At 67.3% G+C, this 57,671-nt stretch carries 48 protein-coding genes, 2 tRNA genes and 1 pseudogene (2 of these 51 cut by a window edge); 30 read left to right on the top strand and 21 right to left on the bottom strand.

The genetic code is table 11. From position 1 onward, the window contains the following. Positions 1-541, top strand: partial view of a LysR substrate-binding domain-containing protein gene (locus CFB49_RS12175; protein WP_050018189.1) — the 3' portion only. It extends 434 nt beyond the left edge of the window; 541 of the gene's 975 nt are visible here — the last part of the coding sequence; its start codon lies off the left edge, out of view; the stop codon is at positions 539-541. Between the two features lie 418 nt (positions 542-959). Here CFB49_RS12175 and CFB49_RS12170 read toward each other — a convergent pair whose 3' ends face one another. From CFB49_RS12170 to CFB49_RS12130, 9 genes are all read right to left on the bottom strand, one after another. Beyond that, on the bottom strand, positions 960-1,388 hold the full coding sequence (locus CFB49_RS12170) for an ExbD/TolR family protein (protein ID WP_089435304.1): 429 nt from the start codon (positions 1,386-1,388) through the stop codon (positions 960-962). A 13-nt stretch (positions 1,389-1,401) separates the two neighbouring features. Beyond that, on the bottom strand, positions 1,402-2,136 hold the full coding sequence (locus CFB49_RS12165) for a MotA/TolQ/ExbB proton channel family protein (RefSeq protein ID WP_006483875.1): 735 nt from the start codon (positions 2,134-2,136) through the stop codon (positions 1,402-1,404). A gap of 35 nt (positions 2,137-2,171) precedes the next feature. Further along, positions 2,172-2,903 carry an energy transducer TonB gene (locus CFB49_RS12160; protein ID WP_006478312.1) on the bottom strand — a complete coding sequence of 244 codons (732 nt, stop codon included), beginning with the start codon at positions 2,901-2,903 and terminating at the stop codon, positions 2,172-2,174. 218 nt (positions 2,904-3,121) lie between these two features. Beyond that, a complete protein-coding gene (locus CFB49_RS12155; protein ID WP_006482749.1) occupies positions 3,122-3,358 on the bottom strand; it encodes a (2Fe-2S)-binding protein in 237 nt (78 codons plus the stop codon). A gap of 149 nt (positions 3,359-3,507) precedes the next feature. Continuing rightward, positions 3,508-4,365: a glutamate racemase gene (gene murI, locus CFB49_RS12150; protein ID WP_069620924.1), complete on the bottom strand. Its 858-nt coding sequence runs from the start codon at positions 4,363-4,365 to the stop codon at positions 3,508-3,510. A gap of 34 nt (positions 4,366-4,399) precedes the next feature. Then, entirely contained in the window at positions 4,400-4,876 is a 477-nt protein-coding gene (gene bfr, locus CFB49_RS12145) for a bacterioferritin (RefSeq protein ID WP_006478315.1), read from the bottom strand. A 193-nt stretch (positions 4,877-5,069) separates the two neighbouring features. Continuing rightward, complete coding sequence (locus CFB49_RS12140) at positions 5,070-6,593, bottom strand: fumarate hydratase (RefSeq protein ID WP_059528380.1); 1,524 nt, start codon at positions 6,591-6,593, stop codon at positions 5,070-5,072. A gap of 43 nt (positions 6,594-6,636) precedes the next feature. Further along, a complete protein-coding gene (locus tag CFB49_RS12135; protein WP_069620923.1) occupies positions 6,637-7,221 on the bottom strand; it encodes a TIGR00645 family protein in 585 nt (194 codons plus the stop codon). Between the two features lie 112 nt (positions 7,222-7,333). After that, a complete protein-coding gene (locus CFB49_RS12130) occupies positions 7,334-8,242 on the bottom strand; it encodes a DMT family transporter (protein WP_089491397.1) in 909 nt (302 codons plus the stop codon). A gap of 314 nt (positions 8,243-8,556) precedes the next feature. Between CFB49_RS12130 and acs the strand changes: the two genes are divergently transcribed. The 3 genes from acs (at position 8,557) to CFB49_RS12110 (ending at position 12,987) form a co-directional block, all read left to right on the top strand. Then, positions 8,557-10,539 carry an acetate--CoA ligase gene (gene acs / locus CFB49_RS12120; RefSeq protein WP_089491396.1) on the top strand — a complete coding sequence of 661 codons (1,983 nt, stop codon included), beginning with the start codon at positions 8,557-8,559 and terminating at the stop codon, positions 10,537-10,539. Positions 10,540-10,623: 84 nt separating this feature from the next. Further along, positions 10,624-10,968: a DUF4212 domain-containing protein gene (locus tag CFB49_RS12115; RefSeq protein ID WP_069617740.1), complete on the top strand. Its 345-nt coding sequence runs from the start codon at positions 10,624-10,626 to the stop codon at positions 10,966-10,968. A 3-nt stretch (positions 10,969-10,971) separates the two neighbouring features. Then, positions 10,972-12,987 carry a sodium:solute symporter family protein gene (locus CFB49_RS12110; RefSeq protein ID WP_089491395.1) on the top strand — a complete coding sequence of 672 codons (2,016 nt, stop codon included), beginning with the start codon at positions 10,972-10,974 and terminating at the stop codon, positions 12,985-12,987. Positions 12,988-13,212: 225 nt separating this feature from the next. Here CFB49_RS12110 and CFB49_RS12105 read toward each other — a convergent pair. After that, a tRNA-Ser gene (locus tag CFB49_RS12105) sits at positions 13,213-13,303 on the bottom strand. Positions 13,304-13,653: 350 nt separating this feature from the next. Between CFB49_RS12105 and CFB49_RS12100 the strand changes: the two genes are divergently transcribed. The 7 genes and pseudogenes from CFB49_RS12100 to CFB49_RS12070 all read left to right on the top strand — a co-directional run bounded on the left by CFB49_RS12100 (position 13,654) and on the right by CFB49_RS12070 (position 22,123). After that, positions 13,654-16,431 carry a type VI secretion system Vgr family protein gene (locus CFB49_RS12100; protein ID WP_089491394.1) on the top strand — a complete coding sequence of 926 codons (2,778 nt, stop codon included), beginning with the start codon at positions 13,654-13,656 and terminating at the stop codon, positions 16,429-16,431. A 23-nt stretch (positions 16,432-16,454) separates the two neighbouring features. Beyond that, complete coding sequence (locus tag CFB49_RS12095) at positions 16,455-18,716, top strand: T6SS effector phospholipase Tle3 domain-containing protein (protein WP_089491393.1); 2,262 nt, start codon at positions 16,455-16,457, stop codon at positions 18,714-18,716. Further along, entirely contained in the window at positions 18,713-20,194 is a 1,482-nt protein-coding gene (locus CFB49_RS12090; RefSeq protein ID WP_179234891.1) for a virulence factor, read from the top strand. Before CFB49_RS12095 ends, CFB49_RS12090 begins: the two co-directional genes overlap by 4 nt. Positions 20,195-20,203: 9 nt before the next feature. Then, positions 20,204-20,467 carry a PAAR domain-containing protein gene (locus tag CFB49_RS12085; protein ID WP_034207808.1) on the top strand — a complete coding sequence of 88 codons (264 nt, stop codon included), beginning with the start codon at positions 20,204-20,206 and terminating at the stop codon, positions 20,465-20,467. 22 nt (positions 20,468-20,489) lie between these two features. Then, a pseudogene (locus tag CFB49_RS12080) lies at positions 20,490-20,775 on the top strand (virulence factor); the annotation flags it as partial. A 62-nt stretch (positions 20,776-20,837) separates the two neighbouring features. Then, positions 20,838-21,380 carry a hypothetical protein gene (locus CFB49_RS12075; RefSeq protein WP_249190658.1) on the top strand — a complete coding sequence of 181 codons (543 nt, stop codon included), beginning with the start codon at positions 20,838-20,840 and terminating at the stop codon, positions 21,378-21,380. A gap of 122 nt (positions 21,381-21,502) precedes the next feature. Then, positions 21,503-22,123 (top strand): HAD family hydrolase, encoded by a 621-nt coding sequence (locus tag CFB49_RS12070; protein WP_089491392.1) that lies wholly within the window; start codon positions 21,503-21,505, stop codon positions 22,121-22,123. Between the two features lie 18 nt (positions 22,124-22,141). Here the strand turns inward: CFB49_RS12070 and CFB49_RS12065 are convergent, their stop codons facing one another. Then, the gene (locus CFB49_RS12065) at positions 22,142-23,251 is read right to left on the bottom strand and encodes a fatty acid desaturase (RefSeq protein ID WP_089491391.1); all 1,110 of its coding nucleotides are present in this window, start codon (positions 23,249-23,251) and stop codon (positions 22,142-22,144) included. 247 nt (positions 23,252-23,498) lie between these two features. Here CFB49_RS12065 and CFB49_RS12060 point away from each other — a divergent pair, with 247 nt between their 5' ends. Beyond that, positions 23,499-24,536: an AraC family transcriptional regulator gene (locus CFB49_RS12060; RefSeq protein WP_089491390.1), complete on the top strand. Its 1,038-nt coding sequence runs from the start codon at positions 23,499-23,501 to the stop codon at positions 24,534-24,536. A gap of 59 nt (positions 24,537-24,595) precedes the next feature. On the opposite strand, the gene CFB49_RS12055 is transcribed toward CFB49_RS12060, so the two are convergent. Then, entirely contained in the window at positions 24,596-25,645 is a 1,050-nt protein-coding gene (locus CFB49_RS12055; protein WP_089491389.1) for a lactonase family protein, read from the bottom strand. After that, positions 25,632-26,999 carry an MFS transporter gene (locus tag CFB49_RS12050; RefSeq protein ID WP_089491388.1) on the bottom strand — a complete coding sequence of 456 codons (1,368 nt, stop codon included), beginning with the start codon at positions 26,997-26,999 and terminating at the stop codon, positions 25,632-25,634. Before CFB49_RS12050 ends, CFB49_RS12055 begins: the two co-directional genes overlap by 14 nt. A gap of 572 nt (positions 27,000-27,571) precedes the next feature. Between CFB49_RS12050 and CFB49_RS12040 the strand changes: the two genes are divergently transcribed. Then, positions 27,572-28,552: an acetyltransferase gene (locus CFB49_RS12040; protein ID WP_069617763.1), complete on the top strand. Its 981-nt coding sequence runs from the start codon at positions 27,572-27,574 to the stop codon at positions 28,550-28,552. Between the two features lie 317 nt (positions 28,553-28,869). Beyond that, positions 28,870-30,348, top strand: coding sequence for a cryptochrome/photolyase family protein (locus tag CFB49_RS12035; RefSeq protein WP_179234890.1), 1,479 nt, complete (start codon positions 28,870-28,872; stop codon positions 30,346-30,348). Between the two features lie 22 nt (positions 30,349-30,370). Here the strand turns inward: CFB49_RS12035 and CFB49_RS36765 are convergent, their stop codons facing one another. The 3 genes from CFB49_RS36765 to CFB49_RS12025 all read right to left on the bottom strand — a co-directional run bounded on the left by CFB49_RS36765 (position 30,371) and on the right by CFB49_RS12025 (position 32,823). Further along, positions 30,371-30,493 carry a hypothetical protein gene (locus tag CFB49_RS36765; protein WP_059832810.1) on the bottom strand — a complete coding sequence of 41 codons (123 nt, stop codon included), beginning with the start codon at positions 30,491-30,493 and terminating at the stop codon, positions 30,371-30,373. After that, positions 30,484-31,716 (bottom strand): MFS transporter, encoded by a 1,233-nt coding sequence (locus CFB49_RS12030; RefSeq protein ID WP_089491387.1) that lies wholly within the window; start codon positions 31,714-31,716, stop codon positions 30,484-30,486. Before CFB49_RS12030 ends, CFB49_RS36765 begins: the two co-directional genes overlap by 10 nt. 165 nt (positions 31,717-31,881) lie before the next feature. After that, positions 31,882-32,823, bottom strand: coding sequence for a LysR substrate-binding domain-containing protein (locus CFB49_RS12025; protein WP_089491386.1), 942 nt, complete (start codon positions 32,821-32,823; stop codon positions 31,882-31,884). Between the two features lie 283 nt (positions 32,824-33,106). Here CFB49_RS12025 and CFB49_RS12020 point away from each other — a divergent pair, with 283 nt between their 5' ends. Next, positions 33,107-34,150: an alpha/beta hydrolase family protein gene (locus CFB49_RS12020; protein ID WP_089435291.1), complete on the top strand. Its 1,044-nt coding sequence runs from the start codon at positions 33,107-33,109 to the stop codon at positions 34,148-34,150. A gap of 124 nt (positions 34,151-34,274) precedes the next feature. Beyond that, on the top strand, positions 34,275-35,030 hold the full coding sequence (locus CFB49_RS12015) for a 4'-phosphopantetheinyl transferase family protein (RefSeq protein ID WP_089491385.1): 756 nt from the start codon (positions 34,275-34,277) through the stop codon (positions 35,028-35,030). A 21-nt stretch (positions 35,031-35,051) separates the two neighbouring features. On the opposite strand, the gene CFB49_RS12010 is transcribed toward CFB49_RS12015, so the two are convergent. Beyond that, entirely contained in the window at positions 35,052-35,972 is a 921-nt protein-coding gene (locus CFB49_RS12010) for a glutamate/aspartate ABC transporter substrate-binding protein (RefSeq protein ID WP_089491384.1), read from the bottom strand. 212 nt (positions 35,973-36,184) lie between these two features. Here CFB49_RS12010 and hutH point away from each other — a divergent pair, with 212 nt between their 5' ends. The 10 genes from hutH to CFB49_RS11955 all read left to right on the top strand — a co-directional run bounded on the left by hutH (position 36,185) and on the right by CFB49_RS11955 (position 48,717). Further along, a complete protein-coding gene (hutH, locus tag CFB49_RS12005) occupies positions 36,185-37,708 on the top strand; it encodes a histidine ammonia-lyase (protein ID WP_069617755.1) in 1,524 nt (507 codons plus the stop codon). 4 nt (positions 37,709-37,712) lie between these two features. Further along, a complete protein-coding gene (gene hutC / locus CFB49_RS12000) occupies positions 37,713-38,408 on the top strand; it encodes a histidine utilization repressor (protein ID WP_069617756.1) in 696 nt (231 codons plus the stop codon). Positions 38,409-38,447: 39 nt separating this feature from the next. Next, positions 38,448-40,136 carry a urocanate hydratase gene (gene hutU / locus CFB49_RS11995; protein ID WP_059791395.1) on the top strand — a complete coding sequence of 563 codons (1,689 nt, stop codon included), beginning with the start codon at positions 38,448-38,450 and terminating at the stop codon, positions 40,134-40,136. A 2-nt stretch (positions 40,137-40,138) separates the two neighbouring features. Continuing rightward, entirely contained in the window at positions 40,139-40,762 is a 624-nt protein-coding gene (locus CFB49_RS11990) for a HutD/Ves family protein (RefSeq protein ID WP_089491383.1), read from the top strand. A gap of 4 nt (positions 40,763-40,766) precedes the next feature. After that, positions 40,767-41,990 carry an imidazolonepropionase gene (hutI, locus tag CFB49_RS11985; RefSeq protein WP_069617758.1) on the top strand — a complete coding sequence of 408 codons (1,224 nt, stop codon included), beginning with the start codon at positions 40,767-40,769 and terminating at the stop codon, positions 41,988-41,990. 196 nt (positions 41,991-42,186) lie between these two features. Next, on the top strand, positions 42,187-43,563 hold the full coding sequence (locus CFB49_RS11980; protein WP_069617759.1) for a formimidoylglutamate deiminase: 1,377 nt from the start codon (positions 42,187-42,189) through the stop codon (positions 43,561-43,563). A 51-nt stretch (positions 43,564-43,614) separates the two neighbouring features. Then, positions 43,615-44,412 carry an N-formylglutamate deformylase gene (hutG, locus tag CFB49_RS11975; RefSeq protein ID WP_089491382.1) on the top strand — a complete coding sequence of 266 codons (798 nt, stop codon included), beginning with the start codon at positions 43,615-43,617 and terminating at the stop codon, positions 44,410-44,412. A 723-nt stretch (positions 44,413-45,135) separates the two neighbouring features. Further along, the gene (locus CFB49_RS11965; protein ID WP_089435283.1) at positions 45,136-45,945 is read left to right on the top strand and encodes a gamma-glutamyl-gamma-aminobutyrate hydrolase family protein; all 810 of its coding nucleotides are present in this window, start codon (positions 45,136-45,138) and stop codon (positions 45,943-45,945) included. Positions 45,946-45,956: 11 nt separating this feature from the next. Next, positions 45,957-47,294 carry a glutamine synthetase family protein gene (locus CFB49_RS11960; protein WP_089491381.1) on the top strand — a complete coding sequence of 446 codons (1,338 nt, stop codon included), beginning with the start codon at positions 45,957-45,959 and terminating at the stop codon, positions 47,292-47,294. 28 nt (positions 47,295-47,322) lie between these two features. Continuing rightward, the gene (locus CFB49_RS11955; RefSeq protein ID WP_089491380.1) at positions 47,323-48,717 is read left to right on the top strand and encodes an aspartate aminotransferase family protein; all 1,395 of its coding nucleotides are present in this window, start codon (positions 47,323-47,325) and stop codon (positions 48,715-48,717) included. Positions 48,718-48,839: 122 nt separating this feature from the next. Here the strand turns inward: CFB49_RS11955 and CFB49_RS11950 are convergent. Together CFB49_RS11950 and CFB49_RS11945 are read right to left on the bottom strand one after the other, a co-directional pair. Next, a tRNA-Val gene (locus CFB49_RS11950) sits at positions 48,840-48,914 on the bottom strand. 98 nt (positions 48,915-49,012) lie between these two features. Then, on the bottom strand, positions 49,013-49,915 hold the full coding sequence (locus CFB49_RS11945) for a LysR family transcriptional regulator (protein ID WP_069621801.1): 903 nt from the start codon (positions 49,913-49,915) through the stop codon (positions 49,013-49,015). A gap of 175 nt (positions 49,916-50,090) precedes the next feature. Here CFB49_RS11945 and CFB49_RS11940 point away from each other — a divergent pair, with 175 nt between their 5' ends. The 3 genes from CFB49_RS11940 to CFB49_RS11930 all read left to right on the top strand — a co-directional run bounded on the left by CFB49_RS11940 (position 50,091) and on the right by CFB49_RS11930 (position 54,637). Beyond that, positions 50,091-51,842: an acyl-CoA dehydrogenase family protein gene (locus tag CFB49_RS11940; protein WP_089491379.1), complete on the top strand. Its 1,752-nt coding sequence runs from the start codon at positions 50,091-50,093 to the stop codon at positions 51,840-51,842. Further along, positions 51,839-53,056 carry a CaiB/BaiF CoA transferase family protein gene (locus tag CFB49_RS11935; RefSeq protein WP_089491378.1) on the top strand — a complete coding sequence of 406 codons (1,218 nt, stop codon included), beginning with the start codon at positions 51,839-51,841 and terminating at the stop codon, positions 53,054-53,056. Before CFB49_RS11940 ends, CFB49_RS11935 begins: the two co-directional genes overlap by 4 nt. A 168-nt stretch (positions 53,057-53,224) precedes the next feature. Beyond that, complete coding sequence (locus tag CFB49_RS11930; protein WP_069621804.1) at positions 53,225-54,637, top strand: MFS transporter; 1,413 nt, start codon at positions 53,225-53,227, stop codon at positions 54,635-54,637. Between the two features lie 210 nt (positions 54,638-54,847). Here the strand turns inward: CFB49_RS11930 and CFB49_RS11925 are convergent, their stop codons facing one another. Together CFB49_RS11925 and argA are read right to left on the bottom strand one after the other, a co-directional pair. Beyond that, positions 54,848-55,123, bottom strand: coding sequence for an oxidative damage protection protein (locus CFB49_RS11925; protein WP_006478357.1), 276 nt, complete (start codon positions 55,121-55,123; stop codon positions 54,848-54,850). Positions 55,124-55,174: 51 nt separating this feature from the next. Beyond that, positions 55,175-56,554 (bottom strand): amino-acid N-acetyltransferase, encoded by a 1,380-nt coding sequence (gene argA, locus CFB49_RS11920; protein ID WP_050013028.1) that lies wholly within the window; start codon positions 56,552-56,554, stop codon positions 55,175-55,177. A 23-nt stretch (positions 56,555-56,577) separates the two neighbouring features. Here argA and hrpA point away from each other — a divergent pair, with 23 nt between their 5' ends. Continuing rightward, positions 56,578-57,671: the beginning of an ATP-dependent RNA helicase HrpA gene (hrpA, locus tag CFB49_RS11915; protein WP_089491377.1), read on the top strand. The gene runs 3,127 nt beyond the window's last position; 1,094 of the gene's 4,221 nt are visible here — the first part of the coding sequence; it begins with the start codon at positions 56,578-56,580; its stop codon lies beyond the right edge, outside the window.

Genomic DNA, 57,671 nt, shown 5'->3' with positions numbered 1-57,671 from the left:
CGCGTTGCGCGTGCGTTCGGAGCCGCCGCAGAACGCGAACATCGTCGTGCGGCCGCTGTGGCGCACCGAGCAGATGCTGGTCGGCGCGCCGAGCCTGCTGAGCCAGAACGCACCGCCGCTGGCGCCGGACGACCTGACCGGCTTCGAGACGCTCGATACGCCGAGCGTCGACGGCCGGCACGTCTTCAACCTGATCGCGCCGGACGGAACGCGCCATGTGCACGAGCATGATCCGCGTCTCGTGACCGCCGACCTGATGACGATCCGCGAGGCGGTGCTCGATGGCCTCGGCATCGCCGCGCTGCCGGAGATGATGTACGGCAACGCGTTGCGCGCGGGGCAACTGTCGCCGGTGATGCCGGGCTGGACGCTGCCGGTGCCGCAGCTGTATGCGGTGTTCGTGTCGCGTCAGGGGATGCCGCCCGCGGTCCGTGCGTTCGTCGATTACCTGGTCGAGAAGCTTGACCATGGCGCATACAAGGAGCCGGGTTGCCCCGAGCGCGCGAAGAAGGAAACGGCGGCCGATGTTTCGGCCACCTGAACACGGCATGCACGACGACGCAAATTTGTTTTGTCATTGAAGCGTCGCCGGCAATCGCAAGTTTCAATCGCCGGAACCTTGAATGCGTGCGCGGGCGGGCCTATATTGAAATCCCATTTCGTGAAGGAAGTTCTGAGCGAAATCAGGTGGCCGCATATATTGCGAGCCAGATAGGGCAGAACGCGCAGTCCGTGCAGACCACGGCAGAGTCGCATTTGCGTTGCTCGAGGCGTAACCGATACCGCCGAAGAGCCCGCCGCCCGAAGGCGCCCGCGTGCGCATGAAAAAAGGCCTTCATCTGGCGATGAAGGCCTTTTACTTTGTGCGCGGCCGGCCAGGTGCGACCGGCCAGGTGCGACCGGCCAGGTGCGGCCGGCCAGATGTGCGCAGGGGCGCTGGCGACGACGGAGCCTGCGCGTTACTTCGCTTTTGCGCCGGGCTCCGTCACGAAGCCGAGCTTCGTCAGGCCGCCAGCTTGCGCATCCGACATCACTTCCGCGACGTGTTCGTAGGCGACCTTGCGGTCCGCGCGCAGATGCAATTCCGGCTGAGGCGTGCGCTTCGCGGCTTCCGCGATGCGTGCCTGCAGCTGTTCGCGCGTGACCGTGTGGTCGTCCCACAGGATCGTGCCGTCGCCCTGGATCGCGACGTCGACGGTCTGCGGCTTTTCGTCGACGGGCTGGCTGCTGGCGTGCGGCAGGTCGATCTTCACCGCATGCTGCATCGCCGGGATCGTCACGAGGAAAATGATCAGGAGTACGAGCATGACGTCGACGAGCGGCGTCATGTTGATCTCGCTCATCACGCCATCGTCGTCATCGTCGCTGAAACCGGTGTTCATGGCCATGGTTCACCTCGTCTCAGCTGGCGGCGCGCGATGCGAGACGCAGGCCGTCGCGCGTCGACGACGACGCGAGGCTCGCGCCCGTCACGAAGTACGCATGCAGGCCGTGCGCGAAGCGGCGCAGCTTGCTGACGACGCCCTTGTTCGCGCGGGTCAGCGCGTTGTAGCCGAGCACCGCGGGAATCGCGACGAACAGGCCGAAGGCCGTCATGATCAGCGATTCGCCGACCGGGCCCGCGACCTGGTCGATCGACGTCTGGCCGGTGGCGCCGATCGCGAGCAGCGCATGATAGATGCCCCAGACCGTGCCGAACAGGCCGACGAACGGCGCCGTGCTGCCGACCGATGCGAGGATCGCGAGGCCGCTCTGCATGCGCGAAATGCCTTCGTCCATCGTGTCCTTCAGGCAGCGCGTGACCCAGTCCGATACGTCCATGCGGTCGTGCAGGTGCGGTTGCGTCTGGTGGTGGTGGTCGGCGGCTTCCTTGCCCGACAGCGCGAGCGCGAGGAACGGGTTGTCGTTCGGCGTCGATGCGGCGAGGCCGAGCTTCTTGATGCCGTCGTCGAAATTGTCGGAATGCCAGAATGCCTGCTCGGCATTCTTCGTGAGGCGGTTCAGGCGGATCACGTTCCAGCCCTTGATGACGATCACGATCCACGACAGGACCGACATCACGAGCAGCGTGATCGCAATGGCGCGCGTGACGAAATCACCTTGCGCCCAGACGTGCGCGATACCGTAGCTTTGCATTTTTTGTTTCCTTTGAATCTTCCGGATGAGGCAGGTTAGTCGGTGAGCCCGAAGCTGTAGGGCTGTGTGCGGGCGGCGCGGATCGCCTGGCCGTTCTCGACGTACGGGCGGCAGGTGGTCGAGCGCATCGCGTCGAGTGCGGCATCGTCGAGGCGCGGATAACCGCTGCTCTTCTGCAGATCGATGCTTTCGATCTTGCCGGTCACGCCGACGACGAAGTGAACATAGGCGGTGCCCGATTCGCCGCGGCGGCGCGACATCGACGGATAGTCGGGCTTCACGAAATTGCACTGGAGCGTCGGCACGTTCTTCGGTGCGCTGACCTGCATCGTTTCGCGCGCCGGGCCCGGCGTGGCGGCCGGTGCCGCGGGAGCGGGCGCGGCCGGCGCCGGCGTTGGATCGGCAGCGGGAGCGGGTGTGGGCGACGGGGCCGGCGACGGCGCAACCGGCTGCGGGGTCGGCTTCGCCGCCTTTTGCACCGGCTTCGGCTCGACCTTCGGCTTCACGCGCGGCACGGGCTTCGGCGGCGCCGGCTGCGGGATCGACTCGGCCGCGACCTGCTGCGCGATCGGCGCGGGCGTGATGAGCTGCGCGGTGATCGTCTGGACCTCGACCGATTTCGGCGGCGGCGCGTTGCGATGGAGCCACGCGGCCGTCAGCATGATCGCGTGTGCGGCAAGCACACCGACCGCGACGACGATCACTCGGGGATTCATACGTGGTGCAGCCGGCATGGCGCCGGCAGGAGCGAGATGCGAAGCCTGCATGTTAGCTTGAAAGAACGACGTCGCACCCGGGGCGCGGCGGGTGAATCGGCATCACTTGCGGAAGATCAGCAGCGAGATGCAAACGGTGGTTACGAATCCGATCAGCAATTCCATCACAGGCTCCTTGGCAGGTAAGCCGTTGGCTCGCGCAGACGGTGGCTTGCTGACGGTCAAAACAAAAAATGCGGCCTGGGCCGCATGCGCACGCTCGGCGCCGCTCAGGCGGCCTTGCGGTCGTAGAACGTGACCGGAATCGGATGCGCATGATGCTCGACACCGCAACGGCTCGCGCAGACGCCTTGCTCGGCCATGAGGTCGCGTACGGACTCCTCGCACTTGCCGCAGCACGTGGCCACGCCGAGCTCGAACTGGAGTTCATCGAAAGAGTTCACGCCCTCGGCGAGGGACGCGCGAATCTTGCGATCCGAAACAGACTTGCACACGCAGACGATCATGATGAGTTGCGATAGCTAACGTTAATGCGAATTATTATCATTAATTTTGCAGAGGTTGACAAGCCTGGGTCGGCTTTTTTTAAGGTCATCGGACCCTTGAAACGGCGGAGGAAGGCGAGGTCGCCGCTGGAACGGCGCGCCGGCCCGCGTCAGGCGGTTGCGCAGGCGTGCGCGTTCGGCGAGGAAATGGTGACGGATTCGACCGGCGCATCGAGGCCGAGCAGCGTCGACGCGAGCGCACGCAGTTGCAGGCCGTCGCTCGTCGAGCAGAAGCGGGGCGGCGCGGCATGCGTGCCGGCCGGCGCGCGCAGACCGCGCTCGTCGAGCACCCGCGCGAGCTGGCGCGCGATGGCATCGCTCGTGTCGACGATCGTCAGGCGTTCGCCAACAAGGTCACGAATCGTGTCTGTGAAGAACGGGTAATGCGTGCAGCCGAGGACCAGCGTATCGGCGCCGTCGTCGAGCATGGGTTGTATGTAACGCTCGAGCAACGCGCGCAACGCGGGCGAGCCCGTGTCGCCGCGTTCGATCGCTTCGACGAGCCCGTGGCCGGGCTGGCAGATGAAGCGGCGGCCCGCGCCGTAGCGATCGAGCAGCGCCTGGAAGCGCGGGCTGTTCAGCGTCGATTGCGTCGCGAGGACGCCCGCGACGCCGGTCGTGGACAGCGCGGCGGCCGGCTTGATGCCCGGCTCGACGCCGACGAGCGGTATCGACAGGCGTTCGCGGATGGCCGCGATTGCCCGTGCCGTGGCCGTGTTGCACGCGATCACGAGCGCTTTCGCGCCTTCGCGGGCGAGCCACTCGCCGATTGCCAGCGTGCGTTCCGTGATGAATGCCTCGTCGCGCGGGCCATACGGCGCGTGGTGCGAGTCGGCGACGTAGACGAACGATTCGTCGGGCAGGTGTGCGCGCGCGGCGCGCAGCACCGACAGGCCGCCGAGCCCCGAGTCGAAGATGCCGACAGGGGCGGTGGCGCGCGGTGCGGGTGCGGCGGACGGGTTCGTCATCGTCAGGCGGGCGGCGAGTTGGCGGGTGGCGCGATTACTCGGCCGAACCCATCATCGTTTGCTGATAGTTCTGCAGGCCGACCTTGCCGATCAGGTCGATCTGCGTTTCGAGCCAGTCGATGTGCTCTTCGGTGTCGTCGAGGATCTTTTCGAAGATCTCGCGCGACACGTAGTCGCGAACCGATTCGCAGTAGGCGATCGCTTCCTTGCAGGTGGACTGCGAGATCTGTTCGAGCTTCAGGTCGCACTTCAGGATCTCTTCGGTTTCCTCGCCGACGAGCAGCTTGTGCAGGTCCTGCAGGTTCGGCAGCCCGTCGAGCATGAACACGCGCTCGATCAGCCAGTCGGCGTGCTTCATTTCGCCGATCGACTCGTCGTATTCGTGCTTGCCGAGCTTGTCGAGGCCCCAGTGCTTGTACATGCGCGCATGCAGGAAGTACTGGTTGATCGCCGTGAGTTCGTTCTTCAGTTGGGCGTTCAGATATTCGATGACTTTCTTGTCGCCTTGCATGGCTGTTCCTTGTTCAGTGGGGCTTCAGAAACCGAACGATAATCGCTCGAACGAGAAAAGCCAAGCCTCGAAGCCTTGTCGGGCCTGCCTTTTGCGGGTAATGAGAATCAGCCTTGAACAACCGGCCGAGCACAATAATGAGAATGAGAAGTAAAAAGGCCGGACGTCCGTCCGGCCTTTCGTTCGATCGCGCTTAAGCGGTGGCGACCGGGATCTTGCCGATCTTCGCCTGCCATTCCTTCGGACCCGTCTGGTGCACCGACGTACCCGACGAATCGACGGCCACCGTCACCGGCATGTCCTGCACGTCGAACTCGTAGATCGCTTCCATGCCGAGGTCTTCGAACGCGAGCACCTTCGCGCCGCGGATCGCCTTCGACACGAGGTAGGCCGCACCGCCGACCGCCATCAGGTAGGCCGCCTTGTGCTTCTTGATCGCGTCGATCGCGACCGGGCCGCGCTCGGCCTTGCCGACCATCGAGATCAGACCCGTCTGAGCGAGCATCGTCTCGGTGAACTTGTCCATGCGCGTGGCCGTCGTCGGGCCGGCCGGGCCGACCACTTCGTCGCGCACCGGATCGACCGGGCCGACGTAGTAGATCACGCGGTTCGTGAAGTCGACCGGCAGCTTCTCGCCTTTCGCGAGCATGTCGGCGATGCGCTTGTGCGCGGCGTCGCGACCGGTGAGCATCTTGCCCGACAGCAGCAGCGTCTGGCCCGGCGTCCAGCTCGCGACTTCTTCCGGCGTCAGCGTGTTCAGGTCGACGCGCTTGCTGGTTTCCGTGTTCGGTTCCCACTGCACTTTCGGCCAGGCGTCGAGCGACGGCGCTTCAAGCTTGGCCGGGCCCGAACCGTCGAGCACGAAGTGCGCGTGGCGCGTGGCCGCGCAGTTCGGGATCAGCGCGACCGGCTTCGAGGCCGCGTGCGTCGGCGCCGCCATGATCTTCACGTCGAGCACGGTCGCGAGGCCGCCGAGGCCCTGCGCGCCGATGCCGAGCGCGTTGACCTTCTCGTGCAGTTCCACGCGCAGTTCCTCGACCCAGTCCTTCGGGCCGCGCGCGATGATTTCCTGGATGTCGATCGGCTCCATCAGCGATTCCTTCGCCATCAGCATCGCCTTCTCGGCGGTGCCGCCGATACCGATCCCGAGCATGCCCGGCGGGCACCAGCCGGCGCCCATCGTCGGGACCGTCTTCAGCACCCAGTCCACGATCGAGTCGGACGGGTTCAGCATCACGAACTTCGACTTGTTTTCCGAGCCGCCGCCCTTCGCCGCGACCTGCACGTCGACCTTGTCGCCCGGCACGATCTCGTAGTGGATCACGGCCGGCGTGTTGTCCTTCGTGTTCTTGCGGGCGCCTTCCGGCGGATTGACGATCGACGCGCGCAGCACGTTGTCCGGATGCGTGTAACCGCGGCGCACGCCTTCGTTGATCATGTCGGTAAGGCCCATCGTCGCACCGTCCCAGCGCACGTCCATGCCGACCTTCACGAAGATCGTCACGATGCCGGTGTCCTGGCAGATCGGGCGACGGCCTTCCGCGCACATGCGGCTGTTCGTGAGGATCTGCGCGATCGCGTCCTTCGCCGCCGGGCTCTCTTCCAGCTCGTACGCGCGGCCGAGGGCCTGGATGTAGTCGAGCGGGTGGTAGTAGCTGATGTACTGCAGCGAATCCGCGATGCTCTGGATCAGGTCTTCCTGTTTGATGACGGTCATGGCTGAGACTCTGTGGGGACAGTGGAAATGGTTTGCCGACGGTTCAGGCCGCCGGTCGGGACGCCGCGGGCGCATGCGTCTCGTGGAAATGGGCCGGGTGCGTATGCGTCGTCAGGCGGTCGACCCACGCCATCACGAGCGCCGACACGAGGAACGACACGTGGATGAGCACCTGCCACATGATCGCGTGCGTCGTGTGCTGGTCGGGGTTGATGAAGGTCTTCAGCAGGTGGATCGACGAAATGCTGATCAGCGCCATCGACAGCTTGACCTTCAGCACGCCCGCGTTCACGTGGTCGAGCCATTCGGGCTCGTCGGGGTGGCCCTCGATGCCGAGCCGCGACACGAACGTTTCATACCCGCCGACGATCACCATGATCAGCAGGTTCGAGATCATCACCACGTCGATCAGGCCGAGCACGGCGAGCATCACGCTGATTTCGTCGAGACCGGTCGCATGCGACAGCAGGTGCCAGACTTCCTTCAGGAACAGGAACACATAGACGGCCTGCGCGATTATCAGGCCGAGGTAAAGCGGCACCTGGAGCCAGCGGCTCATGAAAATCAGCGCGGGAAGGGGGCGAAGCGGGCGGCGGCCAGGATGGCCGGGCGAGTGCGGGGCGGACATGTCGGGGTACGGGCGCGGTGCGCAGGTATCGGGGGTAATCTTGAAAAGGCGCGCTATTGTAACGCGTCGGCCGGCGCCGCTGCAGCGACGCGCCGGCACTGCCGGGGACGGATCAGGAAGCGGCGGCCGGCATGCGTTTCTCGCGCAGGCTCGCAAGCACGATGCCGGCGACGACGCACGCGAGCGCGATGCCGTGAGCGAGCGTCGGGCGCTCGCCGAGGAACGCGATGCCGTACGCGGCCGCGGCGATCGGCAGCACCGCGCTGAACACGCCGGCGAGGGTGCCCGGCACGTGCCGGATGCCCTTCATCCACAGCCAGAACGAGAAGATGCTGGCCGACAGCCCGTACCAGACGACGAGCGCCCAGGTGCCGGTGGGCACGCTCGCGTAATCGAAGTGCCACAGCGCCGTCGCGCCGAGCGGCAGCATCAGGAACAGCCCGAACAGGTGCGTATACGCGCAGATGTCGATCGGTGCGAGCGTTTGCGTGAGCCGGCGCGACAGGATCACGTAGATCGATTCGCAGCACACCGCGCCGAGGATCAGCAGGTTGCCGGTCAGCGAACCGGACGCGTCGCCCTGCGCGCCGTGGCCGGCCGCGCCGCCATTCGCGAGGTTGATCGTCACGACGCCGACGATCGCGAGCGCGATCGACACGAGCGCACGGCCGTTCGGTTTTTCACGCAGGATCAGCCACGCGAACAGCGCGACGATCGCCGGGATCGTGCTCGTGATGACCCCCGCGGCCACCGCGCTCGTGCGCTGCACGCCGTTGAGCATCAGCAGCGTGAACATGAAGGTGCCGAAGAACGCCTGCAGGAACAGGTTCAGCCATTCGCCGCGCTTGACCGCGCGCATCTTCACGGGGCTGAACAGCGGCCACAGCACGGCGATCGCGATCACGAAGCGCAACGTGGCGAGGATGGCGACCGGGACGAATGCAACGATGGATTTGCCGATACCGACGTTGCTGCCGACGAACAGCATCGACAGGATGAGGAAGAAGGCGTAGCGATTCAAGCTGGAATCCGGAAGGCGAGTTCAGTTAGGATTGTAGGGTCGCGGTCGTAACAGCGTAAAGCCGCGCTCGATGCGGCGCGGCGCACGAAACGGCCATGCCGCGTAAGTGACGGGTAAGTTGGAGCGCTTATCGTGGAAACTGCCGGGCCGCGGGTCACGTTCGTGTGAGGTGGTGCGGTGCAGCATCGTGCGCAGGCTTCGCGGCCGCGTGCGGGTGGTGGGAGACAGCGGCGCGCAAGCGCCGGCCAAGACGACGCGCGGCGCACACGATCGCGCCGCCATGCAGAGGATTCATGTTCACCAAGGGGTTGTCGATGTCTGCGATTGAATCGGTTCTTCACGAAACCCGTCAGTTCGCGCCGCCCGCGGCGCTCGAGAAGACGGCGACCATTTCCGGCATGCCGGCCTATCGCGCGCTCGTCGCCGAGGCCGAGCAGGATTACGAAGGCTTCTGGGCGCGTCTCGCGCGCGAGGGCCTCACGTGGCACAAGCCGTTCACCAAGGTGCTCGACGAGAGCAACGCGCCGTTCTACAAGTGGTTCGACGACGGCGAGCTGAACGCGTCGTACAACTGCCTCGACCGCCACGTCGAAGCCGGCAACGGCGAGCGCGTCGCGGTGATCTTCGAGGCCGACGACGGCACCGTCACCCGCGTCACCTATGCGGATCTCCTCGCACGCGTGTCGCGCTTCGCCAATGCGCTGAAGAAACGCGGCATCGGCAAGGGCGACCGCGTCGTCATCTATATTCCGATGTCGATCGAAGGCATCGTCGCGATGCAGGCCTGCGCGCGTATCGGCGCGACGCACTCGGTCGTGTTCGGCGGTTTCTCCGCGAAATCGCTGAACGAGCGGCTCGTCGACGTCGGCGCGGTCGCGCTGATCACCGCCGACGAGCAGGCGCGCGGCGGCAAGACGCTGCCGCTCAAGAGCATCGCCGACGAGGCGATCGCGATGGGCGGCTGCGACGCGCTCAAGAGCGTGATCGTCTATCGCCGCACCGGCGGCAAGATCGACTGGCATGCGGAGCGCGACCTGTGGATGCACGAGCTGACCGACGGCGAGTCCGACACGTGCGAGCCGACCTGGGTCGGCGCCGAGCATCCGCTGTTCATCCTGTATACGTCGGGCTCGACCGGCAAGCCCAAGGGCGTGCAGCACAGCACCGGCGGCTACCTGCTGTGGGCCGCGCAGACGATGAAGTGGACCTTCGACTGGAAACCCGACGACGTGTTCTGGTGCACGGCCGACATCGGCTGGGTCACGGGCCACACGTACATCACGTACGGGCCGCTCGCGTGCGGCGGCACGCAGGTCGTGTTCGAGGGCGTGCCGACTTATCCGGACGCCGGCCGCTTCTGGAAGATGATCGCCGACCACAAGGTCACCGTGTTCTACACCGCGCCGACCGCGATCCGTTCGCTGATCAAGGCGGCCGAAGCCGACGAGACGGTCCACCCGAAGCGCTATGACCTGTCGAGCCTGCGCATCATCGGCACGGTCGGCGAGCCGATCAATCCGGAAGCGTGGATGTGGTACCACAAACACGTCGGCCACGAGCGCTGCCCGATCGTCGACACGTGGTGGCAGACCGAAACCGGCGGCCACATGATCACGCCGCTGCCGGGCGCGACGCCGACCGTGCCGGGCTCGTGCACGCTGCCGCTGCCGGGCATCACGGCCGCGGTGGTCGACGAGACGGGCCAGGACGTGCCGAACGGGCAAGGCGGGATTCTCGTGGTCAAGCGTCCGTGGCCCGCGATGATCCGCACGATCTGGGGCGACCCGGAGCGCTTCAAGAAGAGTTATTACCCGGAAGAACTCGGCGGCACGCTGTATCTGGCCGGCGACGGCACGGTACGCGACAAGGAGACCGGCTACTTCACGATCATGGGCCGGATCGACGACGTGCTGAACGTGTCGGGCCACCGGCTGGGCACGATGGAGATCGAGTCGGCGCTGGTGTCGCACGAGCTCGTGGCCGAGGCGGCGGTGGTCGGCCGTCCGGACGACACGACGGGCGAGGCGGTCGTGGCGTTCGTCGTGCTCAAGCGTTCGCGCCCGGAAGGCGACGAAGCGGCGGCGCTCGCGAAGACGCTGCGCGACTGGGTCGGCAAGCAGATCGGGCCGATCGCGAAGCCGAAGGACATCCGCTTCGGCGACAACCTGCCGAAGACGCGCTCGGGCAAGATCATGCGGCGCCTGCTGCGCTCGCTCGCGAAGGGCGAGGCGATCACGCAGGATACGTCCACGCTCGAGAATCCGGCCATCCTCGAGCAGCTCACCGAAGTACGCTGAACGCCTGCCGGTTCGCGTCAAGCGTGCAAGCCCCTGCGCGGCAATCCCGATTGCCCGCGCAGGGGCTTTTTGCTACATAACGGCATGACCGTTCCGACCCGCTCGGCGCCTGCCGCGCCACCCCCCGTTCCCGCACCGCTCGCGCGTGCGCATGCGCGCTACTGGCGCTTCAACGTCGCACTGATCGCGGTGCTGATGGTGATCGGCTTCTCGGTGTCGTTCATCGTGCCGTTCTTCGGGCCCGCGCTCGCCGGCGTGCGCTTCGCCGGCTTCAGCCTGCCGTTCTATGTCGGCGCGCAGGGTGCGATTCTCGTGTACCTCGTGCTGATCGTCGTCTACATCGGCTTGATGCAACGCGCGGACCGCACGCTGCGCCGCGCGTACGACGAGCATGCGGCGCGCGCCGGCCATGCGAACGGCGGGCGCTGATTCATGCTGACGCGTCGATTGATACGCGCATACGCGCTCTACACGCTCGGGTTTCTCGGCTTCGTGCTGCTGATGTGGCGGATCGAGCGCGCGACCGGCTCGGGCGTGTGGATCGGCTACGTGTTCCTGTTCGTGCCGATCGCCGTGTATGCGGTGATCGGATTGTTGTCGCGCACGTCCGATCTCGTCGAGTACTACGTGGCCGGGCGGCGCGTGCCGTCCGCGTTCAACGGGATGGCGACGGCGGCCGACTGGCTGTCGGCCGCGTCGTTCATCGGCCTGGCCGGTTCGCTCTACGCGACCGGTTACGACGCGCTCGCGTACGTGATGGGCTGGACGGGCGGGTTCTGCCTCGTCGCGTTCCTGCTCGCGCCGTATGTGCGCAAGCTCGCGCGCTACACGATTCCCGATTTTCTCGGCACGCGCTTTTCGAGCACGGCCGTGCGCGCACTCGCGGCCGGCGCGGCGATCCTGTGTTCGTTCGTGTACCTGGTCGCGCAGATCCAGGGGATCGGCCTGATCGCGACGCGCTTCATCGGCGTCGATTTCGCGATCGGCATCTTCTGCGGACTGGCGGGCATTCTCGTGTGCTCGTTTCTCGGCGGGATGCGGGCGGTCACGTGGACGCAAGTCGCGCAGTACATCATCCTGATCAGCGCGATCCTGATCCCGGTGTCGCTGATTGCGATGAAGAACGGGCTCGGCCCCGTGCCGCAGTTCAATTACGGCAAGCTGATGGAGCGCGTCGCGGCGCGCGAGGCGCAGGTGCGCGATGCGCGCGACGAGCAGCTGGTGCGTGATGCGTACCGCCGGCAGGCCGCGGACATCCAGACGCGGCTCGACCGGTTGCCGGCGTCCTATGCGGATGCGCGCCGGCATCTCGTCGACCAGCTTGCGGACCTGCGGCGCCACAACGGGCCGCTGCGCGAGATCAGCCGACGCGAGCGCGAGCTGGCCGATTTTCCGCGCGATCCGGCGGCGGCGCGCGTGGCGTGGACGCAAGCGCGTGACGACCTGCTCGCGCGTGCCGAGCCGCCCGTGCCGATGCACGAGCCGTTTCCGGCCGCGAGCGAAGACGAACGCAAGCCGCGCGAGCGCAACTTCCTCGCGCTGCTGCTGTGCCTGTCGCTCGGCACCGCGAGCCTGCCGCACATCCTGACGCGCTACAACACGACCACGTCGGTTGCGTCTGCGCGGCGCTCGGTCGGCTGGACGCTGTTCTTCATCGCGTTGTTCTACCTGAGCGTGCCGGTGCTTGCGGTGCTGATCAAGTACGAGATCCTCGCGAATCTCGTCGGGCGACCGTTCGCCGAATTGCCGGCGTGGATCACGCAGTGGCATCACTTCGAACCCGACCTGATCAGCGTCGTGGAGGTGATTCGCGACGGTATCGTGCACTGGTCGGAAATCCAGATGCAGCCGGACATGGTCGTGCTGGCCGCGCCGGAGATCGCGGGGCTGCCGTACGTGGTGTCCGGGCTGATCGCGGCCGGTGCGCTGGCCGCGGCGCTGTCGACCGCGGACGGGTTGTTGCTGACGATCGCGAATGCGCTGTCGCACGACGTCTATTACTGCATGGTCGCGCCCGATGCGTCGAGCCAGCGGCGCGTGACGATCTCGAAGGTGCTGCTGTTGGGGGTGGCGCTGTTCGCGTCGTATGTCGCGTCGCTCAATACCGGGAAGATCCTGTTTCTCGTCGGCGCCGCGTTTTCGCTGGCGGCGTCGAGCTTCTTTCCGGTGCTCGTGCTGGGGGTGTTCTGGAAACGCACGACGACGCGTGGCGCGATTGCCGGGATGGTGACGGGGTTGGCGGTATGCGTGTATTACATCGTGTCGACTTATCCGTTCTTCACGCAACTGACCGGGTTCGCCGGGCGTACATGGTTCGGGATCGAGCCGATCAGCTCAGGCGTGTTCGGCGTGCCGGCGGGGTTCGCGGTGGCGATCGTGGTGAGTCTGTGTGACAAGCGGCCGGATGAGTATACGCGGGCGTTGGTGGATTACATTCGGCATCCGTGAGGGGGAAGGGGCGATGCATCGCGTGCCGGCGTGCCAAGTTGAAAAGCCCTGATTTCCAGGGAAATCCAGGGCTTCACGTATTTCTGGCGGGGAGAGGCGGATTCGCCCACACACCGCGGGCGGCGGATTCGCTTGCAAGCAAATCCCTTCGAATCCCCGCGCCAGCCGAACGATCGGCTGGCTTCTCCGGAAACGAAAATGCCCGCTGGCGCGGGCATCGAATTCTGGCGGAGAGAGGGGGATTCGAACCCCCGATAGGCGATTAACCTATACACGCTTTCCAGGCGTGCGACTTAAACCACTCATCCATCTCTCCGGAAGACCGAGAGTATAGCAAACTCTGGCGGTAGCCCGCCACTCCCTTCGGCGCCCGTCAGAAATCCGTCGATCCATACCGAGCGCGCGTCGCCCGACGTCAGATCGTGACGACCCGTACGACCTGTCGGCTACATCGGACATGGACCGTCCCGGTTCGAAAGAATGTGAACTGTTGAGTCCGTTCGGACGCTTCGCAGAAAGGATTCTAAATCCTGTCAAAAAGCCGTCACCAATCCGACAAATTTGCTATGCTCGCCGAAAACCAGACGGGCGGCACTCCCAGGACGGACCAGCGGGCGTGATTGCTCGCCGAATAACGAAGTCAAACAAAATCCTGAGAGTCACGCTGTGAATACAGCCGAATTGCTACGCGCATTTGCGTCCGGGGTGGTCGATCAGAACAATCGGCCGGTTCGCATGAATTGGGGGCCTGCCCAGAAGACGCTCGAGCAGGTGCTTGCGCTTCAGTATGCCGATATCCGCGAAGGGTTGATGACGGGCATCGAGGGGCATCTGACCTGCGTGTCGGCACGGGCCGATCTTCCGATCCGCAGCTTCATCGGGCTGCCGGTCTCCATCGAGATGACGACCGATCGCGGGCGTCTCCATACCATCAACGGCATCGTCACCGACGTTCGCACCGGACAATCGGACGGCTCACTGACCTGCTACCAACTGACGATTCGCGACGTGCTGTCCGTGATGGAGCGGCGGACCAATTCGCGGTTGTTCCGGTCCAAGAGCCTGCCCGACATCCTGGGTGTGCTGCTTCAGGAATGGCGCCAGCGCAGCTCGGCACTGGCGGGCGCATTCGAGTTCGACTTGTCCGGTCTGCAAACCGAACGTTATCCGGCGCGTGAACTCACGCGGCAGGTCAATGAGTCGGACGCGCACTTCATCCGGCGGCTGTTGCGGAGGGACGGGGCGACCGTATTCGTCAAGGCGGGCAAGGCCGGCGAGCGGGCGAGCGCCAATGCGCACGACACGCCGGTTCATACGCTCGTCTTTGCCGACGACTCGATGAAGTTGCCGGAGACGGCCGCCGGCACCATCCGCTACCACCGCGACGCCGCTACCGAGGAGCGGGACTCGATCACGCTGTGGGCGACGAGCCGCCGGTTGATCCCGGGCAAGATCGTCCGACCGACGTGGGACTACAAGAGTGGCAGGATGTCCCAGACCGAGCAGGCGACGATCGTCGATCAGGGCGACGGCGGCAACGACCTCGGGCATTTGCTGGCCGACGTCGTCATCGATATCCCGCACGCCGGGGATTCGTCGTCCGATCTCGACCGGATCGGCAAGGACCGGATGCTGGCGCATGAACTGCGTGCCGAATCCGTCGACGGCGTGAGCAATGTGCGTGATCTGGCCGTCGGTCACTGGTTTGCGCTCGCGGAGCATCCGCAACTCGATACGTTGCCGGCCGAACAGCGGCAGTTTGTCGTCACGTCGCTTCATCATTGCGTCCGGAACAACCTGCCGAAGGAACTGAACGAGCGCGCGCAATCGCTGTTCGCGGCAAGCCGCGTGCTGTTCAACGCGGTGCCGTCCGACGTGAACGGCAAGCCGGGCGACGAAAGCGATCGGCGCTACGAGAACACGTTCTCGTGCGTGCGGCGCGGCGTGCCGCTGACGCCGGCCTACGATCCGCACGTCGACTTGCCGCCCGTGCATCCGATGACGGCCGTCGTCGTCGGCCCGGAGGGCGAGGAGGTGTTCTGCGATGAAATGGGCCGCATCCGCGTGCGGATCCAGGGACTGAGCGCGGACGATCATGCGCACGCGCAGGGCGCCGGTACGAGTGGCACGCCGTCCGACAGCGCGCCGGTGCGCGTCGCCTGCGCGCTCGCCGGGCCGAGTTTCGGCGCGAATACGTTGCCGCGCGTCGGCATGGAAGTGCTGATCGGCCATATCGGCGGCGATCCGGACCGGCTCGTCGTGATGGGCGTGCTCGCCAACGGGCCGAACATGCCGGCGACCTTCAGCCATACCGGCGCGCTGCCGGGAAACCGCTATCTTTCCGGCACGAAGACGAAGGAAATCAAGGGGCAGCGGTACAACCAGATCCGTTTCGACGATACGCCCGGACAGATCAGCAGCCAACTGGCGAGCGAGCATGCGTACAGTCAGCTGAACCTCGGCTATCTGACGCAGCCGCGCGACAACGGGCAGGGGGCGGCGCGCGGCGAAGGCGCCGAATTGCGCAGCGATGCGCACGTGGCGATTCGCAGCGGCAAGGCGATGCTGATTTCGGCCTGGGAACGGCTGCGCGCGAGTGACGGCCACCTCGCGCGAGATGAGTATCTGCAACTGATGCAGGAATGCGTCGAGCTGTTCAAGAGCCTCGGCGACTATGCGGGCCAGCATCAGGGCGTGGCGCCGGATACGCAGCCGCACGATGCACTCATGACCACGGTGAAAGGCTGGCCGAATGGCGAGGCGTCCGGCGGCGGTGAATCGCCAGGCGCATCGATGGCCGCGATCGGCATCACCGCGCCGGCCGGCATCAGCATGGCGACGCCGAAGACCGTGACGACCCATGCGGGCGGCAATATCGATGTCGTCGCGCAGAACCACCTGCAGTACACGAGCGGGCAGCGGATCAACCTGCAGGCCGGGCATGGCGTGGCGATGTTCGCGCACAGTGAAGGCGTGTCGGCGATCGCCAACCAGGGGAAAGTGGCGCTGCAGAGCCAGAACGACGACACGCAAATCGATTCGGCGAAGAACATCCAGATGACGGCGGGCGGCGGCAAGCTCGCGGGCATGGCCAGCGAGCAGGTCGTGTTCGTGACGTCGGGCGGCGCGTATCTGAAGCTGCATGGCGGCGATATCGAGCTCGGATGTCCGGGGAGTTTCACCGTCAAGTCCGCGTCGCATACGTGGGCCGGACCGGCGAGCATGAGCGCCGATTTTCCGAAGTTCGACCAGGGCTCGCTGGGGCGGGTGCCGAAGCTGGTCCGGGCCACTGACGGGCAGCCGGTCGAGGGCATGGAAGCCGAGGTGCGAAAGGCGTCGGGCGAATTGATCAAGGGGAAGACCGACGCGCAGGGCAAGTTGGCACCGGTCAGCAGCGATCAGTTCGAACAATTGGCGGTTCGCTTTTTCAAGTCGAGAACCTGAGCTGAGTCTTCAAGAAAAACAACATGTTCAACTACAACTTTGCGCAGAACCCGGGCGGGCAACCGTCGACGGACGACCCGTCGCAGACTTCGGTGGGCGGTGGACTGGGGACGACGCTGTTCAACCGCAACGACCTCGAGTGCGTGATGCAGATGCCGCTGCCGGGCGTCGTCATTTTCGTGCACGGGGTGAATTCGGAAGGGGAATGGTTCAAGGAGGCCGAGAAGGGGCTGTGTGCCGGATTGAACCGGCGCATGGGGCGTTATGACGATCAGCTGTTCCATTGGGGGCCGGTGGCCGGGCAGATGACGCCGGTCAGCTATATCGAAAGCCTGACGCCAGACGGTTTCCTGAATCCGGACATGTCGTCGAAGACGTACATCAAACCCGATCCGTCCTTTTCGCCCGTCATCCACTTTCGGTGGGGCTATGCCGCGAACGCGGCGGAGCTGAAGGAGTATGGCGACAAGATCATGCTCAACGAAAAGAATTACTGGGGCGGCGGCCCGTTCGCGGGCGGGTGTTCGAGTCTGCCGGATCTGTGGAACGACGGATTGAACGATCGGCTTTTTCTGTGGCTGACCGTCCAGCACATGAATGGCATCGGCAATCGAAAGATCTACTCCACGCCACCGCGCACTTACGGTGTGCTCGGAGCACTGCGGCTTGCACGCCTGGTCGAGTCGATCCGCAAGCGACAGGCCGACGCGCCGATCACGATCGTATGCCACAGCCAGGGAAACATGATCGGCCTTGCCGCTGCATTCCTTGGAGACCGCTTGCCCGAGGTGACGGATCAATGGGGCAAGAAAGGGCGCTGCGTCGCCGATACCTATGTTCTCGCCAATCCCCCATACAGTCTCGTCGAGGCCAACATGACCGACTCATGGGCCCAGCGCGGGGTGCGCGACAAGAACGGGCACGTGGGGCGCGAGACCTATGTCGCGCGCAAGGAAACGCTGAGGGCGTACTTCGATATCCTGCGTGCCCGGGCCGATCTCGAGATGCCCGCGGAGGATCTCGATCGCGCAATGGAAAACGCAAGGCCGTCCAAGAACGGGGGCAAGCCGTATAGCGCAGCCAAGGACCGGGAGGCGCATGGGCTGTATCAGAAAAACACCTACGGGAGAGTGACGCTGTACTGTTGCCCGCACGATCAGGTCATTTCTGCCCTGACCGTTCAGGGAATCGGCTGGCGCGGGATGAGTGTCGACGACATCAGTGCGACGAACGCGTGGGGTGTTTTTTCGCAACGCGTGTTTGCATCGAATTTCGAGGTCGGTGGAGAGAACAAGCTCTATCGGTATTGGCAGGATGACTGGCGCAAGGACAAGAACCAGAAGGAAGGTTTCTGGTATCCGCCATCACCGCCTGCGCGGTATGGTCTTGGGCGAGGCACGCATTCCAATGAAGGGTGGATCGCGAAGTTTTTCACGATTGCAACGAGCCCGGCCCTCTACCTGTTCAATTTGACGAACATGGCGGTCAATGCCGATCCGCCAAAAGACTGGGAAATCCCGATTACCGCACCGATGCTCGACAAGGAAACGCGCTTCCTCCCGCAGGCGTTCCGCTATGGCAAACCATCGGGCGCTCGCGATGCGCAAGGGAAACCGATTGAGGAAGGGTGCTTCAACGAGGGTTACGATCCGCCGTCGGCTGGGCGTGACGCCAACAAGGAGAACAAGCGGGATGACGATCCGTATGACAACTTCGACGCGAAGTCGGAAAAATTCAAGACTGAGGGTGATGCGCTAAAAGCGCAGGGGGATGCGGCGTCCGAGGCTGCGCAGCGGTATGAGGATCATTCGATTCTTCGCATGGAAGCGCGGAGATCCGGAAATCGTCGCTGGGTCGACAAGGAAGGAAATGTGGTCGGGGAAGACAATCCGGGGGCAGCGAGTGCTGACTATACCGAATGGCGGAACAATGAGATTTTTCAGATTCTGAACGGCGGCGACAAGAATAACCCCACCAACCATTCGACCATCATGACCAACAAGGACCATGCTGAAAAGGCGTTGGCTTATGATGTCGCAATTGGGCTTTGCTATCTGACCGAGATGGATTTTGAAGAAATCAGGATTCAGGCCGATTGGCGATTTGCCAATAGTTTGGGTGATGAGGGTCAAAATGGTAAGATGGCGGAATATATTATAACTGGAAAGTGTGAAAAATTATTTTTGCAAGATTGGGTCGTTAAGGATGATCATGCAAAAATGCCTTCCAAGATACACGACGAAAGAGATGGTGGATTTTTCCTGAAGCTTGGAGGCAATTTATGAGATCGGCCATCGCTACATGGCCGCGTCGAGCCGGAGTCGCCGGCGGTGCATTGCTTCTTGCGCTGGGTGTATCGGTTTTGATATTGGTTTCGTCTGATGACGGGACAGGAGCGTTGTTGAGCATGGGAACTCTGATGAAGCGGTTAGTCCTGGTTCCAGGACTTGTGGCAATCATGGTATTTGCATTTGCAACGGTGATTGCAGGGCCGCGAGCAGTTGCGGCTTCATTGAACGAGAAGGCGGCTCCAATTACCGGAGCCGGGGCGTCCAGACCATTCGTTGCTCAGGTCGTCGGGCTTGGCTGGATGAACCCGCTGCAGCGCAAGGATTACAGCACCGAGTGGCAGATATTATGGACACTCGGCCTAGTAAAGCCGAATGTCAACGATGACATGGTTCGGGTCAATCCAAAAAAATATTCAACATTGCAACCGATTTCTATCGTGGCCGATGGCCGCCGGGGGCGTGAATCATTTTCCGGATTCTATAAGAAATATATCAATGAGCTGCTGGTACTTTTCCGGACTCGATATTTCACGAATGAGGATTATTTTTACACGGTTAGCGCGGATAGCCAGAAGAAGTGGCGAGAATTGGCTGGCATGCATATCGAGCTGGCAATTCCCTCTGGCCGACTCGATCCTGGGCTGGCGTCGTCACATTTGCGAGATCAGATTGTTAACTTCTTCGAAATAGGAAATCCGTCCGCCAAAAACTTATGGAGCCACGACACACCGCCGGATGTGCATGTTACATCGGGGCAGGGGAATGCCGGCTTCACATCGCTGAACGCGGCACTGGACTATCTGGCCGCCCACCCTGACAAAAGCGCGTGGGTGATGAACTGGGACGCACCGAGCTTCCCGCCGAACGACGAACAGATCAACGAGAACATGGTGGTGCTGTTCCTCGCCGGCCCCGACTTGAAGACCGAGCGTGAGCCGCTGGCCTGGATCGGCAAGGCTGCACGAAGCAACGTCAAGGATTTCGAGGCAAAGCAGGGCGCCAGCCGCGCGGTACAGGCGTGGAAGTCGACGATCGATACGGCGGCGAGTAATGCAGGCGTGCCGGTGTCGTCGGTGAATTACATCGTGCACGACGCGGGCAAGGGTAGCGATGCTGCATCGACGCGAATTGCCTCACTGTCGCAGACGCTGACGGAAGTACTGCCGGAATACGATTTCCGTACGCAGACCTTCAATACATCGGCACTACTCGGAGACATGGGCGCCGGCGCGGCGCTGACCGATGTGGCGCTGGCGATCGGACGAGCGAATCACCTTGGTGGAAATGTGCTCGTAGCCGGAACGACCGACGCGGAGCATCCGACAGCAGTCGTCGTCGTCGCGCCTTCGAAGCTGACGCCGATCGACGCCGGCAAGGACTGGTTCCGCGCACGCGGCGAGAACAACGCGTACTTGCCGTGGTGGGGGCGCCGTCACGACGCGCGTCCGACATCGCAAGGCTATTCGGAATAAGGAGCGCGCATGCGCGGAATCATTCGAGTCGGCGACGCAACGAGCCACGGCGGTCAGGTCGTGACCGGCAGTGCGGTCAGCGAAGTAATGGGGCGGCCGGTCGCCCGGCTCGGTGATACGTGTGTCTGTCCGATCGCGGGCCATCAGGCCTGCTTTATCGCCGAAGGCGATCCGAAGGTCATCGTCGACGGGAAACCGGCCGCATTCGATGGGCACAAAACGTCGTGTGGTGCGACGTTGATTTCGAGTCTGGCGTCGTCCGGACGGGAATGAATTACCGGACCGGCGTGCTCGATTGGCCGGTTCGATCGGGACTATTCCTGCACTGCTTCACACTTGCGAGACGCATCGGGTGCGTCTCGATCGTCATGGCAACACTCTTGTCGGGGCCGCCGTTGCGGACCGAGACGAGCGCCACATCGGCGCAATCTGTCGAAGGTGTGCCTGCTGTGCCGTTTGTTGCCCAGGCTGTCGGACTTGAATGGCTCGATCCGCTGCGGCGTCGTGACTATCCGACCGAGTGGCAATTGCTGTGGACGCTTGGGTTAGTCAAACCGAACGCCAACGACGATATGGTCCGGCCAGCTTTCCGAATCTCTATCCCGACTACGCGCCGCGCATCGAGCGGCATATCCGGCAACCGGTGCCGCTGAAGCTTGCGACGGTCGCGACGATCGGCGACAGCGCACTGGAGACGGCCGGCAACCTCGTCGAAGCGATCGCGGCGACGACGCGCGAATTCAACGAACTCGGCGCGGCCGACATGATGGCCGGGATGCTCGCGCAGGCGACGCGCAAGGCCGGCATGTTCGAACGCTGGTTCGGTGCGGCGTCGGGCCAGGTCGACTATCGCGCGGCGCTCGGTGCGCTCAAGCAGTCGCTCGGCTTTTTTCCGCGCCGTACCGAGGAACTCGCCGCGAAGGTCCGTCATGCGGAGGAGAATCTCGTGGTCGTGCTCGCGGCGCTGAGTGCGGTGTCCGACGTCGTGCGCACGCCGGACGATACGGGCGTCGAGCGCACGCTGTTCGACCGCCGCAACATCGTCGGGCAGGCCGTCCAGCAGATCCGGATGCAGCCGGCGCAACTGCGCGGGCTCGACGAGCGCGTGACCGACCTGCTGTCGCGCGCCGATCACCTGATGAACGTCGTGCTGCCGGCGGCGCTGGCTGCGCGGCCGTCGCGCTGACCGAACCATGCGACCGCACGCGCGGCGGCGCGCGCGGCCCGTGTCGAGCTTGACGGTTTCGCGCGGGCGGCCGCGAGTCTGCTATCTTCCCGGGCATCTCATCGCTTTCCCGCCGATTCTCCATGACCGACCGCATCGTCGCCGCCTTCGATTTCGACGGCACCATCACGACTACCGACAGCTTTCGCCATTTCGTCCGCTACGCGGTCGGCACGCCGCGTTTCGCGTGGGCCGGCCTGCGCGCGCTGCCGTGGATCGTCGCGATGAAGGCCGCGTGGCTGTCGCGCGGCGCCGCGAAGGCGAAGTTCGCGTCGTTCGCGTTCGGGCCGATTCGCGAAGACGCACTCGATGCGCACGCGCGCACGTTCGTCGACAGTTATCTGCCGAACCTCGTGCGTCCGGACATGCTCGAGCGCATTCGCGAGCATCGCGCGCGCGGGCATGAAGTCGTGCTGGTCAGCGCGTCGCCGTCGCTGTATCTGGAGAAGTGGGCGAAGACGGCCGGCTTCGACGCGGTGCTCGCGACGCGGCTCGCGTTCGAGCGCGGCGTCTTCGCCGGGCGGCTCGACGGCGAGAATTGCTGGGGGCCGCAGAAGGTCGTCCGGCTGCGCGGATGGTGGGGCAACCGGCCGCCGAAGCGCCTGTTCGCGTACGGCGACAGCCGCGGCGACAAGGAAATGGCCGAGCTCGCGAACTGGTCATGGATTCGCGGGCAGGGGCCGATGCCGCCGATCGGCGACTGATGCGGTGCGCCGCCGGCGTTACGCGTCGGCCGGCGTGTTGCGCGTGCCGTGCGGCGGACGATAGCCGCCCCAGCGATTCGCACGCGCGAACGTACCGACGTCGTTGAAGCGCACGCCGACTTCACGTAATGCCGCATGCGCGGTGCGCGCGGTCAGTTGCCGGATGTAGAACGGGTCGCGCACCACGAAGTGATGGATCGCGTGCGTACTGCCGAAATTGAAGCAGAACAACTGGAACGGCAGCATCCACCACGGGTTCAGCACCTGCGTCTGCTGGATCACGTTGCGTGAATCGATGTCGCCGAAGTAATGCATGTTCGAGCTGACGAAGTTGATGCAGAAGCTGCGCACGAAGTTCGGCCCGAGCCACACCACCGCGAGGAAATCGACGACGCTCATCGCCCGCTCGACGCCGGCGGGCACCGTCACCGCGACATCGAACGCATGCAGCGCGAACAGGCCGACGTGATAGACGATGAACACGTGCCATAGCGTGTAGTACAGGTGACCGATCGGCATGTACGACGACACCTGCTCGATGCGCAGTTGCAGGCGCTCGGACGGGTCCTGCACCGGCTGCGCGGCCACGTATTGCTTCACCTTGCGGCGCATCGCGGCCGGCCGCAGCACGACGGCGAGCATGCCGTCCGCGATCATCAGCAGCCGCTTCACGCCCCAGCGCTCGCCGTTGGTGATGCCGAATTCCTCGAGATCCGATTCGCCGCCCGACACCTTGTGGTGATGCAGGTGCATGCGCCGGCGCGTCCACGGATTGATCGTGCCGGGCCGGGTGAGCCAGCACAGCGCCATCATCAGGTGATACGCCCACGGCGTCTTCTTGAAATACATCAGATGGATCAGGTCGTGCTCGAGCTCGTGAATCAGCGACGTGACGAACGCGGCGAGCGGCAGCGCGACGTACCATGCGATCGCGCCGCGCGCATACAGCCAGGCGATCGCGAGCATCGCGCTCACCGACACGGCCATCACGGTCGCGCCGACGAGGTTCTGGTTGTCGAGCAGCGGAAAGCGCGCGCGGATCGCATCGCTCGCGGCGTTGACTTCGCGGCGGACGTACGCGACCTTGTCTGCGTCGTGGCGAAAGGCGGTTCGTGCGGGTTGGCTCATCGAGCGGGATCCATTCGGAAAGGGTGGGGCGCAATGCCGATGCAGTAGGGCGCAATGCCGATGCGACAAGCATAGGCGCGTGCGGGAACGCGGGCGAGGGCCGTCGGTGCCAATGGTGGTGTCATTTCGGGCCAGGTTGGCCGTCGGGCGGCCGCCCGAGCGGATGTCGGCCCGCTAGAGTGCCGCCGCGGTGTCATTGCGGGCCAGCGACGCTACAATCCGCCGAAACCGCTCCGGAGTTCGCCGCATGGCCTCGTCCGTTCCGGATGCCGCGCGCCAGTTGAACAAGGCGACGGTGTCGTCCGCGTATGCGCTGTTCATGCTGATGCTGGCCGAGGAGCGCGGCATCGACGGCGGCCGCATTCTCGCCGGCTCGGGCGTCGGGCGCGACCGGCTCGCGCAGCCCGATGCGCGCATCACGCCGCTGCAACAGGCGGCGATCGTGTTCAACCTGCTCGACGCGACCGACGATCCGTCGATCGCGATCGAGATCGGCCTGCGCAGCAGCCTGACGAAAGCGGGGCTGATCGGCTTCGGGCTGATGAGCTGCGCGACGCTCGGCGAGGCGCTCGCGCTCGGTATCCGTTACCTGCCGACGCGCGTGCCGTTTTTCTCGGTGCGGCTCGCGCAGCTCGACGGCATCGTCGACATCGACGTGCTCGAAGCGTTTCCGCTCGGCCGGCTGCGCCAGTTCGCGGTGGAAAATTTTCTGGTCGAGACCGCGATCCTGTTCAATTCGCTGCTGTACCCGACGCCGGGGCGCACGCTGCAATCGCGTGCCGAACTCCATTTCGAATGGCCCGAGCCGCCGTGGTTCGAGCGCTATCGCGCGCGGCTGCCGCGCTGCCATTTCGACGCGAGCGCGAACCGCATCCGCTGCGACGCCGCGCTGCTCGACGAGCCGATCGGCACCGCGAACGCGCAGACCGCGCAGATGATCGTCCAGCAGTGCGAGGCCGAACTCGCGCGGCTCGGCTACGCGGAGAGCATCGTCGAGCGCGTGCGCAACCTGCTGATCTGCGGCGAACGCGGCTATCCGTCGGTCGACGACGTCGCGCGCGAATTGCATGTATCGGCGCGCACGCTCAAGCGCAGGCTCGCCGAATACGGCGCCACCTATTCGGCGCTGCTCGACGAGATCCGGCTGCGTGACGCGCTGCGGCTGCTCGAAGGCACGCGGCTGCCGGTCGACGAGATCGCGGCGCGCGTCGGCTATACCGATCGCGCCAATTTCACGCGCGCGTTCAAGCGCTGGACCGGCGTTGCGCCGAGCGCGCGGCGCTGAACGCCGCACCCGCATCGGCGTGCCGGTTCCCGCGCAGGGGCCGAATCTTTTTCAGACCTTCAGACGATCGCGATCCAGTTCGCGCCGCGTCCGCCCGGCACGCGCGCGTGCAGCGACAGCGTGCCGTCGCCCGGCGCGATCGCATACACCGCGACGTGCTCCGACTGTTCGCCGCAGGCGACGAGCCAGCGTCCCGACGGATCGATCGCGAACCCGCGCGGCTGGGTCTCGGTGGGCGTCGCGTGAGTGGGCTCGAACGTGCCGTCTTCGTTGCGGCGATAGCCGAGCAACCGGCTCGACGTGCGCTCGCTGACGTACGCGAAACGCTCGTCGGGCGTCAGGTGCAGATCGGCGGCCCACACGGACGGTTCGGCGGGGGCGGGCGGGCGCGCATGGCCTTGCGCGAGTTCGGCGACGGCCGGATGGCGCGCGCTCAGCCGCGGGTCGCCGAGCCGGCCGGTGTCGGTGTCGCGGGCGAAGGTCGCGAGCGTTCCCTGGAATTCGCTGACGACGACCAGCGTGCGGCCGTCATCCGCGAATCGCAGGTGACGCGGGCCGAAGCCGGCCGGCACGCGCGTTTCGCCGTGTTCGACCGCGCGCACGCCGGCGGCGTCCTCGATGAGCGCGAAGCCGAACACCCGGTCCGAGCCGAGCGAACTGACGTACGCGAAGCGGTTGTCCGGCGATACGATCACCGCATGCGCGTTCGCGATGCCGCCCGCGACTTGCAGCGGCGTGCCGTCGCCGTCGCGCACGCGCGCCGCGTCGTAGAGGCTCAGCGAACTTCCGCCGTACGACGCGCCGAGCAGCCAGCGGCCGCTGCGGTCGAGCGACAGATACGCATGGCTCGCGTCGATCGCGGTCGTGCCGATGCGCGCGAGCGCGCCCGTGGCGGCGGCGACGCGGAACGCGACGATCGTCGGCTGCTTGCCGCGCGTCGCGACGTAGAGTCGCGTGCGGTCGGCCTGCACGGCGATCGGCATCGCGGCGTCGGCGGCCGGATAACGGGCGAGCGGCGCGAGCGTGCCGTCGCCGGCGAGGGAGAACGTGGCGAGGTCGCCGTCGACGGCATTCGAGACGACGACGGTCAGGCGGTCAGTGTTCGGCATGGCGAAGCATCGAAGCGTGCGTGAAGGATTCGTCGGCCGGCCGGCCGCGCGGCGGATCGCTGCGCCGGTGCGTGCGCGCGAACAGCGCGGCGACCGCGGCGACGAGCGAAGCGATCGCGAGCGCATACAGCCCGCCCGTGATCGAACCCGTATGTTGCTTCAGATAGCCGAAGGCCGTCGGCGCGACGAAGCCGCCGAGGTTGCCGACCGAGTTGATCAGCGCGATCACGGCCGCGGCCACGCGCGTGTCGAGATAGCCCTGCGGGATCGGCCAGAACAGCGACGCAGCCGCCTTGAAACCGAGCGCGGCGAAGCAGATCGACGCGAACGACCACACCGGATTCGGCGACGTCGACGTGAACAGTCCGCACGCGGCAAGCACGAGCGCGAACGCGAGCCAGCGCTGCGGATGCTTCCATTTCGACGACAGCACCGCGAAGCCGTACATCGCACCGATCGCGATCATCCACGGAATCGTGTTGTACAGGCCGACCTGGAAATCGGTGAGCCCGCCCATCTTGCGGATGATGGTCGGCAGCCAGAACGTGGCCGCGTAGATCGTCAGCTGGATCGAGAAGTAGAGGAAGCAGAACAGCATGATCTGCGGATCGCGCAGCAGCGTGGTGGCGCGCACCGGCACGTTGGAGCGGACGTCGCGCGTCGCGCGCTCGTCGTCGAGCGCGTTCTGGAGCGCCGTGCGTTCTTCCGGCGTGAGCCACGTCGCGTCGCGGATATGCGATTTCAGCAGCAGCCAGCTCGCGCCGCACAGTGCAACCGAGAACAGCCCTTCGATCAGGAACATCCATTGCCAGCCTGCGAGGCCGAAGCCGCGGATCGACAGCAGCGCGCCGGTGACGGGCCCGGACAGCACCGACGCGAACGCGGACCCGACGAGGAAGATCGCCATCGCCTTGCCGCGTTCTTGCGGCGGCAGCCATTGCGACAGATACAGCACGACGCCGGGGAAGAAGCCGGCCTCGGCGGCGCCGAGCAGGAAGCGCAGCGCGTAGAACGACGTGTCGTTCCACACGAACGCCATCGCGGCCGCGACGATGCCCCACGTCGCCATGATCCGCGCGAGCCAGATGCGCGCGCCGTAGCGCTGCATCAGCAGGTTCGACGGCACTTCGAACAGCGCGTAGCCGACGAAGAACAGCCCGGCGCCGAGCCCGTACGCGGCCGCGCCGATACCGATCGACGCTTCGAGATGGCGATCGACGAAGCCGACGTTTACGCGGTCGATGTAGTTCGCGATGAACATGATCAGCACGAGCGGCAGCACGTGCCACTTCACTTTCGAGACGGCGGACGCGAGCGGGTCGCGGCCGGGCAGGGCGGACGAGGGCGGGTTCAACGGTGTCTCCGGTCGGGCGGCGGCGGACGGGGCGGCAGCCCGCGTCGGCGTCGAAGGTGGCGGTTTATGTAGTACGTCGTCGTATGACATGGTACGCCGGTGCGACCGGGATGACGTCGCGGGTTTACCCCGAAAATTTCCGATTTGTGAAGAAATCAGGCGATCACAAGCGCACACTTTCACATCTGATGACGTATGACATGGAGCGACGTTACGCTGATCGCCAGACGCGGAGCGGGTCCGCGTCGGCGTGAAAGCCCGCGATCGGGGCGGCGCATTCGTGCGCGGTACGGTTCGGGAGCAGGCCGAGAAAACGACCTCGACGGGCAGTGCCGATATCCGCGTGTTTCGCACGACGGCGCTCATGGGGGAAGTCGTGCCGCGCATGAAGTGGCGGCAACGCGATCGTGACGAACGACATGCGGGCGACCCGCAAGCCGTTTGCAGGGGAGCGCCGCTACGCTGTATCGAAGGCGCGCGCGATTACGGCAAAATATCGGGCGCACGCGTTCGGTGTGCGCGCCACTCGCGCGAACGGCGGATTTCATGCGCGGACGATGGAGCGACGGATCATGCAGGACAACCAGTACGCGCGGCATGTCTTCGCGTTCAACGGCGACGCGGACGGTCTGTGCGCGCTTCAGCAACTGCGGCTCGCGGAACGTGTGCACGGCACGCTCGTGACCGGCGTGAAGCGCGACATCAGGCTGCTCGAGCGCATCGACGCGGGCGCGGGCGACATCGTCACCGTGCTCGACGTGTCGCACGACCAGAACCGCGACGCGTGCGCGCGGCTGCTGCGAGACGGCGCGACGGTCCGTTATTTCGACCATCACTTTGCCGGCGAGCTGCCCGACCATCCGCGCTTCGACGCGCATATCGACATGGCGGCCGACGTCTGTACGAGCGCGATCGTGAACCGCCATCTCGGCGGCCGGTACGTGCGCTGGGCGATCGTCGCGGCATTCGGCGACGAACTGCCGGCGCTCGGCGACGCGCTGGCGCGCGAGCATGGCGTCGACGACGCCGAGCGTGGCGTGCTCGCCGAACTCGGGCGCTATCTGAACTACAACGCCTACGGCGAGTGCGTCGGCGATCTGCATTTCGATCCGGCGGCGCTCGCGGAAGCGATGCTGCCGTGCGTCGATCCGCTCGAGTTCGTGCGCGAGACGGCCGTGTTCGCCGCGTTGCGCGACGGCTACCGCGACGACATGGCGCGCGCGTGCGCGCTCGCGCCGCTGCGCGAGGTGCCGGGCGCGACGCTGGTCCGGATGCCCGATCACCCGTGGGCGCGGCGCGCAACCGGCATGCTCGCGAACGAGCGGATGCGCGACGCGCCGCATGCGGCGCTCGCGGTGCTGTCGCCGCGAGCGGGCGGCGGGCTCGTCGTCAGCGTACGCGTGCCCGACGGCAGGCCGATCGGCGCGGACGAGTTCTGCCGCGGCTTCGCGACCGGCGGCGGGCGCAAGTGCGCAGGCGGCATCAACCATCTGCCGGAAGCCGAGTTCGACGCATTCGCCGAGCGCTTCGAGGCCGCGTTCCGGCTCGATTGACGCGACGCGTCGTTGACCGGATCAGCCGGTCGCGCCGGCGGGCGCGGTCGCCTGTCGGCCCGCCGCACGCGTGAATCGATGTGTTCGGCGATGCGTCGGCCATGCGTGATGTGCACGAACCGGTCGACGCGCAACACAGTGAAACATTCCATGCGTGCCGTTGTTCGGTGGCGCGATTTCCATCGGATTGAAGCGGATCGTGCGGTCGCGCGCAGTGTCGTCATGGCGTGCCGACCGCGACGGCCGGCGTCGACACCGCGCAGCGCAGCCGCGACAATACGCGTCTCCCTTTGCGTTCGCCATCGAGGTGCCTGCCCGTGTCTGCCAAGCCGTCCGTTGCTCCCGCGATCGTCTGGTTCCGCGACGATCTGCGCGTGACCGATCAGCCCGCGCTCACGCGCGCGGTCGAATCCGGCCGGCCGGTCGTCTGCGTGTTCGTCGACGACACGGGCGCCGGCGCCGGGCCCGCGCTCGGCGGCGCGGCGCGCTGGTGGCTGCACGGGTCGCTGGCCGGACTCGACGCCGCGCTCGCGCGACATGGCGGGCGCCTGCTGCTGTTGCGCGGCGACGCGCAGCGCGAGATCGAGCGGGTCGTCGGCGACACGGGCGCGGCCGCCGTGTACTGGAACCGCCGCTATGCGCAGCCGCAACGCGACGCCGACGCGGCGCTGAAGGCATCGCTCAAGGCGCGCGGCGTGACGGTCGAGAGCAGCAACGGCAGCCTGCTGAACGAGCCGTGGGAGGTGCTGACGGGCAGCGGCGGCCCGTACCAGGTCTTCACCGCGTACTGGCGCGCGGCGCGCCGCGATCGCACCGTCGCCGCGCCGCTCCCGGCACCCGGGCGGATCGCGTTTCATCCATGGCCGCAAGCCGTGCGCGACCGTGCGCTGTCGCTCGGCGCACTCGCGTTGCGTCCGCATGCGCCGGACTGGGCCGGTGGCCTGCGCGACGCATGGCCTGCGCCCGACGAAGCCGGCGCGCACGCGCAGCTCGACACGTTTGTGACGACCGCGCTCGTCGGCTACGCGGACGCGCGCGACCGTCCCGATCGCCCCGCGACGAGCCGGCTGTCGCCGTACCTGCGCTTCGGCAACGTGTCGCCGCGACAGGTATGGCATGCGGTGCAGGGCGCCGCGCACGCAGGCGGCGCGGCGTACGCGACGCACGCCGACAAGTTCTTGAGCGAGCTCGGCTGGCGCGAATTCAGCTACACGCTGCTGTATCACTTCCCGGCGCTCGCGACCGACAACTTCCGCGCGCAGTTCGATGCGATGCCGTGGCGCGACGATCCCGCCGCGTTACGTGCGTGGCAGCGCGGGCGAACCGGCTATCCGCTCGTCGACGCGGGACTGCGCGAGCTGTGGACGACCGGCTGGATGCACAACCGCGTGCGGATGGTCGTCGCGTCGTTCCTGATCAAGCATCTGCTGATCGACTGGCGCGCGGGCGAAGCGTGGTTCCGCGACACGCTGGTCGACGCCGATCCCGCGAACAACGCGGCGAGCTGGCAATGGGTGGCCGGCTGCGGCGCCGACGCCGCGCCGTATTTCCGCATCTTCAATCCGGTCGCGCAGGGGCAGAAGTTCGACCCGGACGGCGCATACGTACGGCGCTGGGTGCCCGAGCTTGCCGGCCTCGACGACGCATCGATCCATGCGCCCTGGGAAGCGTCGCCGCTGGCGCTCGAAGCGGCCGGCGTACGGCTCGGCGTCGACTATCCGGCGCCCCTCGTCGAGCACGCGGCCGCGCGCGCTCGTGCACTCGATGCGCTGGCCGCATTGCCGAAGCGCCGCTGAGCGCCCGCTGCGGTTTGCCGCATCAATTGCAGAACGCGACGTGCTCGAGCAGCGCGTACGCGACGCCCGCGTCGAAGTAGGCCGCGCCGCACCACGCGACGAACGCGAGCGTGCCGGCGGCCAGCGCCGCGCGGATCATGCCCATGCCGCGTTTCCCGAGGCCGGACGCGCGACGCGCGCGTCGTCGATCGGCAGGTGCAGCAGCGCCGCGAGCACGCCGAGCGCGATCGAGCCGGTCCACAGCGGCAGGTACGAGTGCGTCGCGTCGTACACGAGCGCGCCGAGCCACACACCGAAGAAGCTGCCGAGCTGGTGGCCGAAGAACACGAAGCCGAACAGTGTCGCGATGTAGCGCACGCCGAACATCTGCGAGATCACGCCGTTCGTCAGCGGGACCGTGCCGAGCCACGTGAACCCCATCACGGCCGCGAACACGTAGACGCTCGCGGGCGACAGCGGCGCGGCGACGAACGCGGCCATCGCGAGCGCGCGGACGAGGTACAGCACCGACAGCACGTACTTGCGCCGCAGCAGCCCGCCGAGGTGGCCGCACGCATAGGTGCCGGCCACGTTGGTCAGCGCGATCAGCGCGAGCGCGATGCTCGCGTGGCGCGCCGGCAGCCCGTGGTCGAGCAGGTACGCCGGCAGGTGCGTCGCGATGAATGCGAGCTGGAAGCCGCACGCGAAGAAGCCCGCATTCAGCAGCCAGAAGCCGCGATGCGCGAACGCCTCGCGCACGGCTTCACCGATCGACTGATCGGGGCCGGCGGCGGCGCCGGCCGCCTGCGCGGGCCGATCGCGCAGCAGCACGGCGAGCGGCGCGAGCAGCGCGGCGACGAGCGCCAGCGCGATGAACGCGTGCCGCCAGCCGATGCCGCCGATCAGTTCCTGTGCGACGGGCACCATGCAGAACTGGCCGAGCCCGCCGATCGCGCCGGCGACCCCGAGCGCCCAGCCGCGCCGATCGGGCGGGAACAGGCGGCTCAGCGCGCCGTAGATCGACGCGAACGCCGAGCCCGACAGCGCGACGCCGATCACGAGCCCGGCGCCGACCGTGAACAGGCCGGTCGTGGCCGCCTGCGCCATCGTGACGAGCCCGGTCGCGTACAGCAGTATGCCGACGGCGATCACGCGCACCGAGCCGAAGCGGTCGGCGATCATCCCGGTGAACGGTTGCGCGATGCCCCAGATCAGGTTCTGCAGCGCCAGCGCGAGCCCGAACGCCTCGCGCGACCAGCCGTGGTCGAGCGACACGGGCGCGAGGAACAGGCCCTGCACGTGGCGGATGCCGAGCGCGGCGCCCATGATCAGGCCACCTGCCAGCACGGGCAGCCAGCGGCGCCGGATTTCCTGCTCGATCGGGGTCATGCGTGTCTCCGGATGAAGGCGCGCGGCGAAACGGTCGCGCTCGATCCGATTAGACGAGCGGGTCGGCCGTCGCTCAAGCGATCATTCGGTCAGGTTGACATGCGTGACGGGAATGCGAAGGGGCGACGGCGGTTGCCCGCGGTCACGCGCATCCGCACCGCCGGCTCAGGCCGACGTCGTGTCGTGCGCGTGCATCGCCGCATCGCATTCGGCCGCTTCGGCGAGCATCCAGTCGCGCACGTCGGCGACTTCGCGGCGCGGGGCCGGGTCATGCTGGAACAGCCAGTAACCGTACGTCTGCGACAGCGTCTGCGTGTGCGGCCCGAGCACCGCGAGCCGGCCGTCGACGAGCATCGGCGCGACGAGCGCGAGCCGGCCGAGCGCGATGCCCTGGCCGGCGATCGCGGCCTGGATCACCTGGTCGTACTGGTTGAAGCTCAGCACGCCTTTCGGGCGCGCGTCGCCGAGCCCGGCTGCGTGCAGGTGCGCGTGCCACTGCAACTGCGGTTGCGGCGGCCCGTCGAATTCGAGCAGCACGCGATCGGCGATCGCGGCCGCGCTCGTGACCGGCCGCGCGGCGAGCGCGGGATGCGCGACCGGCACGACGATCTCGTCGAACAGGTGCAGCGCGCCGGCCGGCGCGCGCTCGCGCGGGCAGTAGCGGATGCCGAGGTCGATGCCCTCGGCGCGCAAATCGAGTACCTTGTCGTTCGCGGCGACGCGCAGGTCGATGCCGGGCAGCCGCGCCTGCAGCCGCCCGAGCCGCGGCAGCAGCCACAGCGCGGTCACGCCGATGCTGGCGGTGATCGTCACGGGCTGGCGCTCGCGCGCGGCGGCGAGCGATGCGACGGTGTCCTGCAGGCCGTGCAGCGCCGCATCGGCGACGCGGAACAGCCGCTCGCCTTCCGGCGTGAACGCGATCTTCCGGTAGCCCCGCTGCAGCAACGCGACGCCGAGATGCGCTTCGAGCGCATGGATCTGGCGGCTGACCGCCGACTGCGTGACGCACAGGTCCTGCGCGGCGAGCGTGATGCTCATGCGGCGGCCGACGGCGACGAAACCGCGGACGAGATCGAGCGACGGGAGACGGACGAGTGGCGTTGACATGCGCGTGACTCATGCGAACGGAGCAGCAAGATTGGTTGAGAACGCGGCGCGCGTCAAGTTCAATGGAGGCGGGTTGATCGCGGAGGAGGGGGCCGAGTCAGCGCTGAAGCGCCAACTCGGACCGACCGCGATGCATGGGACCTCAGTAAGCGCTAAAGCGCTAACTGGGGTCGACCGCGATGCATGGGACCCCAGTAAGCGCTAAAGCGCTAACTGGGGTCGACCGCGATGCATGGGACCCCAGTAAGCGCTAAAGCGCTAACTGGGGTCGACAGGAGACACGATGACGATTTCGAACGACGAAGGCGGGGCTGCGCCGGGTAGTCGCGCGGCGGGCGCATTGCCGCCCGAACCCGTGACGCTGCGCGCGGCCGACGGCTACGAACTGCGCGGCCACGTGTGGCGCCATCGCGGCGGCGGCGCCGCGGCGCGGCCCGTGACGGTCGTCAACTGCGCGACGTCGGTCCGCTGCGACTACTACTTTCGTTTCGCGGCGTGGCTGTTCGCGCAAGGGCGCGATGTGCTCGTCTACGACTATCGCGGCATCGGCGGATCGCGTCCGGCGCAGCTCGCGAAGCTGCGCGCGAACTGGCTCGACTGGGGGCGGCTCGATTGCGAAGCCGCGCTGCACTACGCGCGCGACGCGTTTCCGGGCCAGCCGCTCGACGTGGTCGCGCACAGCATCGGCGGCTGCGTGCTCGGCCTCGCGGCATCGAACGTGCACGTGCGGCATGCGGTGACCGTCGGCGCGCAGTACGCGTACTGGCGCGACTATTTGCCCGCCGAGCGCCGCCGCATGTGGTGGAAGTGGCATGTCGCGATGCCCGCGCTCGCCGCCGTGTTCGGCTACGTGCCCGCGAAGCGGCTCGGCTGGATGGAGGATACGCCGCGCGGTATCGCGCTGTCGTGGGCGCGTTCGCAGCCGCGTTTCGAGGACGGCTACCTCGGCAGCGTGCTCGACGACGGCGCGGCGAGCCGTGCCGCGTTGCCGGCGCGCTTCGCGGGGCTGTCGGCGCCGATGCTCGCGGTCGGCATCGACGACGACGCGTTCGGCACGGTCGCCGCGATCGAACGGCTGGCCGGCTACTACACGGGCAGCAACGTCACGCACCTGCGGATCGCGCCGGCCGACATCGGCGTCGACGCGATCGGCCATTTCGCGTTTTTCCACAGCCGCTTCACCGACACACTGTGGCCGGTCGCGTTGTACTGGCTGCAACACGGCGTACTGCCGGCCAATGCGCCGGGCGTCGTGCACGCGCTGCACCCGGCGTCGCGCGGGCGGGTGACGGGGAGCGGTGTGCCGGGCAGGGCCGCGAGCGGGTGAGCGGGCGCCTACGAACGCGGCGCGCATCCCTGTTTGCGTCCCGGTCAGGCAGCAGCCGGCCGGCCGCCGCCGCGATCGATTACCATCGGACGTTTCGTCTTGCCGTACAGGCTGCCGCGCGCCGATGTCCATTCCTTCCGATTCCGCTTCTCCCGTTGAAACGTCCCGCGCATGGCGTGTGCATGCGCTCGACGCGCCGCTCGCCGCGGCGCGCGCCGGCGTGCGGATCGCGCGCGTCGATTTCGATTGGCGCGTGCCGCTCGCGTCGCCCGCGTATGCGGCGCTGAGCGACGACGAGCGCGCCCGCGCTGCGCGCTTCCTGCGGCACGAGGATGCGGTGCGTAGCGCCGCGACGCGCGCCGCGCTGCGCGACGTGCTCGGCGCGGCGCTCGGTATCGCGCCGCACGCGGTCGCGCTCGTCGTCGACGCAGCGGGGCGGCCGTCGCTGGACCCGGCGCATTGCGCCTCGCTCGACTTCAACGTGTCGCATGCGGGCGATCATGCGCTGCTCGCATGGGCGCCGGCGGGCCGTGTCGGCGTCGATATCGAGGGCTGCAACCGCGCGACCGACTGGCGCGCGCTGACGCGCGAAGTGTGCGCACCCGCCGAGATCGCGTATCTCGACGGCCTGCCGCCCGGCGCGCGCGAGGGTGAATTCATGCGGGTGTGGTCCGCGAAGGAGGCGCTGCTCAAGGCGCTCGGCACCGGCATCGTCGGCGGGCTGCGCGCGTTCGCGGTCGTGCCGCCGCGCGACCCGGCGACACCCGCGACGACGATCGTCGAGCCGGCCGCGCCTGCCGCCGGCGTCGCGGCGTTCGACGCGGCCTGGCTCGATGCGGCGCCCGGCTACGCGGCGTGCGTCGCGTGGACGCGCGCGTAGGCCGAGCGCGACGCACGGCGCTTACTCGAGCGGCGCGTCGTTCGGCGCCGCGTAGCGGGCCTTGATCACGTCGCTCATCGGGAAGTCGAACGACAGCCCCTTCGGCGGCACCGGCTTCATGAACCATTTGTCGTACAGCGCGTTGATCTCGCCGCTTTTCATCAGCTGCACGAGCACGCCGTCGACGAGCGCCTTGAACTGCGGATCGTCCTTGCGCAGCATGAACCCGTAGGCTTCCGACGATTGCGGCGTACCGACGAGCTGCCAGTCGGCCGGCTTCGCGGCGAGCTGGCGCACGCCCGCGAGCAGCACGTCGTCCATCATGTACGCGGCCGCGCGGCCCGATTCGAGCGTGAGGCGTCCTTCGCCGTAGTCCTTCGCGCTGATGATCTGCATGTGCATCTTCCTTTCCTCGTTCATCTTGCGCAGCAGGCGTTCGGACGTCGTGCCCTGGTTCGTCACGACCGTCTTGCCGGCGAGATCGGGGAAGTCGCGGACGCCCGAGCTCGTGCGCGTGAGCAGGCGCGTCGTCGCGACGAAGAAGGTGGTCGAAAACGCGACCTGTGCATGGCGCGCGGCGAGATTGGTCGTCACGCCGCATTCGAGATCGACGGTGCCGTTCTGCACGAGCGGAATGCGGTTCTGCGACGTGACCGGAATGAAGCGCACCTGCAGGTCGGGCTTGCCGGTGCGCGCCTTCACCGCGGCGATCACGCGGTCGCACAGGTCCTGCGAGAAGCCGATGACCTTGCCGCTCGCATCGACATAGGAGAACGGCACCGACGTTTCGCGATGGCCGACCGAAATCAGGTTGGACTGCCGGATCTTCTCGAGCGTGCCGGACAGCGGCTCGGCGGCGACGGACGCGCCGCACGCGAGTGCGCACGCGGCGACGAGCAGAGGACGGCCGACGCGGGCGGCGAATCGTGACGGGAAGGACATGACAGTCTCCGTGGGAATGTTGATTCGTATGTTGCCAAATACAAAATAATTGCAACATACGTTAAAAAACGGATCCCGCTGACCGGCCCGGCGGGCCCCGCCGGTCATCAGGGAAACTCCCGAGGCCGGAATAATGAAAAACGGGTTGTCTAGACAAGTTTCGATGGCTACACTTCAAGCCATTCCGAACTTGTCTAGACAGGATTGCTCACATGATTACGTTGACCCCCGGCCATCTGACCCTCCCGCAACTGCGCCGGATCGCACGCGAATCCGTGCAACTGAAGCTCGACCCGGCCAGCTTCGCGAAGATCGACGCGGGCGCGAAGGCCGTCGCCGACATCGCCGCGAAGGGCGAGCCGGCGTACGGCATCAACACGGGCTTCGGCCGCCTGGCGAGCACCCACATCCCGCACGACCAGCTCGAACTGCTGCAGAAGAACCTGGTGCTGTCGCACGCGGTCGGGGTCGGCGAGCCGATGGCGCGCTCGTCGGTGCGCCTCTTGATGGCGCTGAAGCTGTCGAGCCTCGGCCGCGGCCACTCGGGCATCCGCCGCGAAGTGATGGACGCGCTGATCACGCTGTTCAACGCGGACGTGCTGCCGCTGATCCCGGTGAAGGGCTCGGTCGGCGCATCGGGCGACCTCGCGCCGCTCGCCCACATGTCGGCCGTGCTGCTCGGCGTCGGCGAAGTGTTCATCCGCGGCGAACGCGCGAGCGCGCTCGACGGTCTGCGCGTCGCGGGTCTCGCGCCGCTGACGCTGCAGGCGAAGGAAGGCCTCGCGCTCTTGAACGGCACGCAGGCGTCGACCGCGCTCGCGCTCGACAACATGTTCGCGATCGAAGACCTGTACCGCACCGCGCTCGTCGCCGGCGCGCTGTCGGTCGACGCGGCAGCGGGCTCGGTGAAGCCGTTCGACGCGCGCATCCACGAACTGCGCGGCCATCAAGGCCAGATCGACGCGGCCGCGTCGTACCGCGAACTGCTCGAAGGTTCGCCGATCAACCAGTCGCACCGCGACTGCGACAAGGTGCAGGATCCGTACAGCCTGCGCTGCCAGCCGCAGGTGATGGGCGCGTGCCTGGACCAGATGCGCCACGCGGCCGACGTGCTGCTGGTCGAAGCGAACGCCGTGTCGGACAACCCGCTGATCTTCCCGGATACCGGCGAAGTGCTGTCGGGCGGCAACTTCCACGCCGAGCCCGTCGCGTTCGCGGCCGACAACCTCGCGCTCGCCGCGGCGGAAATCGGCGCGCTGGCCGAGCGCCGCATCGCGCTGCTGATCGACGCGACGCTGTCGGGCCTGCCCCCGTTCCTCGTGAAGGACGGCGGCGTGAACTCCGGCTTCATGATCGCGCACGTGACGGCGGCCGCTCTCGCGTCGGAAAACAAGACGCTCGCGCACCCGGCGTCGGTCGACTCGCTGCCGACTTCCGCGAACCAGGAAGACCACGTGTCGATGGCGACGTTCGCCGCGCGCAAGCTCGCCGACATCGCGGACAACACGAAGCACATCCTCGCGATCGAACTGCTGGCCGCCGCCCAGGGCGTCGACCTGCGTGCGCCGTACCACACGAGCCCGAAGCTCGCGCCGGTGATGGAGACGATTCGCGGCAAGGTCGCGCACTACGAACTCGACCACTACTTCGCACCGGACATCGCGGCGATCGCGAAGCTGGTCGGCGAGCGTGCGTTCGCGAAGATCGCGCCGTTCTCGTTCGCGTCGGAACAGTAAGCCGATGAGCGCGCCGGTCTACCAGGAGATCAAGGATTTCATCCTGGGCCGCATTCACGCCGGCGAATGGGCGGAGGGCGATCAGGTGCCGTCCGAGAACGAACTGGCACGCGAGTTCAAGGTGGCGCGCATGACCGTCAACCGCGCGGTGCGCGAGTTGACGGCCGAGCAGGTGCTCACGCGCATGAAGGGCGCGGGCACCTACGTCGCGCGGCCGAAGTACGAGTCGACGCTGGTCGCGATCCGCAGCATCTCGGAAGAGGTGGGCGCACGCGGGCATGCGTACCGCGCCAGCGTGCTCGGGCTCGACACGATCCGCGCCGACGATGCGCTTGCCGACGAGATGCAGGTGGCCGTGCGCACGAAGCTGTTTCATTCGCAGGTGCTGCACTTCGAGAACGACGAACCGGTGCAGCTCGAGGAACGATGGGTGAATCCGGCGGTCGCGCCGGATTACGCCGAGCAGGATTTCACGAACACGACGCCGAACCTGTACCTGATGCGCGCGGCGCCGCTGCAGCGCGTCGAGTACCGGATCGAAGCGGCGGCCCCGGCGCCGGAGCGGCGCGAGCAGCTGCGGATGGACGGCGTCGAACCGTGTCTGGTTTTACATCGGCGCACCTGGTCGCAGGGCGTCGTCGCCTCGGTGGCGAATTTGTGGCATCCCGGCAGCCGTTATCGCTTCACCGGGCATTTCTGATTCCTATTTGATCTTCCATTTCCTTCGGGAGCAGCCGTCATGAATCATCCGAAACATATCGATCCCCGTCTCGATCCGACGCGCACGATCCGCGCGCCGCGCGGCAGCGAGAAGACCTGCAAGACCTGGCTGGCCGAAGCGGCCTACCGGATGATCCAGAACAACCTCGATCCGGAAGTCGCCGAGCATCCGCATGCGCTCGTCGTGTACGGCGGCATCGGCCGTGCGGCGCGCAACTGGGAATGCTACGACCAGATCCTCGCGTCGCTGAAGGATCTCGAGGAAAACGAAACGCTGCTGATTCAATCGGGCAAGCCGGTCGGCGTGTTCCGCACGCACAAGGATGCGCCGCGCGTGCTGCTCGCGAACTCGAACCTGGTGCCGCACTGGGCGAACTGGGATCACTTCCACGAGCTCGATCGCAAGGGCCTGATGATGTACGGCCAGATGACGGCCGGCAGCTGGATCTACATCGGCAGCCAGGGCATCGTGCAGGGCACCTATGAAACCTTCTTCTCGGTCGCGAACCAGCATTTCAACGGTGATCCGTCGGGCCGCTGGATCCTGACGGGCGGCCTGGGCGGGATGGGTGGCGCGCAGCCGCTCGCCGCGACGATGGCCGGCTTCTCGATGATCGCGGTCGAATGCGACGAGACGCGCATCGACTTCCGCCTGAAGACGCGCTACGTCGACAAGAAGGCGACGACGCTCGACGAAGCGCTCGGCATGATCGACGAAGCGAAGCGCACCGGCAAGCCGGTGTCGGTCGGCCTGCTCGGCAACGCGGCCGACGTGTTCGCGGAACTCGTCACGCGCGGCATCACGCCCGACTGCGTGACCGACCAGACGAGCGCGCACGATCCGATCAACGGCTACCTGCCGCAAGGCTGGACCGTCGCGCAATGGCGCGAGGCGCAGAAGGTCGATCCGCAGAGCATCGTGAAGGTCGCGAAGCAGTCGATGGCCGTCCAGGTGCGCGCGATGCTCGCGCTGCAGGAACGCGGCGCGGCGACGCTCGACTACGGCAACAACATCCGCCAGATGGCGCTGGAAATGGGCGTCGAGAACGCGTTCGACTTCCCGGGCTTCGTGCCGGCCTATATCCGCCCACTGTTCTGCGAAGGCAAGGGGCCGTTCCGCTGGGTCGCACTGTCCGGCGATCCGGAAGACATCTACAAGACCGACCAGAAGGTGAAGGAGCTGATCCCCGACGATCCGCACCTGCACAACTGGCTCGACATGGCGCGCGAGCGCATCGCGTTCCAGGGCCTGCCGGCACGGATCTGCTGGGTCGGCGTGAAGGATCGCTATCGCCTCGGCCAGGCGTTCAACGAGATGGTGAAGAACGGCGAACTGAAGGCGCCGATCGTGATCGGCCGCGACCACCTCGACACCGGTTCGGTCGCGAGCCCGAACCGCGAGACGGAATCGATGAAGGACGGTTCGGACGCGGTCAGCGACTGGCCGCTGCTCAACGCGCTGCTGAACACCGCGGGCGGCGCATCGTGGGTGTCGCTGCACCATGGCGGCGGCGTCGGCATGGGCTTCTCGCAGCACTCGGGCGTCGTGATCGTCGCCGACGGTACGGCTGATGCGCACGAGCGTCTCGGTCGCGTGCTGCTGAACGATCCGGCCACAGGCGTGATGCGCCATGCGGATGCCGGCTACGAACTCGCGCAGCAGACGGCCCGCGAAGCCGGCCTGAAGCTGCCGATGCTCGGCCGCTGAGCATGACGGCGCTCGACCAGGCGCCGGTGAACGCGACGCTGGCCGCCGTGATGATCCGCGCGGCGGATCTCGTCGCGTCGCCGTGGAAGAACGGCGGCGGCGTGACGCGCGAAATCGGCGCGTTCCCGCCCGGCGCGGCGCTCGATGCGTTCGCGTGGCGCGTGAGCGTCGCGGACGTCGGCGCGGCCGGGCCGTTCTCGCGTTTCGACGGCGTCGACCGCACGCTTGTGCTGCTGTCCGGCGCGGGCATGACGCTCGCCGAAGCGGGCGGGGCGAAGCACATGCTCGACGTGCCGCTCGCCCGGGTGGACTTCGCCGGCGAGACGGCGATCGACGCGACGCTGCACGACGGCGCGACGCGCGACTTCAACCTGATGACGCGCCGTTCGGCCGCGCGCGGGACGGTCGACGTGTGGCCCGAAGGCACGCACCGCATCGAGCGCGCCGATACCGTACTGCTGTTCTGTGCGACGGGCGCGGTCGGCGTCGAGATCGACGGCGCGCATTATGCGCTGCAGGAAATGGACACGTTGCGGCTCGACGGGCCGCGGCGTGCGTTTGACGTCGTCGTGAGCGGAAGCGGCGCGCTGCTGGCCGTATCGCTTGCCGTCGGCGAACGAGACTGAACGCATGAAACCGACTGTCTGGCATCACCTGAGGCTGTGTCCGCACGGCCATCCCGACGAGACGATCGACGACGCTGCGATCGCCGTCGACGAAACCGGCACGATCGCGTGGCTCGGCGCATTGTCCGCGCTGCCGCACGGCTATGCGCACTGGCGGCGCGAGGACCTGCACGGCGCGTGGGTGACGCCGGGCCTCGTCGACTGCCATACGCACCTCGTGTACGGCGGCACGCGCGCCGACGAATTCGCGCAGCGCCTCGCGGGCGTCAGCTACGAGGAAATCGCGCGGCAGGGCGGCGGGATCGTGTCGACGGTGCGCGCGACGCGCGCGGCCGACGAGACGACGCTGTTCGTGCAGGCCGCCGCGCGTCTGCAGCCGCTGCTCGCCGAAGGCGTGACCGCGATCGAGATCAAGTCGGGCTACGGGCTCGACTTGCCAAGCGAGCGCAAGATGCTGCGCGTCGCGCGCCAGCTCGGCGAACGCTTCCCGGTCACCGTCTATACGACCTTCCTCGGCGCGCATGCGCTGCCCCCGGAATACGCGGGACGCGCGGACGACTACATCGACGAAGTGTGCGAGCGGATGCTGCCGACGCTGGCCGACGAAGGGCTCGTCGACGCGGTCGACGTGTTCTGCGAACGCATCGGCTTTTCGCTCGCGCAGACCGAGCGCGTGTTCGAAGCGGCGACACGCCGAGGGTTGCCGGTGAAGCTGCATGCGGAGCAACTGTCGAATGCGGGCGGCACGGCGCTCGCCGCGCGTTACCGCGCGCTGTCCGCCGACCACCTCGAATTTCTGGACGAAGCCGGCATCGAGGCGATGAAGGCGGCCGGCACGGTCGCCGTGCTGTTGCCCGGCGCGTACTACTTCATCCGCGAAACGCAACTGCCGCCGATCGAGCTGCTGCGCAAGCACGGCGTGCCGATCGCGCTCGCGACCGATCACAACCCCGGCACGTCGCCGCTCGAATCGCTGCTGCTGACGCTGAACATGGGCTGCACGCTGTTCCGCATGACGGTGCCGGAGGTGCTGCAAGGCGTCACCCGCCATGCGGCCGCGGCGCTTGGCCGCGGGGATCGCCACGGCGCGCTCGAGGTCGGTCGCCAGGCCGACTTCGCCGCGTGGTCGGTCGGCTCGCTGGCCGAGCTGGCGTACTGGATCGGCCGACCGCTGTGCGAGCAGGTCGTACGCAGCGGCACGACCGTGTTTCGCAGGATGAACGGATAGTTTTGCGACGCACCGGGCCGGGCACGTGACGCACCGGCCCGGCCGACGCTTTGCAGGGACCGGACTCGCTGTGCAACGGCGCGTTCCGGTCGATCGCCGCGAGGCCGGCGCTGGCGCGACGCGCTCGCGCCTGCCGGCCGCGGCACCGGGCCGGACGAGAGGCTCAAGCGCTCGATCCGGCCGATGAGGACACGCAATGACCGATACCCTGTTGTTCGCGGACCACGCCTACCTGCCCGATGGCTGGCGCCGCAACGTGCTGCTGCGCTGGGACGCGGCCGGCACGCTGACCGACGTGACGCCCGACACCGACGCACCGGCCGGCGTCGCGCGCGCGGCCGGGCCGGTGCTGCCCGGCATGCCGAACCTGCATTCGCACGCGTTCCAGCGCGCGATGGCGGGGCTCACCGAATACCGCGCGAATCCCGCCGACAGCTTCTGGAGCTGGCGCGACCTGATGTACCGCTTCGCGCTGAAGATCACGCCCGACGCGCTCGCGGCGATTGCACGCTGGCTGTATGTCGAGATGCTCAAGTGCGGCTACACGTCGGTGTGCGAATTCCACTACGTGCATCACGCGCAGGACGGCTCCCGCTATCCGCAGATCGCGGCGCTCGGCACGCGCGTGGTCGACGCCGCGCGCTCGGCCGGCATCGGCATCACGATGCTGCCCGTGTCGTACCAGTTCGCCGGCTTCGGCAACAAGCCGCCGCGCGACGACCAGCGCCGCTTCATCAACACACCCGACGGCGTGCTCGAACTGCTCGACGCGATGCGTCGCGCGGCGCCCGAGCATGGCGGGCTGCGCTACGGCGTCGCGCCGCATTCGCTGCGCGCGGTGTCCGAGAACGGGCTGCGCGTGCTGCTCGACGGGCTGCCCGACGATGCGCCGGTGCATATCCACATCGCCGAGCAGACGGCCGAAGTCGACGACTGCGTGCGCGCGTACGGCGCACGCCCGGTCCAATGGCTGCTCGATCGTTTCGACGTCGATGCGCGCTGGTGCCTCGTGCACGCGACGCACGTCGATGCAGCCGAGACGGCGGCGCTCGCGAAGCGCCGCGCGGTCGCCGGGCTGTGCCTGACGACCGAAGCGAACCTCGGCGACGGCGTGTTTCCGGCCGTCGACTATCTCGCGCAGGGCGGCGTGATCGGCGTCGGCTCGGACAGCCACGCGTCGGTCGACTGGCGCTCGGAGCTGCGCCTGCTCGAATACGGGCAGCGGCTCGTGCACCGCGCGCGCAACGTGCTGGCGAGCGCGTCGCAGACGCACGTCGCCGATCGCCTGTTCGATGCGTCGCTCGCGGGCGGCGCGCAGGCGAGCGGGCGGCGCATCGGTGCGCTGCGCGCGGGCTGTCGCGCCGACTGGCTCGTGCTCGATCCCGATCATCCGGCGATTGCCGAACACGACAGCGCCGCATGGCTGTCGGGCATCGTGTTCGCCGAGCACGGCGAGACGCCGGTGCTCGACGTCTACACGGGCGGCGAGCGCGTCGTGAGCGGCCGCCGCCATCGCGACGAAGCCGCCGCGTACGCCGACTACCGCGCCGCGCTGGCGCAACTGCTGCGCTGACGCGCGGCAACCGGCGCACGGTGCGCCGGCCGACTCTTACGGTGAGGCGACATGACTGAACAACCGGCTGTATTCACGCTGAAGCAGGGCACGCTGCCGCTGCTGATCTCGATTCCGCATGCGGGCACGTACATTCCCGACGACATCGCCGCGACGATGACGCCCGACGCGCGCTTCGTCGACGATTGCGACTGGCATCTGGAGCGGCTGTACGGCTTCGCGGCCGATCTCGGCGCGTCGATCCTCGTGCCGTCGCATGCGCGTTACGTGGTCGACCTGAACCGTCCGCCCGACAACGAGAACCTGTATCCGGGGCAGGACACGACGAGCCTCGTGCCGGTCGATACATTCGACAAGGCGCCGCTGTATCCGGCGAACGCGCTGCCCGGCAACGACGAGATCATGCGTCGCCGCGACCGCTACTGGGTGCCGTATCACGACGCGCTGCAACGCGAGATCGCGCGCGTGAAAGGCGAACACGGCCGCGTGCTCGTGTGGGAAGCGCATTCGATCCGCTCGCACGTGCCGCGTTTCTTCGACGGCCGCCTGCCGGACTTCAACTTCGGCACGTCGAGCGGCGCGAGTGCGACGCCCGGGCTCGCGGAGGCGCTCGCCGCGCGCGTGCTCGCGCACGGCGGCTATACGGCCGTCGCGAACGGGCGCTTCAAGGGCGGCTACATCACGCGCCACTATGGCGTGCCCGAGACCGGCGTCGAGGCCGTGCAGCTCGAGCTGTCGCAGATCACCTACATGGAGGAGACGCGTCCGTACGCGTACGACGAAGCGCGTGCAGCGCGGATCGTGCCGCTGCTGCAGACGCTCGTCGAAACGGCGCTCGCGCATCGCTGAGCAGGGGCCGCATTCATGCGGCAGCGCGGCGAGGCAGTGCGTGCCGCCCCGTCGGCACAGGGCAGGCGAGCCGATGCAATGCACAAAACGGCATCGATCCGCGTGATCGATGCCGTTTTTTTTCGTCTGATCGATGGCGTCATCGGCCCCTGAAAATTTGACGCAATTTTTAGGTGATATAAGCTGAATGTCAGGAAGTCGTCACGTGCGTACCGGCGGCGAGGCCATCGACGATGGCCCGACCGCGCCGGCATCCGCTGCGAGACATCTTGCTGACGTGTCGCCACGCGGCATAGCGACACGTGTCCTGCCTCCATCAGTCAGTCGAGTACGATCGTGAAAGCCGCCAGCCCTTCGATACGCCGGACGCGAAGTCCGTCGGCGGGCGCGCCGCCTCAGGCCGGGCCGAACCGGCATGCTGATCGCGGCACGCGCGCCACCCCGTTACGCGAGCCTCGCTTCTTCGCCATTTCCCATCGCGGCCCGCGCCGCTTCAATCTCGCGACCGCGCACCTGTTCAGCGCGGTGCAGTGCGACGGCAGCGCATCGTTGTTGCCCTAGCGTCCGTTTCCGTCCCGGGTCGCATCGCCCGCCGTCGCCGCATCCGTGCGGCAGGAGCGCGCTTGCGCCTGCGCCGCGCGATTGCACGCGCGTGCGACGTACCCGTGAACCTGCATCGTTGCGCGCGCAAGCGTGTCGCGCGCCCTTACCGGAGAGACGCCGATGCGTGCACGACCGATCGTAGCCGTCACCGCCGACCGCATCCTGCGCGGCGCCCACCCGAACCACACGGCGGGCGAGAAGTACCTCGCCGCCATCGTCGACGGCGCCGGCGCGCTGGCGTTCGTCTTGCCGGCACTCGGCGCGCGGCAGCCGGCTGATGCGATCGTCGCGGCAATCGACGGACTGCTGCTGACCGGCAGCTATTCGAACGTCGAACCGCATCATTACGGCGGCGCCGCCAGCGTGCCCGACACGCTGCACGATCCGGCGCGCGATGCGACCGCATTGCCGCTGATCCGCGCGGCGATCGACGCGGGCGTGCCCGTGCTCGCCATTTGCCGCGGGATGCAGGAGCTGAACGTCGCGTACGGCGGTACGCTGCATCAGCGGCTGCATGTGACGGCCGGCTTCGACGACCACCGCGAACGGCCGGACGATCCGCTCGAACGGCAGTACGGTCCCGCGCACGTCGTGCAGCTCGCACCGGGCGGCTTGCTGCAGCGGATCGCGCGCGGCGCGCAAGAGGCGACGGTCAATTCGCTGCACGACCAGGGCCTCGCGCGCCTGGGCGCGGGGCTCGCCGTCGAGGCGAGCGCGCCCGACGGGCTGGTCGAAGCCGTCAGCGTGCGCGGCGCGCGTGCGTTCGCGCTCGGCGTGCAGTGGCATCCCGAATGGCGCTACGCGGAGCAGCCGCTGTCGCGCGACATCTTCGCGGCCTTCGGCGCGGCGTGCCGCGCGCGGATGACGCACCGCCTTCATGCGGGCGGCGCGACGCCGTCGCCGGCCGCATCCGATATCGACATCGACTAACGAGACCGATCATGCAACCCGAACTGAGCGAATTCCTGCGACAGCACCGCATCACCGAAGTCGAGGCGATCATTCCCGACATGGCCGGCATCGCGCGCGGCAAGATCATTCCGCGCAACAAGTTCGAATCCGGCGAATCGATGCGCCTGCCCCAGGCCGTGATGGTGCAGACCGTCACCGGCGACTATCCGGAGGACGGCACGCTGACCGGCGTAACCGATCCCGACATGGTGTGCGTACCCGATCCGTCGACGATCTGCCTGATCCCGTGGGCGGTCGATCCGACCGCGCAGGTGATCCACGACTGTGTGCATTTCGACGGCTCGCCGGTCGAGATCTCGCCGCGCTACGTGCTGCGCCACGTGCTCGACCTGTACGAGGCGAAGGGCTGGAAGCCGGTCGTCGCACCGGAACTCGAGTTTTATCTGGTCGACATGAACGCCGACCCCGACCTGCCGCTGCGTCCGCCCGTCGGCCGTACGGGGCGAGCGGAAACGGGCCGCCAGTCGTATTCGATCGAGGCCGTCAACGAGTTCGATCCGCTGTTCGAAGACATCTACGAGTATTGCGAAATGCAGGGCCTCGATATCGAGACGCTGATCCATGAAGTCGGCGCCGCGCAGATGGAGATCAACTTCATGCACGGCGACGCGCTGTCGCTGGCCGACCAGGTGTTCCTGTTCAAGCGCACGGTGCGCGAGGCCGCATTGCGTCACAACATGTATGCGACGTTCATGGCCAAGCCGATGGAAAACGAGCCGGGTTCCGCGATGCACATTCATCAGAGCCTCGCGGACATGCGCACCGGGCGTAACCTGTTCGCCGACGAAAACGGCGCCGTGTCGCCGCTGTTCCACAGCTATCTGGCCGGGCTGCAGAAGTACACGCCGGCGCTGATGCCGATCTTCGCGCCGTACATCAATTCGTATCGCCGCCTGTCGCGCTTCATGGCCGCGCCGATCAACGTGCAATGGGGCTACGACAACCGCACGGTGGGCTTTCGCATCCCGCAGTCGAGCCCCGTCGCGCGTCGTATCGAGAACCGGATTCCGGGCGTCGACTGCAACCCGTACCTCGCATTCGCGGCGACGCTCGCCGCCGGCTATCTCGGCATCACGCAACAGCTCGCGCCGACCGAGCCGATCGCATCGGACGGCTACGACCTGCCGTACCAGCTGCCGCGCAACCTCGAGGAAGGCATCTCGCTGATGGCCGCGTGCGAGCCGCTCGCCGGCATCCTCGGCGACAAGTTCGTGAAGGCCTACCTGGCGTTGAAGGAAACCGAATACGAAGCGTTCTTCCGCGTGATCAGCTCGTGGGAACGCAGGCATCTGCTGCTGCACGTGTAGGCGTGCGGCGCTGTTTGACGGAGAAAACATGACCGATCGAAACGACGCTTTTCCGCGGTACTCGACTGCCGATTTTCGCGCGCTCGACGCCGCGCACCACATCCACCCGTTCTCCGACATGGGCGCGCTCAACCGCGCCGGCAGCCGCGTGATCGTCAAGGCCGACGGCGTCTACCTGTGGGACTCGGACGGCAACCAGGTGATCGACGGGATGGCCGGCCTCTGGTGCGTGAACGTCGGCTACGGCCGCAAGGAACTCGCCGACGCCGCGTATCGCCAGATCCAGGAACTGCCGTTCTACAACACGTTCTTCAAGACCACGCATCCGCCGATCATCGAGCTGTCGGCGATGCTCGCCGAAGTGACGCCCGCCGGTTTCAACCACTTCTTCTATTGCAACAGCGGCTCGGAAGGCAACGACACCGTGCTGCGCCTCGTGCACCAGTACTGGCGCGTGCAGGGCAAGCCGCAGAAGAAATACGTGATCTCGCGCAAGAACGGCTATCACGGCTCGACGATCGCGGGCGGCACGCTCGGCGGGATGGGCTACATGCACGAGCAGATGCCGTCGAAGGTCGAGCACATCGTGCACATCGACCAGCCGTATTTCTTCGGCGAAGCGCAGCCGGGCGAGACACCCGAAGCGTTCGGTCTCGCACGTGCGCAGCAGCTCGAAGCGAAGCTCCTCGAGCTCGGCGCGGAGAACGTCGCGGCGTTCATCGGCGAGCCATTCCAGGGCGCGGGCGGCGTGATCTTCCCGCCGTCGACGTACTGGCCGGAAATCCAGCGGATCTGCCGCAAGTACGACATCCTGCTCGTCGCGGACGAAGTGATCGGCGGGTTCGGGCGCACCGGCGAATGGTTCGCGCACCAGCACTTCGGCTTCGAGCCGGACCTGATCACGATGGCGAAGGGCCTGACGTCGGGCTACGTGCCGATGGGCGCGGTCGGCATTCACGAACGCGTCGCGCGCCCGATCATCGACAACGGCGAATTCAATCACGGCCTCACGTACTCCGGCCATCCGGTGGCGGCGGCCGTCGCGGTCGCGAACCTGAAGCTGCTGCGCGACGAAGGCATCGTCGAGCGCGTGAAGACCGATATCGGGCCGTATTTCCAGCGCCGGCTGCGCGATGCGCTGGGCGACCATCCGATCGTCGGCGAGATCGTGGGGAGCGGGTTGGTCGCGGGCGTTCAGCTGGCGCGCGATCGCGAGCGGCGCGAGCGGTTCGATGCGAGTGTCGATATCGGTACGATCTGCCGCGACTTCTGCTTCAACGGCAACCTGATCATGCGCGCGACCGGCGACCGGATGCTGCTGTCGCCGCCGCTCGTGATTCGCGAGGCGGAGGTCGACGAGATCGTCGACAAGGCGAAGCGCGCGTTCGATGCGACGGCGGAGCGGGTGGGGGGCGTGCGGTAAGCACGGCACACCTGCGAGCGGAGGGCGCGGCGTCGCATGACGGGGCGCCCGTATCGCGCCGGGCACGCGCGACGCCAAAACGAAAAGGGCCTGCGTCGTGAGACGCAGGCCCTTGAATTCTTTGGTGGGCGGTACTGGGATCGAACCAGTGACCCCTGCCGTGTGAAGGCAGTGCTCTACCGCTGAGCTAACCGCCCAAAGAAGAATCAAATTATGTCAGAGATTTTGGGGTTCGTAAAGCCCTTTCTGCAAATTTTTTCAAACAGCCGCAAGCACCGGTCCGCAGCCCGCGTGCTCATCTCGCCGGAGCGCGCAGCGCGTCGATGGATGTGCGCACGTAGCCTGCAAAGCGCAACGCGACCGGTTCGGCGGTGCCGCTGCGTTTCAGCGCGAGCGTGCGCGATTCGAGCGACGCGTCCTTCAGCGGCAGGAACGCGAGCCGGTCGCTTTTCGCCTGCTGCAGCACGCGCGGCACCAGCGCGATGCCCATCCCGAACTCGATCATCGACAGGATCGTCTGCCACAGCCGCGCCTCGTGGCGGATCAGCGGACTGAAGCCCGCATTCACGCACTGCGCGATGATCAGGTCGTGATAGTGCGGTGCGGCGTCGCGCGGAAACAGGATGAACGGTTCCGTCGCGAGCGCGGCGAGCGCGACCTGCCGGCGCCGCGCGAGCGGATGCGCGGCCGGCAGGCAGCACACGAACGGCTCCGCATAGACGGGCGCCGATTCGACGTCGGGCGGGAAGCGGCCCCAGTGCGCATAGCCGAGATCGATCTGCCCGCGCTGGATCGCCTGCACCTGCGCGTGCGTGTTCATCTCGCTCAGCACGACCTCGACGCCCGGATAGTCGGCCTCGAAGCGCCGCACCGCATCGGGCAGCCCGCGATACAGCATCGAGTGGACGAAGCCGATCCGCAGCCGGCCCGCGAGGCCCGACGCGGAGCGTACCGTCAGGCGCTCGGCTTCGGCCGCCTGCAGCAGCAGCCGGCGCGCTTCGCCGAGCAGCACCTCGCCCGCGTTGGTCAGCGCGACGGTCTTGTTGGTGCGCGAGAAGAGCTGCACGCCGAGCGCGTCCTCGAACTTGCGGATGTCGAAACTCAGCGCCGGCTGCGAGATGAACAGGCGCTTCGCCGCGCGCCCGAAATGCAGCTCCTCGGCGACCGCCACGAAGTAGCGCAACTGCCTCAGTTCCACGGTGTCTCCTCCTGGCGTCGGCGTCGATAAGCGATATCTATCGTACCGGATAAATCCTGTATTGGACGCTTATCGACCGCACGCCTACGCTCTTCGGAAGGCTTGACGCAGGACCGGCCGGCCGCGGCGTCACGCCGGCCCCGGCAACTGCGCAGGCAACCCAGGAGACGCACGCATGAACGACACTGCTCGCACGCCGGACACCGGCGCATCCAATATCCCCGACAGCCGGGGCCTCAATTTCTTCACCGTCGATCCCGATCTCGGCGCGTTGCTGAAGCTGCATCTCGGCGACGCGCACTACGCCGAACTCGAGCCGCGGCTGCGCGCGCTCGGCGCGCGCGTATCGGGCGAACTCGACGAATGGGCGTCGCGCGCGGACAAGCATCCGCCCGTGCTCGAGCATCGCAACCGGCGCGGCGAAGCCGTGCAGCGGATCGACAAGGATCCGGCGTACGTCGCGCTCGAACGCGTCGCGTATGCGGAGCTCGGGCTCGCGTCGCTGAGCCATCAGCCCGATGGGATGCCGCCGCTCGTCAAGTACGCGCTGACGTTCCTGTTCGTGCAGGCCGAGTTCGGATTGTGCTGCCCGGTGAGCATGACCGATTCGCTGACGCGCACGCTGCGCCGCTTCGGCGATCCCGCGCTCGTCGCGCGCTACCTGCCGAGGCTCGCGTCGCGCGACTTCGACACGCTGTACCAGGGTGCGATGTTCATGACCGAGCAGGCGGCCGGCTCCGACGTCGGCGGGATCGCGACGCGCGCGACCTGCGAAACCGACGTGCACGGCGAGACCGTCTGGCGCCTGACCGGCGACAAGTGGTTCTGTTCGAATGCGGACGCCGACCTCGCGATGGTGCTCGCGCGGCCCGACGGCGCGCCGGCCGGCATCAAGGGCCTCGCGCTGTTCCTGCTGCCGAAGACGCTGCCGGACGGCACGCGCAACGCGTACCGGATCGTGCGATTGAAGGACAAGCTCGGCAGCCGCTCGATGGCGAGCGGCGAGATCGCGCTCGAAGGCGCGCAGGCCTACCTGATCGGCGAGATCGGCCGCGGCTTTCACCAGATGGCCGACATGATCAACATGTCGCGTCTGTCGAACGGCGTGCGCGCGGCGGGGCTGATGCGGCGCGCGCTGAACGAGGCGCTGCACGTCGCCGCGCATCGCGATGCGTTCGGCCGCAAGCTGATCGAGATGCCGCTGATGCAGCGCCAGCTGATGAAGATGCTGCTGCCGGCCGAGGCCGCGCGCGCGATGTTCATGCAGATCGCGCTGCTGCTGCCGCAGGCGGATGCGGGCGACGAGCAGGCGGCGCGCTGCGTGCGGATCCTGACGCCGCTGATCAAGTTCCGCGCGTGCCGGGACGCGCGCCGCGTGACGGGCGATGCGATGGAAGTGCGCGGCGGCACCGGCTATATCGAGGAATGGAGCGACGCGCGGCTCGTGCGCGACGCACACCTCGGTTCGATCTGGGAAGGCACGAGCAACATCGTCGCGCTCGACGTCGCGCGCGCCGCGCAGCGCGAGCATGCGCTCGACGCGCTGCGCACGTTCCTCGGCGATCGTCTGGGCGCGGCGCCGCTGCCCGACGCGAGCCGCACGGCGCTGCGGCGCATTCTCGCGCGGGCGTGCGATGCGCTCGCACGGGTCGCCGGGGAGGGCGACGACGCGCGCGTGCGGCAGGCCGCGTCCGCGCTGTATTACGCGAGCGCGGCCGTGCTGATGGCCTGCGAGGGCGCACGGCTCGCGCCGGACTTCAGGCGTCTCGCGCTCGCGCACCTGGTCGTGCGGCACAAGCTGCTGCCGGTCGATCCGCTCGCGCCGGCATCGCGCGATGATGAGTCGGCCGCGTCCGACGCGTTGCTGCGCGGCAGGCCGGTGCCGCTCGACGTGGCGCTCGACCTGCTGCCGGAGATCGAGCGATGAGCACGGCGACCGAGAACACCACGCGCGGCGCGCTGCACGGCCTGAAGGTCGTCGACCTGAGCCGCGTGCTCGGCGGCCCGTACTGCACGCAGGCGCTCGCCGACCACGGCGCGACGGTGATCAAGATCGAGCCGCCTGACGGCGACGAGACGCGCGGCTGGGGGCCGCCGTTCCTCGGCGACACGGCCTGGTACTTCATGGGCGTGAACCGCAACAAGGAGGGGCTCGCGCTCGACCTGTCGCACGACGAAGGGCGCGCGATCCTGTGGCGCCTGCTCGAAGACGCCGACGTGCTCGTCGAGAACTTCAAGCCCGGGACGCTCGCGCGCTGGGGGATGGACTACGCACGCGACCTGCAGCCGCGCTTCCCGCGCCTGATCCATTGCGCGGTGACGGGCTTCGGCGACGACGGCCCGCTCGGCGGGCTGCCGGGCTACGACGCGGTGATCCAGGCGATGGCCGGGCTGATGAGCGTCAATGGCGAGCGCGACGGTGCCGCGACACGCATCGGTTTGCCGATCGTCGACATGGTCACGGGGCTGAACGCGCTCGCCGGCGTCCTGCTGGCGCTCGCGGAACGCGAAAAGAGCGGGCGCGGCCAGTCGATCGACGTGGCGTTGTACGACTGCGGCGTGTCGCTGCTGCATCCGCATCTGCCGAATTTCTTCGGGTCGGGCCGCGTGCCGGAACGCAGCGGCAATGCGCATCCGAACATCGCGCCGTACGACAGCTACCGCACGGCCACCGTGCCGATTTTCCTCGCGGTGGGCAACGACCGGCAGTTCGCGCGGCTCGTCGCGCATCTCGGTGCGCCGGCGCTCGCCGGCGATCCGCGCTTCGTCGACAACCGCAGCCGCTGCGCGCACCGGCCGCAGTTGAGGGTCGAACTGGAAGCGCGGCTCGCCGCGCACGCGTGCGAGCCGCTCGCGCGCGACCTGATGGCGGCCGGCGTGCCGTGCGGGCCGGTGCGCACGGTGGCCGACGTCGCGCGCGATCCGCATGCGCTGCACCGCAACCTGTTCGTCGAGATCGGCGCGTATCGCGGCACGGCGTCGCCGGTGAAGCTGTCGCGCACGCCGGCCACCTACCGGTCGGCGCCGCCCGCGCTCGGTCGCGACACGCGCGCGGTGCTCGACCGTCTCGGCGTCGATCGCGCGCTCCAGCAGCCACTGCTCGATGCCGGCGTGCTGAAGGTCGCGCCGGACGAGACGTGACGAGCGACGGCGCCTGCAGATGCGCGTCGTCCGGAACCGGCCGATCGCAACGTCGACGGCAACCCCCAGGCAACGCAACGTAGCGCAACCCCGCCAGCCGGCGGCGCAAGGCCGGCCATCCGGCAACGCGCGCGACAGTCGCGCAGCCGAACAAACATGGAGACATCGATGAGCCGTCCGCCATCCCCGCCCGCCGCGCAGCCGCGGCCCGGCCGCGCCGCCCTTGCGGCGTTCGTCGGCACCACGATCGAGTGGTACGACTTCTACATCTACGGCACGGCCGCCGCGCTCGTGTTCGGCAAGGTGTTCTTTTCCAGCACGATGGACCCCGGCGTCGCGACGCTGCTCGCGTTCGTCACGTTCTGGGCCGGCTTCGCCGCGCGACCGCTCGGCGGGATCGTGTTCGGCCATCTCGGCGATCGCGTCGGCCGCAAGACCGCGCTCGTGATCACGCTGGTGATGATGGGGCTCGCGACGACCGGCATCGGCCTGCTGCCCGGCTATGCGTCGATCGGCGTATGGGCGCCCGCGGGCCTCGTCGTGCTGCGCGTGCTGCAGGGCATCGCGGTCGGCGGCGAGTGGGGCGGCGCGGTGCTGATCGCGAGCGAGAATGCGCCGAAGCATCGCAGCATCCTGTATGCGGCGTTCGCGCAGCAGGGCTCGCCCACCGGCAACCTGCTGGCCACGGCCGCGTTCTTCGCGCTGAGCGCGCTGCCGACGCCGTCGTTCCTAATGTGGGGCTGGCGCATTCCGTTCCTGCTGTCGGCCGTGCTCGTGATCATCGGGATGGTGATCCGGCTGAGGCTCGAGGAATCGGTCGACATGCAGCGCGTGCTCGCGCGCAAGCGCACGGTGAAGCTGCCGCTGCGCGACGTCGTGCGCGACCACTGGGTTGTCGTGCTGCTTGCGGCCGGCACGCTGCCGGTGATCAACGTCACGTATTTCCGCAGCACGTTCGCGCTGTCGTGGGCGACCAGGGAACTCGGTTACGCGCAGGGTACGTTTCTCGGCATCCTGTCGATTTCGCTCGTCGTGCAATTCCTGATGCAGCCGATCGGCGCGTGGTTCGTGTCGAAGGTCGACATGCGGCGCGCGATGTGCTGGATCCTGATCCCGGAAATCGTGCTGATGCCCGTGATGTTCCATGCGCTCGCGACGCGTTCGTACTGGGTCGCCGTCGCGGGCATGTGCATTTCCACGATCCCGTCGGCGATGTTCTACGGCGCGGTCGGCGGCGTGCTCGCGCGCGTGTTCCCGGCCAACATCCGCTATACGGGCCTGTCGCTCGCGTATCAGTTGAGCGCGCTGGTCGTCGGCGGCGGTACGCCCGTGCTCGCGCAGGCGATCCTCAATGCGACCGGCAGCATCGTCGGCGTCGCGATCGCGTCGGGGCTCTATGCGCTCGTGTCGCTCGCGTGCATGCTGGCGCTGCTCAATCGCACCGGGTATCGCGCCGACGAACTGTCGAGCGCCGAGCGCAGCGACGCGGCCGAGTGGGGTACCGAGAGCACGGGGGCGGGAAGCCCCCCAGGCGAAGCCGCGCAACCCGACGATCGCGGCACGTTGAAACCCGCGGGTTGAGCCGGCAGGCCGGCGCGATGCGATGGGGTGGCGATGCGGGGATTCCGCGGCGTCGCGCGCCCGGCGGCCCGCGCGTCGCGTGGCCTTCGTTCGCGCCCGATCAGGCGTCCCAAAAGCAAACGGCACCGTGCGATACACGGTGCCGTTTGTCCGGGCGTTGGCTTCACGTCGCGACGCCGCCGGCGCGGCCGTCGCGCGCCGCGTCGTTGCTCAGCCTTCCGTCGGCGGCACGTAGCCGGACGCCTGGTCCGCGCCGTCGCCGAAGAAGTACTTCTCCGTCTGCTTCATCAGGTACTGGCGCGCGCGCGGGTCGGCCATGTTCAGGCGGTTTTCGTTGATCAGCATCGTTTGCTGCTTGAGCCAGCCTTGCCACGCTTCCTTCGAGACGCTCTCGTAAATGCGCTTGCCGAGTTCGCCCGGCAGCGGCGGGAAATCGAGGCCTTCGGCTTCCTTGCCGAGCTTCGCGCATTGGATCATTCGAGCCATCGTGTACTTCTCCTGTAATCGGTCTGGGGGGAAGGGCAGTCGTGCCTGCGCTCAGAGCTGCTTCATCAGCACGAGCGACTTGCGCTGCCAGTTATAGAGTTTGCGGCGGTCCTCCGGCAGGTCGTCGACGCTGACCTTGACGAAGCCGCGCTTGAGGAACCAGTGCTCGGTGCGCGTCGTGAGCACGAAGATGTGCGTGAGGCCGCGCGCGCGGGCGCGCTGCTCGATGCGCTTGAGCAGGCGTTCGCCGTCGCCCGAGCCTTGCGCTTCCGGCGCGACCGTCAGGCACGCCATCTCGCCGATCTTCTCCTGCTGGTACGGGTACAGCGCCGCGCAGCCGAACAGCACGCCATCGTGCTCGATCACCGAGAAGTGGTCGATGTCGCGTTCGATCTGGTGACGGCCGCGCCGCACCAGCGTGCCGTCCGACTCGAGCGGCTCGATCAGCGATAGGATGCCGCCGACGTCGTCCGGCGTCGCCTCGCGCAGGCTTTCGAGGTTCTCGTACGAGATCATCGTGCCGACGCCGTCGTGCAGGAACAGTTCGAGCAGCATGCTGCCGTCGAGCGACTGCGGGATCAGGTGCGCGCGGGTCACGCCGCCGCGGCATGCGCGGATCGAATGCTTGAGGAAGAACGCGTCGTCGCCCTGGATGTTGCCGGAATCGAGCAGCTCGGCCGCCGCGTCGAGCGACATTTCACGCACCAGCTCGCCTTCGTCGCCGACGATGCCGGGGCCTTCGGTCAGGAAGATGATCTTGTCGGCGCGCAGCGCGATCGCGGCCGCCGACGCGACGTCTTCCATCGACAGGTTGAACGCCTCGCCGGTCGGCGAGAAGCCGAGCGGCGACAGCAGCACGAGCTTGCGGCTCGCGAGCGAATGACGGATCGACTCGGCGTCGATCTTGCGCACGATGCCCGTGTGCGCGAAATCAACCCCGTCGAGAATCCCCACCGGCCGCGCGGTCACGAAGTTGCCGGACACGACGCTGATGTGCGCGTGCGCCATCGGCGAGTTCGGCAGCCCCTGGCTGATCGCGGCCTCGATGTCGAGACGCACTTCGCCGGCCGCTTCCTTCGCCGATTCAAGCGCGCGTGCATCGGTGATGCGCAGCCCGTGCGAAAACTCGGATTCGACACCGTGCAGGCTCAACTGCTCCTCGACCTGCGGGCGCGAGCCGTGCACGAGCACGATCTGGATGCCCATCGCCTGCAACAGCGCGATGTCGGACACGAGCGCATTCAGCAGCCCCTGCTGCACCACCTCGCCGCCGAACCCCACGACGAACGTGCTGTTGCGGAACTTGTGGATATAGGGCGCGACGGAGCGCATCCAGTCGACGAACTGCGCGTGGCTGGCGGCCGAATCGTCGGCGGCCGGCGGCGTCGCGGCGCCGGTCTGGGCGGGAGGGAGGTCGGTTTGGGAATTCATGGGCGGGATTATAATGCGCCCCCATGTCGAATGTTTCTAAAAGTCCCGCGCCGACGCGGGCCAATACGCCGTCGGCGAAGCACCCGGATGGTGCGGCCGATGCGCGCGAGCAGCAGGGCCAGCCGCCGCGCCAGCAGCAGGACAAGCCGGCGGCCACGCCGGCACAGGCGCCGCGCGGGCCGCGCAATGACGAACGGCGCGGCGACGCGCGCCAGCCGGCCGCGAAGGGCGCGCCGCAGGCAACGGGCGAGCGCGCCCCGCGCCGTGAGCGTGCGCCGCGCGCGGCAGTCCCGCCCAGGGCGGCCACACCGAATCCCGTTCCGCCGATCACCTACCCCGAAAGCCTGCCCGTATCGGGCAAGCGCGACGAAATCGCGCGCGCGATCGCCGGTCATCAGGTTGTCATCGTCTGCGGCGAAACCGGCTCGGGCAAGACCACGCAGTTGCCGAAGATCTGTCTCGATCTCGGCCGCGGCCTCGGTGCCGGCGGCACGGGCCTGATCGGGCATACGCAGCCGCGGCGCCTGGCCGCATCGTCGACCGGCCGGCGGATCGCCGAGGAACTCGGCACGCCGTTCGGCGAGGTGGTCGGCTACAAGGTGCGCTTCACCGACAATCTCGCACCCGGCGCGTCCGTGAAGCTGATGACGGACGGCATCCTGCTCGCCGAGACGCAGACCGATCCGCTGCTGAAGGCGTACGACACGCTGATCATCGACGAGGCGCACGAGCGCAGCCTGAACATCGACTTCCTGCTCGGCTATCTGAAGGAAATCCTGCCGCGGCGGCCGGACCTGAAGCTGATCGTCACGTCCGCGACGATCGACGCCGACCGCTTCGCACGCCATTTCGGCACCGACGAACGTCCGGCGCCGGTGATCGAGGTGAGCGGGCGGTTGTATCCGGTCGAGATGCGCTACCGGCCGGTGGCCGAGGACCGCCCGGCCGTGAAGAACGCCGAGGGCACGGGCGGCCGCGATCGCGTGAAGACCGCGCGCGAGGCCGAGCGCGACCTGATGGACGCGATCGTCGACGCGGTCGACGAACTGTGCCGCGAAGGCCCCGGCGACGTGCTGGTGTTCCTGCCCGGCGAGCGCGAGATCCGCGAGGCGGCCGA

This window comes from Burkholderia sp. AU17457 (genome assembly GCF_002223255.1).
GTDB classification, from domain to species: Bacteria; Pseudomonadota; Gammaproteobacteria; order Burkholderiales; family Burkholderiaceae; genus Burkholderia; species Burkholderia sola.
The sequence above is the reverse complement of the archived record's forward strand: the minus strand, read 5'-3'. Positions and strand labels throughout refer to the sequence as shown.

Bases quoted from the DNA above. Each gene is read 5' to 3' on its own strand.
- CFB49_RS12170 (WP_089435304.1), bottom strand. From the start codon at position 1,388: ATGGCCATGAACACCGGTTTCAGCGACGATGACGACGATGGCGTGATG.
- CFB49_RS12165 (WP_006483875.1), bottom strand. From the start codon at position 2,136: ATGCAAAGCTACGGTATCGCGCACGTCTGGGCGCAAGGTGATTTCGTC.
- CFB49_RS12160 (WP_006478312.1), bottom strand. From the start codon at position 2,903: ATGCAGGCTTCGCATCTCGCTCCTGCCGGCGCCATGCCGGCTGCACCA.
- CFB49_RS12155 (WP_006482749.1), bottom strand. From the start codon at position 3,358: ATGATCGTCTGCGTGTGCAAGTCTGTTTCGGATCGCAAGATTCGCGCG.
- murI (WP_069620924.1), bottom strand. From the start codon at position 4,365: ATGACGAACCCGTCCGCCGCACCCGCACCGCGCGCCACCGCCCCTGTC.
- bfr (WP_006478315.1), bottom strand. From the start codon at position 4,876: ATGCAAGGCGACAAGAAAGTCATCGAATATCTGAACGCCCAACTGAAG.
- CFB49_RS12140 (WP_059528380.1), bottom strand. From the start codon at position 6,593: ATGACCGTCATCAAACAGGAAGACCTGATCCAGAGCATCGCGGATTCG.
- CFB49_RS12135 (WP_069620923.1), bottom strand. From the start codon at position 7,221: ATGTCCGCCCCGCACTCGCCCGGCCATCCTGGCCGCCGCCCGCTTCGC.
- acs (WP_089491396.1), top strand. From the start codon at position 8,557: ATGTCTGCGATTGAATCGGTTCTTCACGAAACCCGTCAGTTCGCGCCG.
- CFB49_RS12115 (WP_069617740.1), top strand. From the start codon at position 10,624: ATGACCGTTCCGACCCGCTCGGCGCCTGCCGCGCCACCCCCCGTTCCC.
- CFB49_RS12110 (WP_089491395.1), top strand. From the start codon at position 10,972: ATGCTGACGCGTCGATTGATACGCGCATACGCGCTCTACACGCTCGGG.
- CFB49_RS12095 (WP_089491393.1), top strand. From the start codon at position 16,455: ATGTTCAACTACAACTTTGCGCAGAACCCGGGCGGGCAACCGTCGACG.
- CFB49_RS12090 (WP_179234891.1), top strand. From the start codon at position 18,713: ATGAGATCGGCCATCGCTACATGGCCGCGTCGAGCCGGAGTCGCCGGC.
- CFB49_RS12085 (WP_034207808.1), top strand. From the start codon at position 20,204: ATGCGCGGAATCATTCGAGTCGGCGACGCAACGAGCCACGGCGGTCAG.
- CFB49_RS12070 (WP_089491392.1), top strand. From the start codon at position 21,503: ATGACCGACCGCATCGTCGCCGCCTTCGATTTCGACGGCACCATCACG.
- CFB49_RS12065 (WP_089491391.1), bottom strand. From the start codon at position 23,251: ATGAGCCAACCCGCACGAACCGCCTTTCGCCACGACGCAGACAAGGTC.
- CFB49_RS12060 (WP_089491390.1), top strand. From the start codon at position 23,499: ATGGCCTCGTCCGTTCCGGATGCCGCGCGCCAGTTGAACAAGGCGACG.
- CFB49_RS12055 (WP_089491389.1), bottom strand. From the start codon at position 25,645: ATGCCGAACACTGACCGCCTGACCGTCGTCGTCTCGAATGCCGTCGAC.
- CFB49_RS12040 (WP_069617763.1), top strand. From the start codon at position 27,572: ATGCAGGACAACCAGTACGCGCGGCATGTCTTCGCGTTCAACGGCGAC.
- CFB49_RS36765 (WP_059832810.1), bottom strand. From the start codon at position 30,493: ATGGGCATGATCCGCGCGGCGCTGGCCGCCGGCACGCTCGCGTTCGTC.
- CFB49_RS12030 (WP_089491387.1), bottom strand. From the start codon at position 31,716: ATGACCCCGATCGAGCAGGAAATCCGGCGCCGCTGGCTGCCCGTGCTG.
- CFB49_RS12025 (WP_089491386.1), bottom strand. From the start codon at position 32,823: ATGTCAACGCCACTCGTCCGTCTCCCGTCGCTCGATCTCGTCCGCGGT.
- CFB49_RS12020 (WP_089435291.1), top strand. From the start codon at position 33,107: ATGACGATTTCGAACGACGAAGGCGGGGCTGCGCCGGGTAGTCGCGCG.
- CFB49_RS12015 (WP_089491385.1), top strand. From the start codon at position 34,275: ATGTCCATTCCTTCCGATTCCGCTTCTCCCGTTGAAACGTCCCGCGCA.
- CFB49_RS12010 (WP_089491384.1), bottom strand. From the start codon at position 35,972: ATGTCCTTCCCGTCACGATTCGCCGCCCGCGTCGGCCGTCCTCTGCTC.
- hutH (WP_069617755.1), top strand. From the start codon at position 36,185: ATGATTACGTTGACCCCCGGCCATCTGACCCTCCCGCAACTGCGCCGG.
- hutC (WP_069617756.1), top strand. From the start codon at position 37,713: ATGAGCGCGCCGGTCTACCAGGAGATCAAGGATTTCATCCTGGGCCGC.
- hutU (WP_059791395.1), top strand. From the start codon at position 38,448: ATGAATCATCCGAAACATATCGATCCCCGTCTCGATCCGACGCGCACG.
- CFB49_RS11990 (WP_089491383.1), top strand. From the start codon at position 40,139: ATGACGGCGCTCGACCAGGCGCCGGTGAACGCGACGCTGGCCGCCGTG.
- hutI (WP_069617758.1), top strand. From the start codon at position 40,767: ATGAAACCGACTGTCTGGCATCACCTGAGGCTGTGTCCGCACGGCCAT.
- CFB49_RS11980 (WP_069617759.1), top strand. From the start codon at position 42,187: ATGACCGATACCCTGTTGTTCGCGGACCACGCCTACCTGCCCGATGGC.
- hutG (WP_089491382.1), top strand. From the start codon at position 43,615: ATGACTGAACAACCGGCTGTATTCACGCTGAAGCAGGGCACGCTGCCG.
- CFB49_RS11965 (WP_089435283.1), top strand. From the start codon at position 45,136: ATGCGTGCACGACCGATCGTAGCCGTCACCGCCGACCGCATCCTGCGC.
- CFB49_RS11960 (WP_089491381.1), top strand. From the start codon at position 45,957: ATGCAACCCGAACTGAGCGAATTCCTGCGACAGCACCGCATCACCGAA.
- CFB49_RS11955 (WP_089491380.1), top strand. From the start codon at position 47,323: ATGACCGATCGAAACGACGCTTTTCCGCGGTACTCGACTGCCGATTTT.
- CFB49_RS11940 (WP_089491379.1), top strand. From the start codon at position 50,091: ATGAACGACACTGCTCGCACGCCGGACACCGGCGCATCCAATATCCCC.
- CFB49_RS11935 (WP_089491378.1), top strand. From the start codon at position 51,839: ATGAGCACGGCGACCGAGAACACCACGCGCGGCGCGCTGCACGGCCTG.
- CFB49_RS11930 (WP_069621804.1), top strand. From the start codon at position 53,225: ATGAGCCGTCCGCCATCCCCGCCCGCCGCGCAGCCGCGGCCCGGCCGC.
- CFB49_RS11925 (WP_006478357.1), bottom strand. From the start codon at position 55,123: ATGGCTCGAATGATCCAATGCGCGAAGCTCGGCAAGGAAGCCGAAGGC.
- argA (WP_050013028.1), bottom strand. From the start codon at position 56,554: ATGAATTCCCAAACCGACCTCCCTCCCGCCCAGACCGGCGCCGCGACG.